The sequence below is a fragment of the Halohasta litchfieldiae genome (assembly GCF_002788215.1).
In the GTDB taxonomy this organism is placed as follows: Archaea; Halobacteriota; Halobacteria; order Halobacteriales; family Haloferacaceae; genus Halohasta; species Halohasta litchfieldiae.
In genome coordinates this window covers 2,874,065-2,930,336 of record NZ_CP024845.1, presented here as the reverse complement: position 1 = coordinate 2,930,336, position 56,272 = coordinate 2,874,065, and the positions used below count along the sequence as shown (strand labels likewise).

The 56,272-nt window shown below is 59.8% G+C and carries 53 protein-coding genes and 3 tRNA genes (1 of these 56 only partly in view); 27 read left to right on the top strand and 29 right to left on the bottom strand.

Annotated elements, in window-relative coordinates; genetic code table 11:
* Window positions 1–600 precede the first annotated feature (600 nt).
* Window positions 601–885 (top strand): HalOD1 output domain-containing protein, encoded by a 285-nt coding sequence (locus tag HALTADL_RS14800; RefSeq protein ID WP_089670871.1) that lies wholly within the window; start codon window positions 601–603, stop codon window positions 883–885.
* Window positions 886–891: 6 nt separating this feature from the next.
* On the opposite strand, the gene HALTADL_RS14795 is transcribed toward HALTADL_RS14800, so the two are convergent.
* Both HALTADL_RS14795 and HALTADL_RS14790 read right to left on the bottom strand, forming a co-directional pair.
* Window positions 892–1,986, bottom strand: coding sequence for a DNA topoisomerase IV subunit A (locus HALTADL_RS14795; protein WP_089670872.1), 1,095 nt, complete (start codon window positions 1,984–1,986; stop codon window positions 892–894).
* Window positions 1,987–2,002: 16 nt separating this feature from the next.
* A complete protein-coding gene (locus HALTADL_RS14790; protein ID WP_089670873.1) occupies window positions 2,003–4,432 on the bottom strand; it encodes a DNA topoisomerase VI subunit B in 2,430 nt (809 codons plus the stop codon).
* Between the two features lie 204 nt (window positions 4,433–4,636).
* Here HALTADL_RS14790 and gyrB point away from each other — a divergent pair, with 204 nt between their 5' ends.
* The gene (gene gyrB / locus HALTADL_RS14785) at window positions 4,637–6,553 is read left to right on the top strand and encodes a DNA topoisomerase (ATP-hydrolyzing) subunit B (protein WP_089670874.1); all 1,917 of its coding nucleotides are present in this window, start codon (window positions 4,637–4,639) and stop codon (window positions 6,551–6,553) included.
* Between the two features lie 10 nt (window positions 6,554–6,563).
* On the top strand, window positions 6,564–9,083 hold the full coding sequence (gene gyrA / locus HALTADL_RS14780; protein WP_089670875.1) for a DNA gyrase subunit A: 2,520 nt from the start codon (window positions 6,564–6,566) through the stop codon (window positions 9,081–9,083).
* A 13-nt stretch (window positions 9,084–9,096) separates the two neighbouring features.
* Here gyrA and HALTADL_RS14775 read toward each other — a convergent pair whose 3' ends face one another.
* The 5 genes from HALTADL_RS14775 to pyk all read right to left on the bottom strand — a co-directional run bounded on the left by HALTADL_RS14775 (window position 9,097) and on the right by pyk (window position 13,839).
* On the bottom strand, window positions 9,097–9,717 hold the full coding sequence (locus tag HALTADL_RS14775) for a winged helix-turn-helix transcriptional regulator (protein ID WP_089670876.1): 621 nt from the start codon (window positions 9,715–9,717) through the stop codon (window positions 9,097–9,099).
* A 138-nt stretch (window positions 9,718–9,855) separates the two neighbouring features.
* A complete protein-coding gene (locus HALTADL_RS14770; RefSeq protein ID WP_089670877.1) occupies window positions 9,856–11,034 on the bottom strand; it encodes an SPFH domain-containing protein in 1,179 nt (392 codons plus the stop codon).
* A gap of 101 nt (window positions 11,035–11,135) precedes the next feature.
* Entirely contained in the window at window positions 11,136–11,789 is a 654-nt protein-coding gene (locus HALTADL_RS14765; protein ID WP_089670878.1) for an NfeD family protein, read from the bottom strand.
* A 49-nt stretch (window positions 11,790–11,838) separates the two neighbouring features.
* Window positions 11,839–12,054 (bottom strand): DUF7312 domain-containing protein, encoded by a 216-nt coding sequence (locus HALTADL_RS14760; protein WP_089670879.1) that lies wholly within the window; start codon window positions 12,052–12,054, stop codon window positions 11,839–11,841.
* 30 nt (window positions 12,055–12,084) lie between these two features.
* Window positions 12,085–13,839, bottom strand: a complete 1,755-nt coding sequence (gene pyk / locus HALTADL_RS14755; RefSeq protein WP_089670880.1) for a pyruvate kinase — start codon at window positions 13,837–13,839, stop codon at window positions 12,085–12,087.
* 193 nt (window positions 13,840–14,032) lie between these two features.
* Between pyk and larC the strand changes: the two genes are divergently transcribed.
* Entirely contained in the window at window positions 14,033–15,397 is a 1,365-nt protein-coding gene (gene larC / locus HALTADL_RS14750) for a nickel pincer cofactor biosynthesis protein LarC (protein WP_089670881.1), read from the top strand.
* Between the two features lie 46 nt (window positions 15,398–15,443).
* On the opposite strand, the gene HALTADL_RS14745 is transcribed toward larC, so the two are convergent.
* Window positions 15,444–15,977: an amphi-Trp domain-containing protein gene (locus HALTADL_RS14745; RefSeq protein WP_089670882.1), complete on the bottom strand. Its 534-nt coding sequence runs from the start codon at window positions 15,975–15,977 to the stop codon at window positions 15,444–15,446.
* Between the two features lie 158 nt (window positions 15,978–16,135).
* Here HALTADL_RS14745 and radB point away from each other — a divergent pair, with 158 nt between their 5' ends.
* The 3 genes from radB to HALTADL_RS14730 all read left to right on the top strand — a co-directional run bounded on the left by radB (window position 16,136) and on the right by HALTADL_RS14730 (window position 18,211).
* On the top strand, window positions 16,136–16,885 hold the full coding sequence (radB, locus tag HALTADL_RS14740) for a DNA repair and recombination protein RadB (protein ID WP_265472959.1): 750 nt from the start codon (window positions 16,136–16,138) through the stop codon (window positions 16,883–16,885).
* A 164-nt stretch (window positions 16,886–17,049) separates the two neighbouring features.
* Window positions 17,050–17,133: transfer RNA gene (locus tag HALTADL_RS14735), tRNA-Leu, on the top strand.
* A gap of 157 nt (window positions 17,134–17,290) precedes the next feature.
* Window positions 17,291–18,211 (top strand): hypothetical protein, encoded by a 921-nt coding sequence (locus HALTADL_RS14730; RefSeq protein ID WP_089670884.1) that lies wholly within the window; start codon window positions 17,291–17,293, stop codon window positions 18,209–18,211.
* A 187-nt stretch (window positions 18,212–18,398) separates the two neighbouring features.
* Here HALTADL_RS14730 and HALTADL_RS14725 read toward each other — a convergent pair whose 3' ends face one another.
* A complete protein-coding gene (locus tag HALTADL_RS14725) occupies window positions 18,399–19,253 on the bottom strand; it encodes a cytochrome c oxidase subunit 3 (RefSeq protein WP_089670885.1) in 855 nt (284 codons plus the stop codon).
* Window positions 19,254–19,366: 113 nt separating this feature from the next.
* Between HALTADL_RS14725 and HALTADL_RS14720 the strand changes: the two genes are divergently transcribed.
* The 3 genes from HALTADL_RS14720 to HALTADL_RS14710 all read left to right on the top strand — a co-directional run bounded on the left by HALTADL_RS14720 (window position 19,367) and on the right by HALTADL_RS14710 (window position 23,176).
* The gene (locus tag HALTADL_RS14720) at window positions 19,367–20,767 is read left to right on the top strand and encodes a hypothetical protein (protein WP_089670886.1); all 1,401 of its coding nucleotides are present in this window, start codon (window positions 19,367–19,369) and stop codon (window positions 20,765–20,767) included.
* Entirely contained in the window at window positions 20,764–21,039 is a 276-nt protein-coding gene (locus HALTADL_RS14715) for a hypothetical protein (protein WP_177171889.1), read from the top strand. Before HALTADL_RS14720 ends, HALTADL_RS14715 begins: the two co-directional genes overlap by 4 nt.
* A 100-nt stretch (window positions 21,040–21,139) precedes the next feature.
* The gene (locus HALTADL_RS14710; RefSeq protein WP_089670887.1) at window positions 21,140–23,176 is read left to right on the top strand and encodes a DUF7527 domain-containing protein; all 2,037 of its coding nucleotides are present in this window, start codon (window positions 21,140–21,142) and stop codon (window positions 23,174–23,176) included.
* 66 nt (window positions 23,177–23,242) lie between these two features.
* Here the strand turns inward: HALTADL_RS14710 and HALTADL_RS14705 are convergent, their stop codons facing one another.
* Window positions 23,243–23,548 carry a hypothetical protein gene (locus tag HALTADL_RS14705; protein WP_089670888.1) on the bottom strand — a complete coding sequence of 102 codons (306 nt, stop codon included), beginning with the start codon at window positions 23,546–23,548 and terminating at the stop codon, window positions 23,243–23,245.
* Between the two features lie 248 nt (window positions 23,549–23,796).
* Between HALTADL_RS14705 and HALTADL_RS14700 the strand changes: the two genes are divergently transcribed.
* The 4 genes from HALTADL_RS14700 (at window position 23,797) to phoU (ending at window position 28,079) form a co-directional block, all read left to right on the top strand.
* Window positions 23,797–25,146: an adenylosuccinate synthase gene (locus HALTADL_RS14700; RefSeq protein WP_089670889.1), complete on the top strand. Its 1,350-nt coding sequence runs from the start codon at window positions 23,797–23,799 to the stop codon at window positions 25,144–25,146.
* A 51-nt stretch (window positions 25,147–25,197) separates the two neighbouring features.
* A complete protein-coding gene (gene purD / locus HALTADL_RS14695; RefSeq protein WP_089670890.1) occupies window positions 25,198–26,487 on the top strand; it encodes a phosphoribosylamine--glycine ligase in 1,290 nt (429 codons plus the stop codon).
* Window positions 26,488–26,608: 121 nt separating this feature from the next.
* Window positions 26,609–27,163 carry an acyltransferase gene (locus HALTADL_RS14690; RefSeq protein ID WP_089670891.1) on the top strand — a complete coding sequence of 185 codons (555 nt, stop codon included), beginning with the start codon at window positions 26,609–26,611 and terminating at the stop codon, window positions 27,161–27,163.
* A gap of 244 nt (window positions 27,164–27,407) precedes the next feature.
* A complete protein-coding gene (gene phoU / locus HALTADL_RS14685) occupies window positions 27,408–28,079 on the top strand; it encodes a phosphate signaling complex protein PhoU (RefSeq protein ID WP_089670892.1) in 672 nt (223 codons plus the stop codon).
* A gap of 20 nt (window positions 28,080–28,099) precedes the next feature.
* Here the strand turns inward: phoU and HALTADL_RS14680 are convergent, their stop codons facing one another.
* Window positions 28,100–29,119 carry a PAS domain-containing sensor histidine kinase gene (locus tag HALTADL_RS14680; protein ID WP_089670893.1) on the bottom strand — a complete coding sequence of 340 codons (1,020 nt, stop codon included), beginning with the start codon at window positions 29,117–29,119 and terminating at the stop codon, window positions 28,100–28,102.
* 3 nt (window positions 29,120–29,122) lie between these two features.
* Window positions 29,123–30,709 carry a methyl-accepting chemotaxis protein gene (locus HALTADL_RS14675; protein ID WP_089670894.1) on the bottom strand — a complete coding sequence of 529 codons (1,587 nt, stop codon included), beginning with the start codon at window positions 30,707–30,709 and terminating at the stop codon, window positions 29,123–29,125.
* A gap of 420 nt (window positions 30,710–31,129) precedes the next feature.
* On the opposite strand from HALTADL_RS14675, the gene HALTADL_RS14670 reads away from it, so the two are divergent.
* The 3 genes from HALTADL_RS14670 to HALTADL_RS14660 all read left to right on the top strand — a co-directional run bounded on the left by HALTADL_RS14670 (window position 31,130) and on the right by HALTADL_RS14660 (window position 34,600).
* The gene (locus HALTADL_RS14670; RefSeq protein WP_089670895.1) at window positions 31,130–32,239 is read left to right on the top strand and encodes a glutamate-cysteine ligase family protein; all 1,110 of its coding nucleotides are present in this window, start codon (window positions 31,130–31,132) and stop codon (window positions 32,237–32,239) included.
* A 214-nt stretch (window positions 32,240–32,453) separates the two neighbouring features.
* The gene (locus HALTADL_RS14665; RefSeq protein WP_089670896.1) at window positions 32,454–33,590 is read left to right on the top strand and encodes a multicopper oxidase domain-containing protein; all 1,137 of its coding nucleotides are present in this window, start codon (window positions 32,454–32,456) and stop codon (window positions 33,588–33,590) included.
* Window positions 33,591–33,592: 2 nt separating this feature from the next.
* Window positions 33,593–34,600 (top strand): halocyanin domain-containing protein, encoded by a 1,008-nt coding sequence (locus HALTADL_RS14660; protein WP_089670897.1) that lies wholly within the window; start codon window positions 33,593–33,595, stop codon window positions 34,598–34,600.
* A gap of 84 nt (window positions 34,601–34,684) precedes the next feature.
* Here the strand turns inward: HALTADL_RS14660 and HALTADL_RS14655 are convergent, their stop codons facing one another.
* The 5 genes from HALTADL_RS14655 to HALTADL_RS14635 all read right to left on the bottom strand — a co-directional run bounded on the left by HALTADL_RS14655 (window position 34,685) and on the right by HALTADL_RS14635 (window position 38,007).
* Window positions 34,685–35,353, bottom strand: coding sequence for a helix-turn-helix domain-containing protein (locus HALTADL_RS14655; RefSeq protein ID WP_089670998.1), 669 nt, complete (start codon window positions 35,351–35,353; stop codon window positions 34,685–34,687).
* Between the two features lie 324 nt (window positions 35,354–35,677).
* Window positions 35,678–36,469, bottom strand: a complete 792-nt coding sequence (locus HALTADL_RS14650; RefSeq protein WP_089670898.1) for a mechanosensitive ion channel family protein — start codon at window positions 36,467–36,469, stop codon at window positions 35,678–35,680.
* Window positions 36,470–36,472: 3 nt separating this feature from the next.
* Window positions 36,473–37,279, bottom strand: coding sequence for a diadenylate cyclase DacZ (dacZ, locus tag HALTADL_RS14645; protein WP_089670899.1), 807 nt, complete (start codon window positions 37,277–37,279; stop codon window positions 36,473–36,475).
* Window positions 37,280–37,346: 67 nt separating this feature from the next.
* On the bottom strand, window positions 37,347–37,733 hold the full coding sequence (locus HALTADL_RS18120) for a DUF7534 family protein (protein WP_089670900.1): 387 nt from the start codon (window positions 37,731–37,733) through the stop codon (window positions 37,347–37,349).
* Between the two features lie 190 nt (window positions 37,734–37,923).
* Window positions 37,924–38,007: transfer RNA gene (locus HALTADL_RS14635), tRNA-Leu, on the bottom strand.
* Window positions 38,008–38,127: 120 nt separating this feature from the next.
* Here HALTADL_RS14635 and HALTADL_RS14630 point away from each other — a divergent pair.
* Window positions 38,128–38,436, top strand: a complete 309-nt coding sequence (locus HALTADL_RS14630) for a cyclin (RefSeq protein ID WP_089670901.1) — start codon at window positions 38,128–38,130, stop codon at window positions 38,434–38,436.
* On the opposite strand, the gene HALTADL_RS14625 is transcribed toward HALTADL_RS14630, so the two are convergent.
* From HALTADL_RS14625 to HALTADL_RS14600, 6 genes are all read right to left on the bottom strand, one after another.
* Window positions 38,437–38,925, bottom strand: coding sequence for a phosphopantetheine adenylyltransferase (locus HALTADL_RS14625; protein ID WP_089670902.1), 489 nt, complete (start codon window positions 38,923–38,925; stop codon window positions 38,437–38,439).
* Between the two features lie 39 nt (window positions 38,926–38,964).
* Complete coding sequence (locus tag HALTADL_RS14620) at window positions 38,965–39,600, bottom strand: winged helix-turn-helix domain-containing protein (RefSeq protein ID WP_089670903.1); 636 nt, start codon at window positions 39,598–39,600, stop codon at window positions 38,965–38,967.
* 63 nt (window positions 39,601–39,663) lie between these two features.
* A complete protein-coding gene (locus HALTADL_RS14615) occupies window positions 39,664–40,740 on the bottom strand; it encodes a glutamate--cysteine ligase (RefSeq protein WP_089670904.1) in 1,077 nt (358 codons plus the stop codon).
* 74 nt (window positions 40,741–40,814) lie between these two features.
* Window positions 40,815–42,167: an NRAMP family divalent metal transporter gene (locus HALTADL_RS14610; RefSeq protein WP_089670905.1), complete on the bottom strand. Its 1,353-nt coding sequence runs from the start codon at window positions 42,165–42,167 to the stop codon at window positions 40,815–40,817.
* A gap of 62 nt (window positions 42,168–42,229) precedes the next feature.
* Window positions 42,230–42,862, bottom strand: coding sequence for a fibrillarin-like rRNA/tRNA 2'-O-methyltransferase (locus HALTADL_RS14605; protein ID WP_089670906.1), 633 nt, complete (start codon window positions 42,860–42,862; stop codon window positions 42,230–42,232).
* Window positions 42,859–43,722 (bottom strand): NOP5/NOP56 family protein, encoded by an 864-nt coding sequence (locus tag HALTADL_RS14600; RefSeq protein WP_089670907.1) that lies wholly within the window; start codon window positions 43,720–43,722, stop codon window positions 42,859–42,861. Before HALTADL_RS14600 ends, HALTADL_RS14605 begins: the two co-directional genes overlap by 4 nt.
* Before the next feature lie 90 nt (window positions 43,723–43,812).
* Here HALTADL_RS14600 and bcp point away from each other — a divergent pair, with 90 nt between their 5' ends.
* Complete coding sequence (bcp, locus tag HALTADL_RS14595; protein ID WP_089670908.1) at window positions 43,813–44,283, top strand: thioredoxin-dependent thiol peroxidase; 471 nt, start codon at window positions 43,813–43,815, stop codon at window positions 44,281–44,283.
* Window positions 44,284–44,412: 129 nt separating this feature from the next.
* Here the strand turns inward: bcp and HALTADL_RS14590 are convergent, their stop codons facing one another.
* Entirely contained in the window at window positions 44,413–45,459 is a 1,047-nt protein-coding gene (locus HALTADL_RS14590) for a polyprenyl synthetase family protein (protein ID WP_089670909.1), read from the bottom strand.
* A complete protein-coding gene (locus HALTADL_RS14585; RefSeq protein ID WP_089670910.1) occupies window positions 45,459–46,811 on the bottom strand; it encodes a ribonuclease J in 1,353 nt (450 codons plus the stop codon). The genes HALTADL_RS14590 and HALTADL_RS14585 overlap by 1 nt, the downstream gene beginning before the upstream one ends.
* 302 nt (window positions 46,812–47,113) lie before the next feature.
* Between HALTADL_RS14585 and HALTADL_RS14580 the strand changes: the two genes are divergently transcribed.
* The 4 genes from HALTADL_RS14580 (at window position 47,114) to HALTADL_RS14565 (ending at window position 49,746) form a co-directional block, all read left to right on the top strand.
* Window positions 47,114–47,350 carry an LSM domain-containing protein gene (locus tag HALTADL_RS14580; RefSeq protein ID WP_089670911.1) on the top strand — a complete coding sequence of 79 codons (237 nt, stop codon included), beginning with the start codon at window positions 47,114–47,116 and terminating at the stop codon, window positions 47,348–47,350.
* The gene (locus HALTADL_RS14575) at window positions 47,347–47,520 is read left to right on the top strand and encodes a 50S ribosomal protein L37e (RefSeq protein ID WP_089670912.1); all 174 of its coding nucleotides are present in this window, start codon (window positions 47,347–47,349) and stop codon (window positions 47,518–47,520) included. Before HALTADL_RS14580 ends, HALTADL_RS14575 begins: the two co-directional genes overlap by 4 nt.
* A 233-nt stretch (window positions 47,521–47,753) precedes the next feature.
* Entirely contained in the window at window positions 47,754–49,271 is a 1,518-nt protein-coding gene (purF, locus tag HALTADL_RS14570; protein WP_089670913.1) for an amidophosphoribosyltransferase, read from the top strand.
* A gap of 52 nt (window positions 49,272–49,323) precedes the next feature.
* A complete protein-coding gene (locus HALTADL_RS14565; protein WP_089670914.1) occupies window positions 49,324–49,746 on the top strand; it encodes a hypothetical protein in 423 nt (140 codons plus the stop codon).
* Between the two features lie 22 nt (window positions 49,747–49,768).
* Here HALTADL_RS14565 and HALTADL_RS14560 read toward each other — a convergent pair whose 3' ends face one another.
* Window positions 49,769–50,326 carry a DUF420 domain-containing protein gene (locus tag HALTADL_RS14560; protein ID WP_089670915.1) on the bottom strand — a complete coding sequence of 186 codons (558 nt, stop codon included), beginning with the start codon at window positions 50,324–50,326 and terminating at the stop codon, window positions 49,769–49,771.
* A gap of 218 nt (window positions 50,327–50,544) precedes the next feature.
* Here HALTADL_RS14560 and HALTADL_RS14555 point away from each other — a divergent pair.
* A tRNA-Leu gene (locus tag HALTADL_RS14555) sits at window positions 50,545–50,629 on the top strand.
* Window positions 50,630–50,908: 279 nt separating this feature from the next.
* Here the strand turns inward: HALTADL_RS14555 and HALTADL_RS14550 are convergent.
* Window positions 50,909–51,157: a DUF4242 domain-containing protein gene (locus HALTADL_RS14550; protein ID WP_143054107.1), complete on the bottom strand. Its 249-nt coding sequence runs from the start codon at window positions 51,155–51,157 to the stop codon at window positions 50,909–50,911.
* Window positions 51,158–51,358: 201 nt separating this feature from the next.
* Between HALTADL_RS14550 and HALTADL_RS14545 the strand changes: the two genes are divergently transcribed.
* Window positions 51,359–52,570: an ABC transporter ATP-binding protein gene (locus HALTADL_RS14545; protein WP_089670917.1), complete on the top strand. Its 1,212-nt coding sequence runs from the start codon at window positions 51,359–51,361 to the stop codon at window positions 52,568–52,570.
* A gap of 7 nt (window positions 52,571–52,577) precedes the next feature.
* Here the strand turns inward: HALTADL_RS14545 and HALTADL_RS17880 are convergent, their stop codons facing one another.
* A complete protein-coding gene (locus HALTADL_RS17880) occupies window positions 52,578–52,724 on the bottom strand; it encodes a DUF7550 family protein (protein WP_177171891.1) in 147 nt (48 codons plus the stop codon).
* Between the two features lie 139 nt (window positions 52,725–52,863).
* Between HALTADL_RS17880 and HALTADL_RS14540 the strand changes: the two genes are divergently transcribed.
* The gene (locus HALTADL_RS14540) at window positions 52,864–54,633 is read left to right on the top strand and encodes a glycoside hydrolase family 13 protein (RefSeq protein ID WP_089670918.1); all 1,770 of its coding nucleotides are present in this window, start codon (window positions 52,864–52,866) and stop codon (window positions 54,631–54,633) included.
* Between the two features lie 65 nt (window positions 54,634–54,698).
* On the opposite strand, the gene HALTADL_RS14535 is transcribed toward HALTADL_RS14540, so the two are convergent.
* On the bottom strand, window positions 54,699–54,980 hold the full coding sequence (locus HALTADL_RS14535) for a hypothetical protein (RefSeq protein ID WP_089670919.1): 282 nt from the start codon (window positions 54,978–54,980) through the stop codon (window positions 54,699–54,701).
* Between the two features lie 95 nt (window positions 54,981–55,075).
* Here HALTADL_RS14535 and HALTADL_RS14530 point away from each other — a divergent pair, with 95 nt between their 5' ends.
* Window positions 55,076–56,272: the 5' portion of a tRNA (N(6)-L-threonylcarbamoyladenosine(37)-C(2))-methylthiotransferase gene (locus tag HALTADL_RS14530; protein WP_089670920.1), read on the top strand. 57 nt of this gene lie beyond the right edge of the window; only the first 1,197 of its 1,254 coding nucleotides appear in the window; its start codon is at window positions 55,076–55,078; the stop codon falls past the right edge of the window.

Below are 56,272 nucleotides of genomic sequence, written 5' to 3'. Positions count from 1 at the left end.
CCGTGTTTGTGATCCTGACGCCGTATCCCATCCGGAACGACAGGTCGCTAGTGGGGGCTGTGTAACAGGGAGACTTGGGGGGCCGAATTCGCTGCACGAGGAGATGGGACCTTCGTGCCAGCGACTACTCCCTATCCGGGATAAGTGGCGATAACCTAATAATATGTAGGCATTTTTACCGTATGATTTTTTGTGATTAACTGAGTGATATTTGAGCTCACGGTCGCTGGTCGTGAAGACACTCCGGTCGACGTCGTCGAGGTCACGATTCATCGGTAGCGTTGGGCTTGGCGCAGTATCTGGACTTTTCACGAATCTTGTACAGTTGCTCTCAGAAATACGATCACCGGCATACTACGCGGCGTCGTAATCGTACCCGGATTCGAGGTCTTTGACACCCTCCGTTCTGGAGCCGACCTACGCGCCGACTCGGTCGACTGGTGAGTGCGTCGAACCAGTCCGATCACAACGGCTCGGTAGCGTCGACAACGTCCGAGAGCAAACGGCTCCGGGTCGGATTGCCACTGACTATCACTGTGGCCGAGTATGACATACAGATGTCTGACATATATTTATCTGTGACTCTCCCGCCGATCCAGTATGTCCTCCGAGCCACCACTCAGTGTCCGTCTCCCCCAACAGATTGCCGACAAGCAGGGTGTTGATCCAACGGAACTCTCCCCACCGGTCGGCGACGTTATCGACATTGAAGCCCTCGAACGCACGCTTTCGACAGCCGCTGCGAGCCAGCAGACGACTCCCACTGTCACCTTCGGCTACGATGGGCTCACTGTCACCGTCGAAGGTACTGACGACATCGAAGTTCGCATCGAGTCGGCGGCTAGCTGTCAAGTTCGGCCACCGACGCCGGGTGCTGCCGACTGAGTCTGATTAAATAACGTCCATCGCGTCGAGTCGCTCTGGCAGATACGTGTCTGTAACGAAGTCCAGCCCGCGGGCCGCCAGCGCCTGCTGTTCGGCCTTTTTCCCGATTTCGAGTTGGAGTTCGATCTGTTCTTCCCAGTAGTCAGTCTGGTAGCGCGGGTCGGTCAGTTCCGACTCCAACGCATTGATATCCGAATCGGCCAGCGGATCGGTCGGCAGATCGTAGTCGACGATATCTTGGGGCTGAATCCCGATGTAGTCGGCCTCCGGCGTCGCAAGATACTCCGAGAGGTGGGCGGATTTGATCGAGCCATATGCAACTGAACCGTAGATCCGGTAGGACCACGGGTCGCCGTCACAGAACACCGTCACTGGAAGATCGAGTTCGTCGTGGAGTCGTTTGATGATCCGCCGGGTAGCGCGGGCAGGCTGACCTTTGAGGTGGACGACCAGACAGTTGTAGTCGTCGTCAAACCCATTCTCGATGAGCCGGTCGCGCATCCCACCGGTCTCCACACAGAGGACGAAATCGATGTCGTTGTCGAGGAACTCGATGGTGTCGGGGTTGTTCGGGATCTGGTAGCCTCCCTCGCCAACGTCTTGCTGGCAGTGGATCTCCCGTTCTCCTCTGCGCGTTTGCTCGCGGATCTCAAGCGGCCCCATCAGGGTCGCGCCGGACTCCTCGGGCCGCATGTGGAAGTCCTCGCGGGTCACATCCGAGACGATCTCCAAATCCTCGATCATCTGGTTCGACTCGTCTTGATCCGAGAAGTGGGCCTCATTGTTGTCCCACGATTCGGAGAGGTAGTAGAGTTCTCGCAGCGTCGACGAGCGATCCTCTGCCAACTGCTGGTCGAGGAACTCGATGGTGTACACCGCCTTCAGCAGCTTTCGAGCGCCACGCACCGAGTTCGCCGACCGCGTCGACGTCCGATCTCCATACACCCAAACCCCGGAGTCGGGGTCGTACTCGATGTTGCTCTTGGTTCGCGTCGGCAGCGTCATCTCTGGGATCTGGCCGCCGGCGAACTGGTCGTAGAACTCCTCGGCAAGGTCGATGAGCTGTTCTCTGGCTCGGGCTTCGTTGGTTCGTTTACTCATTTATATACACCTCAAGTTAGGCGTTCAGCGTCAGTTTCTCGTCTTCGATCCCCTCGACAGTGATGTCGAAATCGGCCGTCTCATCGATTGTGTATTTCAGTTCGGCCTCCTCACCGGCCGACACCGATGGCGACCACTGGACGTACCATTCGCCGTCGAGGTCGACCACACTCCCGTCGCCGTTGAGATCCTGTGGCTCGACGGTCACGATCTCGGTGATCTCGGGGCTTTCGCTCCGGTCGGAGAAGTTTTCGACCGTTAGCGTCACCGTTCCGTCCTTGATTTCGCGGTCGATACAGAGATTGTTCATGATTTTGCCCATCGCGCCCTCGATGTTGGGTCGTGGTCGCCCCGTCACCTCGGCGACTTTGTCGGCCATCTCCGGCAGAATCCGACTGAGGACGTCCTGTTTCTCCTGTCGTTTTTGAAGCGACTGCCGCTTGTTCAGATAGGATTTGAGTTCGCGGGCGGCCTCTCGAATCGCCAACTCGATTTCGTCTTCGATGGCTGGAATGTTGGCCAGCGCGTCCTTCGACTCGCTGGTGAACGGCACGTTGGTCGAGGCGACGTGGACCATGAGCACTGCCGGGCCGTTCGGCATCCCGCTGCCGCCGGGTTGGTCGAGATTGTAGTTCCGCCAGCCGATTCCCTTGACTACGTCGGTGATCGCACACGCGCCCTGCTGGTAGACCAGCGGAACACGGTTGGCAAATCGGAGGAGGTCGACGCCGCCTTCGGCTTTGAGTTCGCCGCCGTAGGCGATCCCGGCCTCGACGATGAAGGGGTCGCCGCCGTGGACGTCCGCGTCGCGCGTCGCGGCGGCATAGAAGTCGGCATCGTACTCCTTTTTCAGCCCAGCTTCGACAAGCTCGGCCGTGATCGGCGACAGGCAGTCAGTTGGCGGTGCGAGAATGTTGGTCTCCCGCATCGCCTCCAGCAGTTCGCTGGACGTGTCGCGGCTGTCGGCGATCTCTCGAATTTTCGGGGCGTCGTCGGGGACGGTTCGGGAGATCTCCCAGAGGGAGTCCAGAATGTTCTCGCGGGCAGTGTCGCCGACGGTCACGTCGTCGTACTCGACGGTCGCGTCAGCAGCTTCCTCGACGAGGCGCGTGAGTTCGTCGTGTGTAAATCGGAACTGATCGCCATCGCTATTTGCGAGTCGACGCGCAATTCGCTCGGCGAGCGCCTGAATCGTCGCATCGTCCTTCCGGGTGCTTGTCGCCTCGTCGATCAGCGTGTAGATCGCTGGCGTGAGGTGGTCTCGACCGTCTCCGTCTTCATCCGCATCGGTCTCGAAGGCGGTCAGTTCGGCCCAGACGGCGTCGACGGCCTTCCCTCTGACCGTCGACCCAAAGGTGCGACCCGTCTCGTCTTCGACGCTCTCGGCGACGTTGTCGACGATCTCAACCAACTCGAAGTGGGCGGTTCGCTCGCGGCTCTGGAGGACTGACTGGATCTCGCCAGCGAACGATTCGGTGGCGTCTGCACCCTTGTTTGAGACGGCCTCGGTGATCGCGGCAGTGATGTCGACGTTAAGGGTGGGTGTTGGCCACGAGACCTCCCGGCCGTAGTGGCGATCTCGGAACGCATCGAGCACTTTGCTGGCGGTTTTCTTCCCGACGCGGGTGAACTCCTCCTGCAGAAAGCCCGAAATCGAGTAGGATTCGGTCGCTGCAAGCATTTTCAGGAGCGTCCCGAGTTCGACCCCGTGAGGGTGGGGTCGAATCTCGCTGGTTTCGGCCGGGAGCTTATCGGTTCCGCGCTCGAATTTCAGGGGTTCATCAAGCCCCGGCTCCCGAAGTTCGATCCGCGCGTGGGGGTTGACGACCGCGGTATTTTTGATGTAGGTATGAAGCTGCTGGCGGGCCCGCATATTGGCCTCCATCTCTAGTTCGATCCGCGTGCCGTGGGTTCGGTCCCATGTCGTCGTTTTTGATTCCCTGATCTCCGGCTCGTTCGTATCGGTATCGATGATCAGCTCGAAGTATTCGGCTTGACCGGCCTCTTGGGTTCGGCTCGTGATCTTGGCTGGCTTTCCGCTCGTGAGTTGGGAGTAGAGCACCGCCGCGGAGATCCCGATTCCCTGCTGGCCGCGGGACTGTTCGCGGGCGTGAAACCGAGAGCCGTAGAGGAGTTTTCCGAACACTTTGGGAAGCTGTTCTTTCGTGATGCCCGGCCCGTTGTCTTCGATGATGAGTTTGTAGTAGTCACCGACTTCGGTGATTTCGACGTAGATGTCGGGTCGAAACCCCGCCTCCTCGGTGGCATCGAGGGCATTGTCGACGGCCTCTTTGACCGCGGTGACAAGCCCGCGAGCCCCCGAGTCGAAGCCGAGCATGTGCTTGTTCTTCTCGAAGAACTCGGCGATAGAGATCTCTCGCTGGCCTTTGGCCAGCTCTTCGGCGATCCCCTCGTCGGCACCGAGTTCTGCCTGGAATGACGTCATTCTATACACCATGGTTTCCGTGGAGCCATTAAAACCTGTTCGGCATGGCAACACGAAACCCGCCGACACCGGAGTGGCAGTGTGGAGTAGCTCCCGTCAGACACCATGTAAGAACCTCACACACCATACAAACCAATTCACAGTTGTTTCGCCCGCGCGTGCGAGGGCTTTATGCCGGGGGAACAACTAGACGAAACTAGTTCTATGTCAGGCGAAAACGAATACGGGGCCGGACAGATTCAGGTTCTCGAAGGCCTCCAGGCCGTCCGGAAGCGTCCGGCGATGTATATCGGCTCGACGGACGGTCGCGGGCTCCACCATCTCGTCTACGAGGTCGTCGACAACTCGATTGACGAGGCGCTGGCCGGCTACTGTGACCACATCGACGTGACGATTCACGACGACGACTCGGTGTCGGTCTCCGACGACGGCCGGGGGATCCCGGTCGACGTCCACGAGCAGTACGACCGCCCCGCCCTCGAAGTCATCATGACCGTCCTCCACGCCGGCGGGAAGTTCGACAACAAATCCTACCAAGTTTCGGGCGGCCTCCACGGTGTTGGCGTTTCGGTCGTCAACGCGCTGTCGAAATGGCTGGAAGTCGAGGTCAAACGCGATGGCCATGTGTGGCAGCACCGCTTTGATCACGGCGAACCCGAGGTCGACGCCTTCGAGAAGGTTCGACCGATGGACGAGGGCGAAGAAACCGGCACGACGATCCGATTTTGGCCTGACGACGACATCTTCGAGACGACTGATTTCACCTACTCGACGCTAGCCAACCGGCTTCGGGAGCTGGCCTTCCTCAACTCCGGGGTCGCAATCAATCTGACCGATGAACGCTCCGACGAAAGCGAACAGTTCCGCTACGAGGGCGGTATCAAGGAGTTCGTCCGGTATCTTAACGAAACTCGAACCCCGATCCACCAGGAAGTCATCTACTTCGAGGACGAAGACCAAAATATTCAGGTCGAAATCGCTATTCAGGCGACCGAAGAGCTACAGGGGTCGGTCCACGCCTTCGCCAACAACATCAATACGCGCGAGGGTGGCACCCATCTCACCGGGTTCAAAACCGCACTCACCCGCGTCATCAACGATTATGCTAACGAACACGGACTCACCAACGATCTCGACGAGAACCTCAAGGGCGAGGACGTTAGGGAGGGCCTAACCGCGGTTATTTCGGTCAAACATCCTGACCCGCAGTTCGAGGGCCAAACCAAGACCAAACTCGGCAACAGCGAAGTTCGGGGGATCGTCGAAAGCGCGACCCACCAGCACCTCCGAACCTATCTCGAAGAGAACCCCGACACCGGAAAAGCGGTCGTCAGCAAGGCCGCCGAGGCCGCCCGCGCACGCAAGGCAGCGAAAAAGGCCGAGGAGTTGACGCGGCGCAAGAGTGCCCTGGAGTCGACCGCACTCCCGGGCAAACTCGCCGACTGCCAGACCCGTGACCCGGCCGACAGCGAACTGTTCGTCGTCGAGGGTGATTCGGCAGGTGGCTCGGCCAAACAGGGCCGAGACCGACACAATCAGGCAATTTTGCCATTGAAGGGGAAGATCCTCAACGTCGAGAAACACCGGCTTGATCGAATCCTCGAAAACACCGAGATTCGTGCGCTGATCACCGCGATTGGGGCCGGTATCGGCGAGGAGTTCGACATCGACGAGGCTCGGTATCAGAAGATCATCATTATGACCGACGCCGACGTCGACGGCGCTCACATCAGAACACTCCTATTGACCCTCTTGTACCGCCACATGAAGCCCCTGCTTGAGGCGGGCTACGTCTATGCGGCCCAACCACCCCTCTACCGAGTGCGGTACCGCGGAAACACCTACGATGCGATGACTGAGGAAGACCGCGACCGGATCATCGAGGAGAAATGCAATGGCAACCCCACGCAGGTCCAGCGGTTCAAGGGACTCGGCGAGATGAATCCTGACCAGTTGTGGGAGACAACGATGGATCCCGAGAACCGAATTCTCAAGCGGATTACCATCGAGGATGCCGCCGCGGCCGACCGAATGTTTTCGGTGCTGATGGGCGATGCGGTTGAACCGCGGAAACAGTTTATCAAAGAACACGCGACCGAAGCCGAATGGGTCGACATCTAACGGAGTATATATGAGCGCAGATTTACCCGACGAACCAGACGTAGAAGCCGCCAGAATCGAAACCGCCCGGATCGAAGACGAGATGGAGCAGTCGTATATCGACTACGCCATGTCTGTCATCGCCGGACGCGCACTACCCGACGTCCGTGATGGCCTCAAACCGGTCCACCGTCGGATTCTGTACGCCATGCACGAGGCAGGCGTTTCCTCGGGATCGGCTCACCGGAAGAGTTCCTCCATCGTCGGTGAGACGATGGGTGACTACCACCCTCACGGTGACAGCGCGATTTATGATACCCTCGCGCGGATGGCCCAAGACTTCTCGATGCGCTACCCGCTCGTCGACGGCCAAGGTAACTTCGGTTCGGTCGACGGCGATCCACCGGCCGCGATGCGCTACACGGAGGCCCGGATGGCCCCGATTGCCGAGGAACTGCTCGAAGACATCGACGCCGACACGGTCGACTTCAAAGCGAACTACGACGACCGCCTCGAAGAGCCGGATGTCCTCCCGTCGGCGTTCCCCAACTTGCTGGTCAATGGCTCGTCGGGGATCGCCGTCGGGATGTCGACCAACATCCCGCCCCACAATCTCGGCGAGGTGATCGACGCAACGGTCCACCTGATCAATAACCCAGACTGCACGGTCGAGGATCTGATGGACCACGTCAAGGGACCGGATTTCCCGACGGGTGCAAACATCGTCGGTCGAGCGGGGATTCACAGCGCCTACAAGACGGGCCGCGGCCGCGTTCGGATCCGCGCCGAGTTCGAAACCTACGAGGAAGAAGGCCGGATCGTGATCAACGAACTCCCGTTCCAAGAGAACAAATCACGGCTCGTCGAACGCATCGCCGACGATGTCAACGAGGGCAAGTTAGAGGGCATCCGCGATCTCCGCGACGAGTCCGACCGCGATGGAATGCGTGTCGTCATCGAACTCAAGCGGGATGCGATGGTCGACGTCGTCAAAAACCAACTGCTCGAAAGTCACCTCGAACGAACATTTGGCGTGATCAATCTCGCGTTGGTCGACGGGTCGCCACAGGTGCTCACACTCCGTGAGACGATCCACCACTATCTCGAACACCGCCGCGATGTCGTCCGGCGGCGCTCGGAGTTCGAGCTTGACGAGGCCGAAGATCGCGCCCACATTCTGAAGGGCCGACTGACCGCGCTCAACAACGTCGACGACGTCATCGAGACGATCCAAGACGCCGAGGACCGCGATGGGGCCAAAGCCGCCCTCCGCGAGCAGTTCGACTTCTCGGAGTCCCAAGTCGACCACATCGTGGCGATGCAACTTGGCTCGCTGACCTCGATGGAAGCCCAAGAGATCGAAGACGAGTACGAGGAGGTCCAGGCGAGAATCGAGCGACTCGAAGAGATCCTCACCAACGAGTCGGAGCTACTGGGCGTTATCGAAGAGGAACTCCTCGACATAATGGACGAGTACGACGACGACCGCCGGACCTCGATCATCGAAGACACCGGCACCGTCGCCCACGAGGACCTCATCCCCGAGGAGGATTCGGTCGTCGTCATGTCCAACGAGGACTACATCAAGCGGATGCCGCTGTCGACCTTTTCGGCCCAAAACCGCGGCGGCAAGGGGATCATCGGCACGGATCTCAAGGAGGGCGATTCGGTGTCGTCTGTGTTCGTGGCCAACAGCCACGACTACCTGCTCTGTTTCAGTAATCAGGGCCAGATCTACACCTTGCGCGGGTTCCAGATCCCCGAGATGAGCCGTACTGCCCGCGGCAAGTCGGCAGTCAACTTGCTGGATCTCGACAGCGGCGAGGAGCTAACCGCGGTCGTCAACATGGACGACATCGCATCCGACGAGATCGACGGCACACGATACCTGACGATGGTAACGCGTGACGGCTACATCAAGCGCACCTCCGTCGACGAGTTCCAGAACATCAACTCGACCGGAATCCGCGCGGTCCGACTCGAAGACGGCGACCAACTGGTCGACGTCGAGGTCACCGACGGCGACCGTACGCTGGTCGTCGCCACCGCCGACGGGATGTCGATCCGGTTCGACGAGGATGACGTGCGAGCGATGGGCCGGAGTGCCCGCGGGGTTCGGGGCGTCGACCTACAAGGCAAGGATACAGTTGCCGGTGTCGCTGGTGTCGACACCGAACGTCATAGCTGGGTACTCACTGTCACTGAAAACGGCTACGGCAAGCGCTCTGACATCGAGGAGTACCGCGTCCAATCCCGAAACGGCAAGGGGCTGATCGACATCAAAACGAACGACCGAAACGGGCAGGTTTGTGCGATGGAGACCGTCGGGCCGGGCGACCATCTAGTCGTCATGAGCCAGACCGGCCAGATCATGCGGACCCCCGTCGAAGGGATCTCGATTGTCGGCCGCAACACGATGGGCGTCATCGTGATGGAGCTCGAAAGCGGCGATCAGGTCGCCTGTCTCGACGTGATCCCACGCGAGATGGTGACCGACGCCTCCGAAGCCGACGTCGACCTCTCGGAGTCACCCGAGACAGAGTTAGAATAGTCGCGGCACCGAGCTACGAACGGTCGACTCGAATGAGTTCGTCGGCGCTGGATGCGAACGCCACTGCATCCGGGCCGAACGAATCCGCATACCGAACTAGGAGGGTCAACACTGTTTCCGGCCGCTCGACGACGTAGCGATCCGACCGGTCGAGCAGTCCGATCTCCTCTAACTCTCCAGCATAATTACTCACTGTCGCCCGCGATACCGACAGCCGGTCGGCCAGCTCGCTCCCGGTTTCGGCGGGTGATTCGAGCAGTTCGATCAGCATGCCGCGTGGCGTTTCGCGGCGGAGATAGCCCAACGTGACCTGCTCGAAGTTCGAAAACCGCCCGGCCGGGAAGAACCGACGGTACTCGCCATCGCGTCGGGAGTCGATTGCCTCGGCTTCGATGAGCGCCCGAAGGTGGTGCTGTGTCTCACCAGTGCCGAGCTGGAGGTCGTCGCGGAGCTTCGAAAAGTGCGCCCCGGGCGTTGTCGACAGATAGCCACGGATCGCATTCGGTACCTCGCTTCTGGACTCCTCCTCATCTGGGTCGTCTCCACTGGCAATGCCGACGAACGGGGCCGAGGCTCCGAGGGCGGCAAATCGCCGGAGCGTCGTTCGTTTCCGTTCGTCGACTGGATCGGTCATCTATCGTTCGTTGGGGGTATCAGTAATAAAAGTACTTCGACCCTAATTCGTTGTAAACGGATGGTAGGCACCGTTTACTAGCCCAATTACGTTCATTTTGAACTGGATTGTTGCCGGACACGATCGCTGACGATCCAGTTACTGTTCAGTTTCGGTCTCGCGTTCGAACGAGGCACCGCCGTCGGGTGAGGTCTCGGATTCAGTGAGTGCCTCCTCCTCAAGTTCCTCGTCGGCTTCGTCGATCACTTCATTGGGACTTTTGATACTCGTATCGCCGGTCTTGACCTGTTCGGCCTCCTGTTCGAGCTGTTCGATATCCATCTCAGCGGCCTGATCGATCTCACCGAGGATCTCGTCGATGTCGTCGAGCCCGAGCATCTTCCGGGTTTCGGCGTCGAACTCCTTGCCTTCGAGGCCTTCGGACTCCTGAATATCGCTGCCGGTGAGCTGTTTGCCGTAGCGACCCACCAGCGAGGTGAGTTCCTGCGGCAGGATGAACGTTGAGGACTCGCCCTGCCCGATGCGTTCGAGGCTCTCCATGCCGCGTTCGATGATTGCGCGTTCGCCCATCGCCTCGGCGGATTTGGCTCGCAGGACGGTCGAAATCGCATCACCCTGTGCTTCGAGGATCTGGCTCTGTTTTTCACCTTGGGCGCGGATGATGTCGCTCTGTTTGTCACCCTCTGCGGTCTCGACGGCGGAGCGGCGTTCACCCTGTGCTTCGAGGATCATCGCTCGGCGTCGACGCTCGGCGGAGGTCTGCTGCTCCATGGCCTGCTGGACCTCCTTCGATGGGTTGACCTCACGGACCTCGACGCTCTCGACGCGAATCCCCCACTCGTCGGTGGGTTCGTCCAGTTCGGTTCTGATTTTTGCGTTGATTTCTTGGCGTTTGTTGAGCGTGTCGTCGAGTTCCATGTCGCCGAGCACGGCCCGGAGCGTGGTCTGGGCGAGGTTAGAGACGGCCTTCTTGTAGTCGTCGACCTCCAAAAACGCCTTCTTGGCATCCATGACCTTGATGTAGACGACCGCGTCGGCGGTTACCGGCGAGTTGTCCCGGGTGATCGCTTCTTGGCGTGGGACGTCGAGTGTCTGGGTCCGCATATCGAAGGCGTAGGTCCGGGAGACGAACGGCGGGATGATGTTGAACCCCGGTTCGAGCAGTTTCCGGTACTCACCAAAGACGGTGAGGGCCTTCTTCTCGTATGCGTCGACGATTTCGACGGTCTGCCAGATGACGATGATGATAAAAAACAGGAACAGCAACCCGACCGCACTGACCGTCAGTGCCCCCAGTTGGAGTACGAGTGAGTCCATGTTGGTTCTTGGACTGACAGGCTCATAAGCGTTGGCTTCATTACGTACTACCGACAGATCTTGGGAGAAATAAACGGATCGTCGACCGGGTTCGGCCTCAGTTACTGTTCGTACTCTGGGTCGCGTTCCGACTCGTCGACACCCTCATCGCCGATTCGTTTTTCGAGATACTCGGTGGCGGCCGTTTCGTCCTGTTCGGGTGGCTCTACAGGGGTGTCCGAATCGTCGCGCCCAGCCGCGAGTTGGCGGTCGATGTCGTCTTCGATAATCGACAGCGCCTCGACGGTGACGACGTTGCCACCGCCGGGGTCGATGACCATTACGTCGGTGCCTTCCGGGATTTCGTTGTCCATCGAGCGGGCCGAGTAATAGGGGTTGAACCCGCCACCTTGGAGTTTGACCTGCCCACCTGTGGGGGTGACACGCTCGGTGACCCGGCCGGTCTTGCCTTGGAGTGCGGCGGAGTCGCTGGTCTGTTGTTGGCCCTTCCCGCCGTAGAAATCGAACTCGTGGTAGAGGTAGAACGCGATAGAGCCGAACAGTAGGGTAAGAATACCAAGCAGGAAGGGACCAGCCGCGAAAAACGGGCTCAATAGGAGCCCAGTGAGTCCAGCTCCGAGTAGACCGATCCCAACGACGATGAAGTTCGCACCGGGAGCGAGTGCTTCGGCCAACGAGATCAGGAGCCCAGCCGTAATCAGCAGTAGCGGCAACGTCTCCGGGCCCACAATCTCCAACTGGAGCAGGAGTGCCATAGCTACCCTATGTGTTCGACGTGTTTAATGTTACAGTGTCGACCACTGGCTACAGCCCCGTGAGGATGATCCCAACGGTCAACATGATTCCGAGACCGACGAAAACGGCGTGTTCCAGCGAGATCGATTCGGGTTCTACCGGTTCGGGCTCCGGTGGTTCGGGGTCGGCCTCAGGGCCAACATCGTCGACGCTAAAGCGCCACTCGCCGTCCTCGGATTCGGCTGCAGGTTCGGACTCGGGTTCTGCTGTCGGACCCTGACTCATACCCGCAACAGGGTCGCCGAACGGATAGGCTTAGCGTCTGGGGGTTCGGAGGACGTTCCCCTCGAAGACGACACCGCGTTCGGCGTCGATGCTGAGTGTCTGTCCCTCGGCGATCCGGTCGGGGACGATCGCACCGCTGAGCATCGGAATCCCGAGTTCGCGGGCGATCACAGCCGGGTAGCCGGTCATCCCTTCGCGGGCGTCGACGATGCCGCCGATCTTCTCGATATCACCTGTGAACTCGCCGTCGAACGCCGTCGACAGCGAGAGGATCGCACCCTCGGGAACGTCCGAGAGGTCGCCATCTGTCAGTCGGACGAGTGGGCCAGCGACGCGACCGCCGACGATCTGTTTGCCGCTGGCGATCTGCTCGGCGGCGACGTGGACCTTCAGCATATTGGTCGTCTGGGCCTGATCGATGTTCGAAACGAGCCCCGAGATGGCCACCACTGTATCCCCACTTTCGGCCGCATTGGCGTCGAGGGCGGCCTGCACGCTGCCTTCGAGGATATGCTCGACACTCTCTTGATACTCGAGGGATCGTGGAATGACACCCCAGACGAGTCCGAGCTGTCGACGAACCCGCTCGTTGGGTGTCGTGGCGACGATTGGGACCTGTGGTCGGAATTTGGCTGTCTTGCGGGCCGTATACCCCGATTCGCTGGCGGCGACGACTGCCGATGCACCGATATCACGGGCGAGATAGCGGGCCGAGCGAGCCAGTGCTTCGGTTCGTGACTGGTCTTTGGCACTCGGGACGCGCTGTTCGACGCTCTCGGCGTACTCGTCGGTTTCCTCGACGCCGTTGACGATGTCGGCCATCGTTTCGACAACCCGTACAGGGTGGTCGCCGATGGCAGTCTCGCCGGAGAGCATCACTGCGTCGGTGCCGTCGAGGACGGCGTTGGCCACGTCGGAGGCCTCCGCGCGCGTTGGTCGACGCGAATGGATCATCGATTCCAGCATCTCGGTGGCGGTGATAACCGGGACACCGGCGTCGACACACTTCTTGATAATGCGTTTCTGGACGACTGGGACGTCTTCGAGCGGACACTCGACACCCAGATCGCCGCGGGCGACCATCACGCCGTCGGCGGCGCTGATGATCGAATCGAGGTTCTCGACGGCACCGGCACGCTCGATTTTCGCAATCACGGGGATATCCGCATCACCGAACTCTTCGAGTTTGTCGATGATTTTGTAGACGTCCTCGCCGTCGCGGACGAACGAGGCCGCGACGAAATCGGCCTGCTTGTCGGCGGCGAGTTCGAGTTCCCGTTCGTCGCCCTCGGTGATGAGTTCGATATCGAGGTCGACGCCGGGGATGTTGACGCCTTTACGGCTCTGGAGTTTGCCGCCGGAGATGATCTCGGCGACGACCTCCTCGCCGTCGACGCGTCGGACGTGGGCCTCGATCCGGCCGTCGTCGAGGAGGATCGTGTCGCCGGGTTCGCATTCGGTGATCGAAACGGTGAGCCCGACGAACTCGGGTGTCGAGGTGTCGCCCTTGGCGAAGACGACTTCGGAGCCGGTTTCGAGCATGACCGGCTCGTCGATCTCTGCGGTTCGGACCTCGGGGCCTTTGAGGTCGACCATGACCGCCAGTGGCTCTGTCAGTTCGTCGTCGACGTCCCGTACCCGGTCGATGACCGTGCGACGGTGATCTGTCGAACCGTGGCTAGCATTGAGACGAGCAACGGACATCCCGGCGTCGGCAAGCGACCGGATGGTTTCGGCGTCATCCGATGCGGGGCCGAGCGTACAGACGATTTTCGCGTTTCTCATGTGCGGAGTTAGGCAAGAGGAGTTAAAAAAGCCCCCCGATACGACTGGTAACCAATTATTTTCTGTGTATATTTGAAATCTCGGCAGACAGTATCTCGTCCCAACTCTGATCGTGGGATAGACTGCCAGAAAACGGATGTTTCGGACTCACCCAATCGGATGGACTTTTCATCGGGAGGCACGTCTGTCGGGTATGCGAACACTTGCGTTCGATGGTCGACTGGGTGCCAGCGGGGATATGCTCCTCGGGGCGCTGCTGGCGGTCGGTGCGGATCCAACTGCCCTCGACCCGGTCGAATCAGCACTTTCCGTCCGATATGCGGTCGATTCGACGATTAAAAACGGGATTTCGGCGACCACCGTCGACGTATTGCTGACTGACGGCGCGACAGCCGAGCACGGCCACGACACAGGACATACTCATGACGAGAGCCATGATGAGAGCCACACCCACAGCCACGGTGATACTGACGACGGTGATGATCACGACCACAGCCATGATCACGGCCACAACCATGATCACGGCCACAGCCATGATCACGACCACACTCACGCCGAAGGCCACGGCCCCCACCGAAGCTATCGTGAGGTCGTCGACATCGTCGATTCCATGGACCTCCCCGAATCGGTCAAAGCCGACGCGCTCGGTGCGTTTCGCCTGCTCGGCGAGGCCGAAGCCGCGGTTCACGGCGAGCCGCTCGACGACATCCAGTTCCACGAGGTCGGCGCGGACGACGCCATCGCCGATATCGTCGGTGTGGCACTGCTCGTCGACGATCTGGACGTCGACCGGATCGTCACCACGCCGCTGTCGGTCGGTGGCGGCCACCGCGAAATGAGTCACGGCACCTACCCGATTCCCGGTCCTGCGGTGGTCGAAATCGCCGAGCGTGCCGACTGGTCGATTCAGGGCGGTCCCATCGAGGCCGAACTCCTCACGCCGACCGGCGCGGCGATTCTCGCCCAACTCGCCGAGGGCGTCGACACTCTCCCCGCGCTCTCGGTCGACGAAACCGGCTATGGAGCCGGTGACCACTCCTTTGAGTCCCATCCCAACGTCCTCCGGGCGACCGTCGGCGACGGTAGGAGTCGACTGAGCCGCGATTCGATCACGGTCTTGGAAACGAATCTCGACGATGCCTCGCCGGAACTACTGGGCGGCTTGCAGGAAACACTGACCGCCGCGGGCGCACGCGATGTATCGATTCTTCCCGTGACGATGAAGAAATCTCGACCGGGCCACCTCGTGAAGGTGATCTGCAAGCCCGAAGACGCCGAGCGCATCGCCCACCGACTGGCGCTCGAAACCGGGACGCTCGGCATCCGCGAACACGGTGCGGGCCACCGCTGGACCGCAGAACGACGGTTCGAGACCGTCGACCTCACCGTTGCTGGCGAACAGTACACGGTCGACGTAAAAATAGCGAGCACGACCGACGGCGAGGTCTACGACGTGAGCGCGGAGTACGACGATGCCGCCGCCGTCGCCAGTGAAACAGGTCGACCGATCAGCGAGATCATGCGGCGGGCAGAAACTGCGGTCGACGTTGATCGGTGAACTGGTAACTGGCGTATACTGCCGATGTCGGTGCGTTAGTGGTCGCCTAACGGTCCTCGTCGGAATCGGTGTCCGTATCGGTGAGTCGACTTCCTTCGTCGTCTTCGGCGGCGTCGACCTCGCTTCGTCCGTCGGGTGGGTCCGGTGACTCCAGTTCCGCGTCGCTGCCGGCTTCACCCTCGTCATCGTGAGCCGCACGTTCGTCACTGGCTGCGGCTTCATGACCACCTTCGGCCTCGTCGACTGCCTCGTCTATCGTCTCCTGTTGGCCCTCGGTGTCGCTTTTGCTTCCGCCGCCGATTTCGAGGATCGCTGCTTCGGCTTCTTCGTCCTCGTCGGTCGACCAGCCGACTTCGAACTCGATTTCGTACTCGGCTTCGTCGTCTTCCTCTTCGGTCTCGCGCTCGACTTCGATCTCAAACTCGGCTGTCTCGGGGACAGTCAGGCTCACCTCGTCCTCACCGGTGCTGAACGTGACCGAGCCATCCGCTTCGAGCCCATCGGCGAACTGCCGAAAGTACGACGCAATCGTTGCTCTGTCGTGCGATCCTTCGACTTCGATCAGTGTTTCTTCGGCCATATATCCACCGTCGCTTGCAAGCCGTATCAGTCTGTGTGGCCCTCGTGGAACCAGTCAGTAAAGCGACTCACACGAGTAGCTACCGATCAGTCGCTGTCGACTGAATCCTCGGCTGCGGTCGACAGCTCGGTAGTGTCAGACTCACCGCCGACCGAGAGATAGCAGCTGTCACGGGAGACCGAGGGGCTTTTGCGCTGACCAGTCAATTGCTGACTGTGAGCGAGCCAGTTTCGACCGGCTGTGGGGCACTCGATTCGCTGTTGGGCGGCGGCTTCGAGCGGGGAACGGTTACCCAGCTCTATGGGCCGCCAGCAGCGGGGAAAACCAACGTCGCGCTGTCGGCGGCGGTGGGTGTCGCTACTGACGGCGGGAAAGCGCTCTACATCGACACGGAGGGTCTCTCGGTCGACCGATTCCAGCAACTGATCGAGGCCAACTCCGAGGAACCGGTCGAACACGTCGCCTCACGGCTCATCATCACTGACGCAGTGGATTTCGACGAACAACAGGAGGCCGTCCGGGATGCCGCGGAGTTCGCCGAAGAGGTCGACCTGATGGTCCTCGATAGCGCCACGGGCTTCTACCGGCTCCAACGTGGCGAGGATGCCGAGGGCGGCGACTCGCTGCGGGCAGTCGCCCGACAGGTCACCCAACTGCTGTCGCTGGCACGAAAACACGATATCGCGGTCGTCATTACGAATCAGGTGTACTCTGATCCCGACACTGACCAGACGCGGGCGTTGGGAGGCCATACCCTCGAACACTGGACCGGCGTTGTGGTTCGGCTCGACCGGTTCCGCGGCGGTAACCGCCGGGCCACACTGGAAAAACATCGGGCCAAAGCCGCAGGCGAGAAAGCGACGTTCAAGATTACCGATTCGGGACTGGTCAGCGGCGACGCGCCCTGACAGCAGCCGTTTGACTGTCGTCACGGCGGCTATCTCGTACTACGCTCTCTATTTATATTCCGACTGGTCAACCGTCGGTAGCGATGGTCGGTCGACTGTGAAATGTTTATTAACGCCCGTCACACAGTTCGGGTGAGGACTCCACAGGAGAGACGGCACTGTGTGCGAGGGTAGCCAAGCCCGGAAACGGCGGCGGATTCAAGCTCCGCTCCTGTAGAGGTCCGTGGGTTCAAATCCCTCCCCTCGCATCGTTGCGGCTCACACCGCAAGATGCGGAAGACCGCTCTTGGAGCGTTCTTCCCTCGCAAAACTTCTCACAAACCAGTAACCAAGAGCTACCTCTGTTGGTGGTAAATAATCAAAAATAATACTGATTCTTATATGTGAGTAATCTACTTACCGTATATGAACCGTCGGACGTATCTCGCGGTCGGTAGTAGTGTTGCCGTTGCTGGATGTCTCGGCTATTTTGAGGACGACGAAACGGAAGCACCCGAATCGAACGCAGAGACACAGTCGACCGGCGATATGGAATCGGAGTCTTCAGCCGACGAGTCGGAACCAGAGGCTGACGAGCCACAGTCCGACCCCGAACCCGATCCGGAGGAACAGACTGACGACAGACAGCAGTCGACCGACGAGATCGAGTTCCAACGCTCGTTGGAGACGGCCGAACAGCAGTACCGTCGCGCACTCCAAGAGTACGTCCCGGAGGGTAGCGACCAGACGCTTCTTGATGTCTTTCCGAGTACCGAGATCGAATACAACAACGCCCGGGAATACCTCGAAACCGCCTCCGACATCCTCTGGCAGGAGACACGCGAGTTAGCAACGACTGCACAACAGGAAGCCACAGTGCGGGAGTATCGGACATACGACGAGCTGATCCCCGATCTGGCCCGAATCCAGCGGTATATTTACCTTGTCTATACTCGCATCAAGCCTGTCAGCGCCGAGCCAACCTACTCCCGTCGACCGTCCCAGTTGGCCAGTCTCAAAGCCGACTACGAAGCTCTCGGCGAGGAGCTGGCTGAGAAGGAACTATACATGGACGAGATCCAAACAAAGTACGACCAACAGGCGTGGCAGATCGAGTTGGTCGACCGGATGTTTACCGGGTTGGTAAACATCGGGGGGCCACAGCAACGCAACTCCCGATCACAGACGGAGCTCCAACTCGCTCGCAACGAGTTTCGAACCGTTACAGAACAACTCGAAGATCCGACATCCGCTCCTCCTGAAGACCGAACCGATCAAGAGTTCCTCAAACTCGCCACGGAGTGGTTCGAGCTAGCTGACGACACGCTTCGAGAGGGCTCTACCTGACGGTCGCACGCTCCGAACCGAGTTTTGAGGACCGCCATCGGTCGGGTGGCTGGGCTGCCACTCGATAGTTCCAGCCACAGGGGTTTCCCGGCAGTCGACTGTGGCCCGTTTGGACGAAATCTACAGCTGACGCTCGGCTGTTCTGTGAGCCTCGGAACACAGCCGAAAACAGCGGTGGTCGACTGAGCTACGCTTGGCCAGTGCCGAGGTAGAGGACGACGACGAGGAAGATCCAGACGACGTCGACAAAGTGCCAGTACATCGAGGCCGTACTCACCGAGAGATGCCGTTCGGCGGAGTACTGGCCGTAGAGACCACGGACGAAGACGATGCTGAGGAAGACGACCCCGAGCATGACGTGAAGACCGTGGAGACCGGTCAGCCCGAAGAACGCCGAGCCGTAGATTCCCTCCGAGAGGGTAAAGCCCTCGTGAATGATGAACTCGAAGTACTCCAGTGCCTGGCCGCCGAGGAAGACCACGCCCAACAGGAGGGTCAGGCCCATCCCGCGGAGGAAGTTGGTTCGGTCATCGCTCCGGATGGCGACGTGGGCCCAGTGGAGCGTGAACGACGAGGCGACCAAGATGGCGGTGTTTGCCAAAATCAGCGAACTCACGAGGTCGGGCGTTGTGGCTGGAAGCGTCCACTCACCGCTGCCCGCACGGAAGTAGAAGTAGTAGCCGAAAATGGCACCGAACGTCGCCAGCTCCGATCCCAAAAACGCGATCATCCCCCAACGGAGCGATGAGATCCCGTGTTCGGTGGTGTCTCGCGTCCAGAACTTCGTGATGAAGGCGTGGTAGAGCCAGCCGTAGATCCCCGTCAGAAACAGGCCGACACTGCCAGCGACGACCGCTGGGCCAGCCAGCGGATGTACGAGATCGGCGACGATCCAGAGTGCGACACCGATATAAATGCCTGCGCCACCCATAGCCGTCACGAACGGCCACCAACTCGCCTCACCGAAGCCGCGCGGCCAGTCTTCGACCGCCGGGAGATGATGGTGATGGTCGTCGTGTCCCTCCTCCGTTTCGGTACTCATAGGGGTCAGTTTCGACCCTGTGACTAAAAATCCTCCCAACCGTCGCCGGGGGTGAACGGCAGTCGAGACGCCGAGTCGCAAGCTACTCCTATCGGCTCACCCAATCGCCGTCAATGGACCGTCGACGGCTCGGGTGGGCTGGCTTCGGATTCGTCACAGCAATACTGATAGTCCTCGCGGCAAGCGAGACCGTACTCGCTCACGCCGCCGGACTCAGAGCGGCCGGAGCAACGACAGTCACCGTCCCGACGTGGCTGTTTCTGGCCACCGGCGGCGGCGCAGTTGGGGCGTCGTTCCTCTTGGCCTCCTTCGTTACCGACCGGGTATTTATCCGTTCGTTTCACGAGTGGGGCGGCAGGCTCCCCGCGCCGGGCCGGCTCATCACGCTCGCTGGTCGACTGACCGGGCTTGGCCTGCTGGCGCTCACCATCTACGTGGGCTACACCGGCCCCCCAACCGCACTCCGTAACTTTGCGGTCGTCTTCGTCTGGGTGGCGTGGTGGGGCGGTTACGTCGCCTCGACCTACCTGCTCGGCAACACGTGGTCGACACTCAACCCATTCCGCACGATAGCCGACCTGCTCCCGACGATTGGTCGCGAGTATCCCGACCGACTGGGCGCGTGGCCGAGCGTGGCCGGACTGCTGGCGTTGATTTGGATCGAAGTCGTCACGCCGCTGGCTGACGATCCACGCCTGCTCGCCACGGCGATAGTCGCCTACGGTGGGGTTACCGTCACTGGAGCGGTGGTATTTGGTTCGGATCGGTGGTTTGGCTCGGTCGACCCGATTTCACGAGCGTTCTCGTACTTCGGGCGGTTCGCGCCCTTCGAGCGAACCGCGGATGGAATCTCGTTCCGACTCCCCGGGATGGCACTCACCGATCCGGAGTTCGTTTCGGGACGCGACGAGGTCGCCTTTATTGTCTGTCTGCTGTATGTCACTACCTTCGATGGCTTCGTTGCGACATGGCTGTGGGAAACGTTCGCTGTCGGCGTCGTCAGGCTGGGAGTACCACCGTTGGCCGTCTACCTGCTTGCCTACCTCGCTGGCTTCGGGCTGTTTCTGGGCGCGTTCTGGTGGTCGATAGGGGTGGCCCGTCGCTACGGGAATACCTACATCACGCGAGAGGCGCTCGGTAAGCGGTTTGCCCCCTCATTGCTGGCCATCGCGGTCGGCTACCATCTCGCACACAATCTCAGTTTCTTCCTCGGCCTGCTGCCCACTGTGGTCGTCGTCGGTGCTGGCCCACTGTCGCCACCCCAACAACCACCCGTGTTGGCGGGACTTCCCGGCTGGGTATCCGGCGTTGAGATGGCACTGATTTTAGGCGGCCACATGATCGCCGTCTGGGTCGCTCACGCGGCGGCCTACGAACTGCTCCCCGGTCGACTCGAAGCGATCAAAAGCCAGTATGGGATCACACTCGTGATGGTCGGCTACACGATGATCAGCCTCTGGGTGGTTACCACACCAATTGTCGAACCGCCGTTCATCGCTGGAGGTGGCCCATGACCGATCAACCACAGCCTGAAACTGACGTTCCGGTCGACGAAACGCCGGTAGTCTGTCCCTACTGTGAGTTTGAACTCACTGATGACAAACAGTATCGACTGCATCTCGGTCTCGAACATTATCAAGCGCTTACTGACGATGAACGAGAAGCCTTCAAAAAGGCCTACACCGAAGAAGAAAAGTCACTCAACCGGTTTCGGATCGTGGCCCTCGGTGCGCTGGTCGCGCTCTATTTCGGCTTTTTGCTCGTCTATGCCGTGCTCGCGGTCTGATAGTACGCTGTACTCGCCATTAAATCCATTTTATTTCCACTGAATAAAACGTGCGACGCTCCGGAAACTATTTCAGTCGTCTGTAGCGACGTTATACCAAATGGATCGCGAGATAGTCGACGCCGTAACCGAGTGGGAGTCACACCCATTCAGCGGTGGCTACGAGGGACTTCACGGGCTTGCCGACCGCGAGTTTTCGGGCGCGGTAACGGCGGGCACGGCATGGGCGTTCATGCTCAACGGGCGACTCATCGGTATCGATGAGGGGTCGCTGTCGTCGTTTGCCGAAACCGACGGCACGGCATACGAGGCTCCGTCCCCCGCATTGCCGTTGCTGTACGCAATGCGGAGTCGGAGCGAAAAGCAAGCCCAGTACTACACGAATAAAAAGACGATCTCCGAGGCGGACGCGACGCTTTCGTCGGGTAGTTTCACGGGCTATATCGAACTCTCGGAGAACGTGCTGTCGGGCGACTACTACACGGTCTACTACGGTGGGAAATCGATGAGTGTCGCCTTCGTTGGAAACAGTCGACAGCTGCTGACCGACGAGGAGGCCTTCGAGCGCGCCGACGACGAGGTCGGCATTTACACCGTCTATGCATCCGATCTGGAAGTCATCGATATCCCGGAACCTGTTGGCGGTAGTGACGATCCATCGACCGCAGACAGTGATGTCTCGGCCGAGGAGAGTGAGGACGACGAGTCGACCGAAGACGACGCTGTCAGCGACACCGACACAGTCGACTCGGTGACACCAACCCCAAAAACGACCGGGAGTGAAACAGAGACCACAGCTAGCGACAGGCCGACGGCCAGCAACGGATCGACGGCTGGCAGTGAGTCGGCGAACGCGCCGTCGACGCCGGAAACGAACGGTGATCGGGGTGTGTCACGACCCTCGCCGACAGCAGGCTCCTCGACCACAGCCAGCGAATCATCGGCTCCGGAGTCATCGACTGCATCGACAGAGGCGTCGACCGCAACCACGGAGTCGACTGATCCGAAGACGGACGAAGACGTGTTTAGCAACGAGGCGGAGTGGCGCAATGCGAAGACGATTCCGTCGCTCGATCCGAGTAGCGATCCCGAGCAGGGGGGAACGCAGTCGACCCAACGGTCGGCATCGCAGACCGCACGGCGGAAATCGAAATCGAAATCGGAGGGACAGCTCTCCCGAAAACAGTTACAGAAGCGGCTCAAGCGTGCCGAACAGGTGATGCAGAAGGCCGAAGAGCAACACGAGAAACTGGTTACAGAACGCGACAGCGCTCAGGCCGAACGCGACAAGGCCCGCAAGGAGCTTGAGACCGTCCGAACCAAGCTCTCGGAGGCCGAAGCCGAGATCGATCGGCTCGAATCCCAACTGGAGTCGGACACGACCGTCGACGTGGGTGGGATGTCGACCGGGAGCCAGTCGATGAGTACGTCCGAAGCCCTAGAGGGCACGAATCTCCTCGTGCGGTACGCCTCGAAAGGAGACGCCACGCTGGAAGACGCTATTTCCGGGGAAGCGAGCCAAGACGAAGTCATGACCAACCTCCGGATCGAGCCGCATACGACCTTCGAAAGCGAGGGTGTGAGCGTCGACGGCACCCCCTTCGAGACGTTCCTAGAGGGCCGGATCGAACTCGCGTTCGTCCGGTGGCTCGTCGAGGAGTTCCTGTTCGACATCCAGCAGACGGGCAACCAGACCGATCTCGCCCGGATCTACGAGGCGATTCCGACGATCAACCGGGCCGAACTCCGCGGCAGTATCTCGCTCGGTACTGACGAGGAAGACGACCCAGTCGAGGCCACCTTCGATCTTGTCGTCCGCGACAAACGGGACCAGCCGGTGTTCGTCGCTGATTTCAATGAATCCAAGCAGCCCGTCGGCGGCGGCATGGTGAACACACTCGTCCGAGACGGCAGCGAGATCATTCAACGCGAAGAGAGCTTTGCCGGCGCGTTCGCAGTGACGACGAGCTACTACAAGGGCGAGGCGCTGGATGCTGCGGCCGACGCGACCGGTGGCGGCCTGCTGAGCGCGAGCCGTGGCAAAAGCTTCGTCTACATCTCCCGAAAACAGGGGTTCCATCTCTGTCTGGTCGAAAAACTCGGCGACACGTTCGATCTCCACGTCCCGGAACTGTAGACAGTTCGTCGGACTGTCGACCGAAAACAGCAAGCTATCGCCCGCGGCGACAAACAGTGTAGAGATCTAGCCTTCGATCTCTGCGGCGTCGTCGATGCGCATCGTGCGAAGCTTCTCGACGATGGAGTCGATCTTGTTGTCGAGGTCGTCGACGAACTCCTCGGTGTGATCGGTCTGGATCGCACCCTGGCTCGATGGCTCGATGAGGTTCTCCTCTTCGAGCACGCGAAGCGAGTAGCGTACCTTGTGATGTGGGTAGCCGGTCTCGTTCGACATCTTGACGATGCCGATGGGTTCGTTCTCGATCACCATGCGGAGGACCTGTAGGTGCCGTTCGAGCATGTCGACTTCTTTCTCAAGTCTGTCTATCATGACACATGCTAACTTGTCTTGATCCGTTTTAAAGGTTGCTGTCGGACGGGGTAAAAAGGTCAGTAGTATGAGTACTTGGGGTGGTAGTAGTTAACAGTTCGGATTCTGTGGCGTGTTGCCACGCCAGTTGTGGGTCGGTGTGGGCTGGGATGACCCCCGGTCGACGATGGTTGCAATTGCCCGTGGTCGGTGGGGCTGTGACGTGGACCGTAATCGGTTTACCCCCTGCTTGTGAAGCGACGGCTGTTATGACCGTAACTATCGTCGGCTCCCAGTTGGGCGACGAGGGCAAGGGCGCTCTCGTCGACATCTGGGGTGGCGACGCCGACGTCGTCGTCCGGTATCAGGGCGGCGACAACGCCGGCCACACTGTCGTTCGAGACGGCAACGAGTACAAACTTTCTTTGGTCCCCAGCGGTGCCGTCCGTGGCAAAGTCGGGATTCTTGGCAACGGCTGTGTTGTCAACCCCGAGACCCTCTTCGACGAGCTCGACACGCTTCGTGAGAAAGGACTCGACCCCGACGTGCGGATCGCCCGCCGGGCCCACGCGATCCTCCCATATCACCGTGTTCTCGACGGCATCGAAGAGGAAGTCAAAAGCGACTCGGATCTCGCCGCCGGAACCACCAAACGGGGAATTGGCCCAACCTACGAGGACAAGGCCGGTCGACGCGGCATTCGCATCGGCGACATGCTTGACCCCGAAGTCCTTCGGGACCGTCTCGAATACGTCGTCCCGCAGAAACGGGATCTCGCCGAGGAGATCTACGGCCTCGACATCGAGAACTCCGAACACGCCGACGCCTTCGACGTTGAGGCGCTGTTCGAGACCTACAACGAGTACGGCCAGCGGTTCCGTGAGGAATCGATGACGGTCAACTGTGGGGATTTCCTCGGCAAGAGCCTCGACGACGGCGAGGAACTGCTGTTCGAGGGCGCACAGGGGACCTCTATCGACATCGACCACGGTATCTACCCCTACGTCACCTCCTCGAACCCAACCGCTGGCGGGGCATCCGTCGGCACCGGTGTCGGTCCGACCGTCATCGGCCAAGGTGAGGTCGTCGGCATCGTCAAGGCCTATCTCTCGCGTGTCGGCACTGGCCCGCTCCCGACCGAACTCGACGGTAACGACACCGAAGAAGAACTAGCTGACTTCATCCGCGAGAAAGGCGGCGAGTTCGGCACCGTGACCGGTCGACCGCGCCGGATCGGCTGGCTCGATATCCCGATGCTTCGGCACGCCGCTCGCGCAAACGGCTTTACTGGGATCGCTGTCAACCACATCGACGTACTGGCTGGTTTGGACGAGGTCAAAGTCGGCCACGCCTACGAACTCGACGGCGAGGAGATCAAAACGATGCCCGCGACCACCGAACGCTGGGGCGACTGTGAGCCAGTGCTCAAATCCTTCGAGCCATGGCCGGAAGTCGACTGGGCCGACGTGGCTGAAGAGGGGTACGAGGCGATTCCGGCCAACGCCCGCGAATATCTCGAATACGTCAGCGAGGAAGTCGGTGCACCGATCTATGCGATTGGTGTCGGCCCGGGCCGCGAAGAGACGGTCGTTCGGGCCAACCCCTTCGGCTCGCAGTAACGGCACAGCCCAAAAGTAACACTTACACTGGTTTGTCGACCTTCCTTCGGTATGAGCGAAACCGTACTTCTCGTCGGTGGCGGCGGCCGCGAACACGCCATTGCCCACGCGCTGGCCCCTGACTGTTCACTGTACGCGGCTGCGAGCAACCGCAACCCCGGAATAATTCGGCTCGCCGATGGGTTTGAGAAACTCGATGAGACCGACAGCGAAGCGATTGTCGACTACGCCGAGGACGTTGAGGCCACCCTCGCCATCGTCGGCCCCGAATCCGGCCTGCAGGCCGGTGTCGCCGATGCCCTCGATGAGGCCGGGATCTACACTTTCGGTCCACAGGCCGAAGAAGCCCGCATCGAGACCGACAAAGCGTTCCAGCGGCGGTTCATGCAGGACAACGACATTCCGGGCTGTCCGATCTTCGAGACGTTCGACGACATGGACGCGGCCTGCGATTACATCGACGACAGCGAGATCGATCTCGCGGTCAAACCCGCCGGACTGACCGGCGGCAAGGGCGTGAAAGTCATCGGCGATCAGGTCGACAAGGAGGGCGCGAAGGAGTACATTCGGAGCGAAGACTACGACCGGGTCGTCCTCGAAGAGCGATTCGTCGGCGAGGAGTTCACCCTACAGGCGTTCGTCGCCGACGGCGACCTTCGGACCACCCCAGCCGTTCAGGACCACAAGCGCGCCTACGAGGGCGACGAGGGACCGAACACCGGCGGGATGGGCAGCTACAGCGACACCGGCTTCGAACTGCCGTTTATGAACGACGGCGACTACGAGGCCGCCGTCGACATCATGGAGGCGACCGTCGAGGCGATGCCCGAATACAAGGGCATTCTCTACGGCCAGTTCATGCTGACGAGCGACGGGCCAAAAGTCATCGAGTACAACGCCCGCTTCGGTGATCCGGAGGCGATGAACACGCTGCCGGTCCTCGACACACCGTTCATCGAGGTGCTGACCGCGGCTCGTGATGGCGAGGAACTGCCCGAACTCGACTTTTCGGGTGAGGCGACTGTCTGCAAGTACGCCGTTCCGGCAGGCTACCCAACCGATCCGGATTCGGGTGCCAAAATCACGGTCGACGAAGACACGGTTGGCGAAGGGCTGCTGTTCTACGCAAGCGTCGACGAACGCGATGATGGCCTCTACACGACGACCTCTCGATCCTTCGCGGTCGTCGGGCTGGCTGACAGTATCGACGCCGCCGAAGAGATCGCTGACGACGCGCTGGCGGCGGCTGGCGACGGCCTCCGTATCCGGCACGACATCGGCAAGGCCGACCTCGTCCAGCAGCGTGTCGACCACATGGCCGAGCTTCGCGGCGACGACTGAGCGGCTCGCCCACTCAGCTTTTTAAATAATCTATTCGACGAGTACAGTCTCAGTATCGGTTTATAAGTAGTCAAAGACTACTGCGGATGCTATTTTAGGGATACCGGACGTACAGCAAGATGTGAGTTCCCCACAGGCCGACAGCGAGCGTCGACACGACCGACTCGAACGCCATCCGACCACCGGCCAGCGCAACTCGCTGTGGTCGTGGCCCGAGGCCAAGTCGCCGCTCCGGATCGTCAGCAACTATCTGGTCGTCTGGCTGATTCGCCTCTCGCCGAGCCTCCGACTCAAAAACTGGCTGGCGAGTCGACTCGGAGTGACCGTCGGCGAGGGCGTCTCGTGGGGCCTTGAGTCGACGCCCGACGTGTTTTGGCCCGAACGCATTACGGTCAACGACCACGCAATCATCGGCTACGACGCCACCATTCTTTGCCACGAATTTTTGCAGGACGAGTACCGCGTGGGTGACGTCGTTATCGGCGAGCGAGCGATGATCGGAGCCGGGGCAGTCATTTTGCCGGGCGTCGAGATCGGCGAGGAGGCCCAGATCGCGGCGAACTCACTGGTGGCCCACGATGTTCCCGCTGGCGAGACGGTTGCGGGAGTTCCAGCGAAGATAGTCGACCGACAGCATGACGAGGCGTCGACCGATCCCGACTCTGTCGACGAGTAACACCACCATCGTCCTCACATTGGCACGGCTTCCTGCGTACTTGACGCGTCTCCTCTTCTACGGTGGCAACCGGTCTGCTGACTGTCCTGACTGTCCTGACGCTGTACCGCCGTGGAATCCTCATATCGATTGCCGCCGCTCGATTCTGGATAGCGAGTTGACCACGCGATCTGTACACAGGCCATTATATACCTAATAGAACATGCACAGAACCCTCATAGGGTATTATCGAACACGACTCGGTATGGCACGCGTCTCCTACCAGCACCGTCTGGACACACTCCGTGAGGACGTCCTTTATATGTCGGAGCTCGTCATTGATCGACTCCGACTCGCGTTGACCGCACTCGAAGGGACCGACGAATCGCTAGCCCACGAGGTGATCAATGGTGACAACGAGATCAACGACCTGTATCTCGATCTCGAAGGCGACTGTATCGATCTGGTCGCCCTCCAACAGCCGGTGGCCTCGGATCTCCGATTTATTGCGGCCTCGTTCAAGATCATCACCGACCTCGAACGCATCGGTGACCTTGCGGTGAACTTGGCCGAGTACTCGCTGTCGACCGACCGGATACGCTTCCCGGATGTCGACATCCAGACTATCGGCAGCGTCGTCACTGTGATGGTCGAAGACGCGATGCGTACCTACGCCGAGGCAGACCGTGAGCTGTGTTACGAACTCGAAGCGCGGGACGATAGCGTCGACCAGCAGTGTGAGACCGCCTCCGAAGCAGTCGTCCGTGACCTGCTGGCCCGCGATGAGTCGACTGATGTCGACCTCGAAGGCCTGTTGGCCGACATCTCGCGGCTCCTGTTGACCGTCCGTGATCTCGAACGTATCGGCGACCACGCAGTCAACATCGCGTCTCGCAGCCTGTATATGATTCAGAACGACGCTGATCTGCTCTACTAAACTATCTCTGTCCCCGTTGCTCACTCTTGGGTCAGTCTGATTCGGACGATACTACCATCGCTTTTCGACGTCTCGATATCGAGGTGCCCGCCGTAGGCGTCGACGATCCACTTCACGAGCCAGAGGCCGAGTCCGCTGCCATGGTTGAGCGGGGTGATCTCTTGGTCGCCTGTAATGAGCCGCTGTTCGGCCTTCGGGATGCCCGGACCGTTGTCGACCACTTCGAGTTCGACAGTCGAATCGAGTTCCGTTGCCGTAACTGTTGCCTGTGGGTTCGAGGTATCGTTGTGACGAATCGCGTTATCGAGGAGGCTCCGAACGACGATCTGTAGCTTGTCGTTGGCACTGACACACAGCCCTGCCGGAACCTCTGTGGTGATCGATGCTGACTCGAACCGTGCGTTACAGTCCGCGATCACGTCATTGACAAGCGGTTTCAGTTCGACCGGTCCCACCGTAACCGTCTCACCGAGTACTTTCTCGATTGTGTTGGCCTCGTCGCTGAGTTGGGATAGATCCGAGGCCTTCTGTTTGATTTTCTGTGCGGCCCGCCGAGTGTGTTCCTCGTCGGTGGATTCGATGATGTCCGTTGCCATCCCCAGAACGACCGTGAGATCGTTTCGCAGATTGTGTCGCAGGACACGATGGAGGACCTCCAGATGGCGCTCCCGCTGTAGCTCGTCGGTGATATCCGAGTAGATCGCAAACCCGTAGCGATCCTTGTATGGAATGCCTCGGTAGACGAACTTCCGTTCGCCCTCGTCGGTCATGCGCTTGACGATGGCTGCGTTCGACTCGCCGTCTTGGGTTCGCTGGTCGAACTGGGCTGCCTCCTCACGTCTGGTTGCTGGAACGATTAGCTCGTTGAGTGGTTCGCCGATTACGGTCTCGGAGTCGTAGCCGAACACGTCGACGAATGCACTGTTGGGATGGACGATGATCGGTTCGCCATCAACAAGCTCAAACTTCACAACGGCATCTTCGAGCTCCTCAAACAGATGTCTGAAACAGCCTTCGGAGTGCTGGTGTGTTGAGTGCATGTATTAGAACTGTGCGGTTGTTTCAACCGACGCCTGAACATCGGCGGTGAACTTGGATTCACGCACAACTGTCTCGGCGTTCCGACGGAGTGGTTTCCAGACCGACCGCACCTCGCCGAGTGGCTCACGAACTGCCTCGGGGGCCGGGGCGAGTGTCACATCTCGGTGGTTGCCCCCGTTCTCGAGTGTATCGAGTGCATGTTGAAACTCCTCGATGTCGGACGTGAGGTCGTCTTTTGCCTCGCTGATCTCCTCGCTGATATCTCCAGCGCGCTCGTTGCGAGCGATAACCAGCGTCTGTTTGGCAATTCGTTGGCTCAACATGCGCTGTCGACCGGCGATATTGATCTCGTCGGGGTACTCGCTACTGCTCGCCAGCGAGGTGTAGGCGGTCACGACCGCGTCGCTCAGTTCCAACAGTTCCTCGTTGGTGTCTTCGATAGCGCTCACTGCCGCCTCGTAGTCGGGGTTGGTCAGCGCGACGTGATCCTCACCCTCACCGACAGTGAAGTTGTCGAGTTGGCTGCTGAGGTCGACGACGAGATCATCGAGTTGGGAGACGCTGTCGGCAATCTGGGTAAGTGCGGCGGTCTGCTGTTCGGCGGCCGCCGACACTGTTTCGGCCTCCGCGCTGGTCTGTTCGCTCACGCTGATCACCTCGTCGATCATCCCGACCATCTCCTGTGTCGACTCGGCCTGCTCGTCGGTCGCATCGCTGATCGACTGGACACCGTCGTTAGCCTCGTTGACACGGTCGGCAATCGTCTCCAAGGCTTCGAGTCCATCCGCTATCGTCTCCAGGCCCTCCTCGATGGTCGTCCGCATCTCACGGATATCACTCGCTGCGTCCGTCGTCGTCTCCTGAATCCCGTCGACGCGCTGTGCAATATCCGTGGTCGCGTCCTGTGTTTCCTCGGCCAGCGATTTGACTTCGTTGGCGACCACCGCAAACCCGTCGCCAGCCTCCCCGGCCCGGGCAGCCTCGATGGAGGCGTTCAACGCGAGGATATTGGTCTGGTCGGCGATATCGTCGATCAGATCTACAATATCGGTGATTTCGTCCATTTCGGACTCCAAGTGGCCGATCCGGTCAACGGTGGTGTCGGCCTGTGACTGGATCTCACCCATCGTTGCCATCGACGCCTCGGCGAGATCTGTCCCTTCTGTAGCGTGGCTGGCAGCCTCCTCGGAGAGCGTTGCGACCTCGTCGGCCGAGGAGGCAATCTCCTCTATCGTTGCCGAGAGGTCGGTCAGTTCGTCGCCAGCCGTCGAGAGTTTCGTCGTCTGTCTGTGTGCGCCCGCAGCGATCTCTTCGATGGACTGGCCGACCTCTGTACTGGTCTGTTGGATCTCCTCGACACCCGTCGACACCTGTTGGGTCTCGGTTGCAACCTCGACACCGAACGACTGAATGCCCAACAGTGTCCCGTCCAACTCGGCGAGCATCTCGTTGACCGACCCCGAGAGATCGGCCAGCATCTCGTCTTCTCTGTCAGTTTCGAGCCGAACCGTCAGATCACCCGCGGCTGCCTGTTGCAGGCGTCTGTTGATGACTGCTACTTCCCCGTCGACTCCTGCCTCCGTATTCATATTTGCGTGTATGTAGGTCTAGTATAAATAACACATTGTATCACAAACTTTCACACTATAGAATTAGCATATACAAAAAATAGAGCTATTTTGCTGTCTAGATCAAAAAATAGAGGTTGGAACTTACTCTGGGCTGTTTTTGCATACCAATTACCAAATTATAACGCCTATATTTGAACATACATTTGTTTGAAATCTCACCCCTAACATGTCCTAATACTTTTTAGAAGTATATTAAAACATATGTGCATAGTCTTTTGGCCAATGCATTGCCCGTATTCTATCTATGTGAACTCGACACACAGGGTAGCTACGAATCTACTGGCGTCGACAGCGTGTCGTCGTGGAATCGAGACTGTAGCTACGCTGGCCCTATTGAGACGGAATCGCCTGCTAGAATGCCGACGCTGCAGTATCACTGTGACAGCACACCAATCAACATCGGTACGTCGGAGTATTGAGGTCGAATACTGGGTGATCGACGAGGCGGGTCGACTGGTCGAGCCTGACGGACTCATCGAGGCGTCGCCGGGAGCCGAACGCGAGTTCGTCGAACCCATGATCGAAATCAAGACCACCCCCTGTGAGTCGACAGCCGAACTCCGGAGGGAGCTGTGTGGGCGAATTCGGACGGTCCTCCAGCGCGCTGCTGAACTCGACAAGGGGCTGGTTCCGTTGTCGACACCGATCACCCACGAGGCAATTCAAGAACTGCCGAGCGAGCGAACGCGAATCCAGAACGAGGTCATTGGTGAGGATTTCGAGTACGTCCGCCACTGTGCGGGGACCCACATCCATTTCGAACAGCAGCCCGGCCATGCAGTCGACCAGCTCAACACGCTGATCGCGCTCGATCCGGCGCTAGCGTTGGTCAACTCCGGGCGGCATTTCCGGGGCGAAACGCTGGCCATGGGCGCGCGATCCGAACTCTACCGTCGACTGGCCTACGACGGACTCGCCCATCAGGGAGAGTTGTGGCCCTACGTCGCTGACTGTGCGGAATGGACCGACCGGCTTGAGGCTCGCTACGACGAGTTCTTGCAGACAGCCCTCGCCGCTGGCGTCGACCGGACGGCTGTCGAATCCTGTTTCGATCCCGAAAGCGCAGTCTGGACACCCGTCCAGCTCCGCGAGGAGTTTGGCACCGTCGAGTGGCGATCACCGGATACCGCATACCCAAGCGAGATTCTCAGGCTCTCCGATCAGATGGCAACGATTATTGATGGGATCGGCAAGACCGAGCTCCGAATCGGTGGCGAGAACGGCTCGATTACCGACAAGGAGATCGTGCTGCCGACGTTCGATGCCGTCTCAGAGTACGTCGACGCTGCCATCGAGGAGGGGCTTGCATCCGAGTCGGTGCGGTCCTACCTCACACGGATGGGATTCGATGTCGAGGCCTACGAACCAATCGCCCACGAAGTTCAGGACGGGTACATTACACAACACGAGGCCAGACAGCTCCGCGTTGAGTATGCTGATCGGCTCCGTGTCGATATCCTGCAGACACAGCCACTGGAGGCTGACTGACAGTGGTCGACGCTCTGTGTGAGTCTACTGGGACCCACCCGCCTTCATAACAGAGTTGTGTGTCGTGGCCACACGATGGAGCCACAGATTGCTCTCATGAGCACGACACACACCGTTTGGCTGTATATGCGAACATGTTCGGATCGGTTCCAACGCAGTGGGAATCGGATTCTGGAATTATCTACTATCCCTCCAAACTACCAGTTGTACATCTATGAGTAACCATATTGGCGCACCCGGACGGGGTATCTCACGCCGCGAATTTTTGGCTGCAACCGGTGGGGCCGGCGTGTTCTCGCTGGCTGGCTGTTCGGCACCGACCAACAGTGCGATGGAAGGATCGGCCACCAGACAGGTGGATGGATCGCTTCCCTCGACGAGTCCGCCCGAGGTCGTCAACGTCGACGAGCAGGGCAACTCGGTGACGCTGTCGTCGGTGCCCTCGAAACACGCGGTTCACCCGCTCGACTCGATGGGTGGGCCGGTCGAACTCCCGCGTGTCTGGGCGTTCAAGGCTGACGACGGGCAACCGAGCGTCCCCGGTCCGATCCTGCGGACGACCGAGGGTGAGGATATGGAGATCACCTTCGATAACGCAAACGGACAGCAGCCACACACGCTCCACTTCCACGGCGTTCAAAAGACTTGGGAGAACGACGGCGTGCCGACGACGACGGGAATCCAGATCAACCCCGGCGAGCAACACACCTACTCCATTCCCGCGAATGTGCCGGGGACGCATCTCTACCACTGTCACTACCAGACCCACCGGCACATCGATATGGGGATGTACGGGATTCTCCGCGTCGACCCCAAGGGGTACGAGCCGGCCGACAAGGAGTACTTCCTGACGTTGAAAGATTGGGATTCGCGGCTCCCGCGGATGATGAACGGCGAAAACGTCGACTACAGTCCGCGTGACCGGAACCCAGACGTGTTCACGATGAACGGCAAGAGCCTGCCGCGAACGATCCATCCCGAGGAGGGGTCGCCGATCATCGTCGACTCGGGGGATACCGTCAGGCTCCACCTTGCGAACTCGGGCTACATGTCCCATCCGATGCATCTCCACAACCATCGCTACCGAGTCGTGGCCAAAGACGGCGGGCAGATCCCCGAGGCAGCCCAGCACGAACAGGACGTTACCAATGTTCCGCCAGCGGGCCGCCACACCATCGAGTTCGAGGCCGACGCCGATCCCGGCATCTACCTCATGCACTGCCACAAGGTCAACCACGCGATGAACGGGAACTTCTACCCCGGCGGGATGGTCAACGCCATCGTCTACCGGGATGCGATGGATACCGACATCTTCGCACAGCTCATGGAGTACGCGGGCTACGAGGGGTAACTATGACCGCAAATCGCTCACAAACGGCACCAGTCGCACGGCGAACCGTACTTCGTGGCACCGCGGCCATCGGCATGGCTGGCCTCGGCGTGGCCACTGCAGGACCAGCAGTCGCCCAGTCCGGCAGCGAACCAGCCTACGGCGACTGGTTCAGCAACGTCGACAACTACGACGGAACCGTCGACAAACGCGGCACAGACCAAGTCACGATCACTGTCGGGGCATCGGGCAACAGTGGGGCGTTCGCCTTCGGACCCGCAGCCGTCCACGTCGACCCCGGAACGACCATCGTCTGGGAGTGGACCGGCAACGGCGGGAGCCACAACGTCGTCGCCGAAGACGGAAGCTTCGAGAGCGAACTGGTCGGTGAGGCCGGACACACCTTCGAGCACACTGTCGAGGGCGAGGGGATCATCACCTACGCCTGTTCTCCCCACAAAACAGTGGGCATGAAGGGTGCTATCGCGGTCGGCAATGTCGAGATGGCCTCGGCGGAGACAGCAGACGGGGAGAGTGAGTCCGATAGTGGCGACGGAATCGACTACGGTGGCTGGTTCGAGGGTGTCGGCAACTTCGACGGCACCGTCGACAAAACCGGCAGCAACGAGGTGACGGTCACTGTGGGAGCCGACGGCAACAACGGACCGTACGCCTTCGATCCGCCAGCCATCCGCGTCGACCCCGGAACGACCATCGTCTGGGAGTGGTCCGGCAACGGCGGGAGTCACAACGTCGTCGACAATGACGGTGGCTTCCAGAGTGATCTCGTGGGCAAGGGCGGCACAACTTTCGAGCAGACGTTCGAGGAACGTGGTATCGTCAAATATGTTTGCACACCCCACGAGTCGATGGGGATGCGAGGGGCCATCGTCGTCGGCTCGCCGGAATCCGACGCTGGCTACAGCCGTGGTGATCTCCTGACCCTCGGTGGCGGGGTCGGTCTCGCTGGCGGTCTCGTTGCTCTGTTCGGGTTCGGAACAGCCTCGGATTCCTCACAGTCGACGGACTGAGGCTTCGCCACTGACGATTTTGTTTAAACAAGCGTGTTGACCGAAACCGCGTTAGGGACTGGCTGTCGCCGCAGTAGCGATGACCTACTCCGGCGCGACGATCCGATTTTCCGACTCGTTCGGCGTTGGCAGATCCTCGACGAACTGTTTGATCATTGTCTCCTCGGCGCGGTGGAGCGTCTCGCTACAGGTCGACTTGGCGATGCCGACTTCCTCGGCGAGGTCGGTCAACGAACAGCTTCGTGGGGTGTCGTAGTAGCCGCCTTCGACCGCTGCCAGCACTAGCTCTTGCTGTTTCTCCGAGAGCAGTTGACTCGTGTGGAGTCGCTCTTGGATGTACTCGATGCGGAACTCCAAGCCGAAGTTCCGGAGTTGGGTGCCGAGTTCCGAGATTCGTTCGTGGGAGCCGGTCGCGTCGACAGTCGCCGTGCCGTCGCTGATTGTCACCGGCATCTCGATTGGAAGCCCCGAAGCTTGGGCCGAAAACTGCAACAGCGGCATCGTGGTCTCGAACTGGATGGTTGCCTCGCCGTCAGTCTGCTGAATGATTGAGAGCTCGGTGATCTGGTCGTAGCTCTCGATTTCCGAAAGCAGAGAGTCGGTCTCCGGGCCAGCAATGCGTACCAGCCCGAACCCGACCTCGTCGCTGGGCACTGCCGCCAACACAGTGAACGTCGTGTCAGGATGCGCTCTTGAGACATCGCCGATCCAAACCTGCTCGGGCAACGTAATGACGAGCCGGGCCTGTGTCATCGCTGGATCACTCCGGTCGACACCGGTTGCGTCGACTGCGTTGCTACTGACATGCGAACACGTTCGGCCTCGTCTCATATACAAATATGGATGAACATGTTCGGGGTGGAGCTACTCCTCTACTCGCGGTGCCAATACGTGCAGTGCCACGCTACCATCGATAGTGCAGGGTGAAATTTCGCGGTTGCCATCGAAGCGAGCGATATCGCCAGCAGCAAGCGTATCGATCTCCACGTCGACAGTGAGTGTTGTGTCGTGTTTGCGTGGCTCATTCCAGTCGACTACCTACTCCGGACTATCGGTCGCATAGATCGTCCGACCGAGTTACTGTTGAATGCGAACGATCCCGTCTTTGAGAACGGTCCGGTTGGGGATAATGTGTTCTTCGCCGTCAGTTTCGATTCGAGTAACGAGGAGGTCGACCTCTTGGACGATCCCACGCTGGCCGCCGACTTTCACTTCGTCACCGATACTGTATGGCTGATTGAGGAGGAGATACACCCCGGCAGTCCCCGAAGCCAGCAAATCCTGTGTGGCGAGTGCAGTGAACACGATCAGTGCCAGCGCATAGGCCCCCAGCAGAACGATCAGCGCGAGTACCGCGACGCCGATCTGACTGAGAGCGATGAGGATTGCCACGAACAACACGCTGTATTTGGCGAGCAGCGGGATGAGGCCAATTTCGGGGAGTTTGACCCCACGAAGCCGTTCGGAGACCAACAGTTCGACTTTGTCGGCGACAACAACGCCGACGACCAGAATAACGATTGCAATGAAGAGCTGTGGCAGAAATATGGCGACCGAACTCCAAAACAGACCGACAAACTGGAGGTCTGCAACCGTGATCGCCACGAAGGTCGCCAACAATATGGTAAACACGCCGCTGAGCTGTGTGATAATCCGCGCCGTTGAGGTCCCGAACTCGTTTGTCGTTCGCTCGAAACTGGTTCCCTCAATCGTCTCGACGACGCCCATTCGCTCAAGCAGTCGACTCGTGACGCCCATCACACCGTAGGCGAGCAGCATCCCAATCGTGAAAATAAACACCGCGAGCCAGATCCGCGGCGAGATCGTGCCGAAAAACTCGTCGACGGAGAACTGAAGCGGCCCGTGCATGAGTTAGTACTCCTCTGGATCGAGTTCGAGTATCAGTTTCCCACCTTTAAACGCTCGGACCAGCCCGTCGGACTCCGAGAGCACAATTGCGGTCGCATTGGTGTCGCGGGTGATCGCCCCACCGGCCATGTGGCGTGCGCCGAGTCCTTTGGGGATGTCGACGCCCTCGGCGCTCGGTTCGAGATAGCGGTAGGCCGAGACGATCTTGCCCGAATCCGAGATGACGAACGCACCATCGAGCCGTGAGAACTCCTTGAGCATCACGTTCACGATGGGATCGCCGACGTGGACGTGGGATTTCTCGAAGGGGTTGTACGACAGCGGGCGGGATTTGTTCATCACCTTGCCGGCGTCGCCGACGACGAACAGCGCGCCGACGGGTTTGCCCTTCTGGCCTTTCCGGCCGAGTTCCAGCGCGACTTCAAAGACGTCGCTGATCACGGTCGGATCGGCCCGAGAGTTGGTAAACAGATCGTAGATCCCCGACCGCATCGACTCGTCGACGCGGACACGACTCGTGAAGTCGGCGTCGTCGCTGAACAGCGAGCCGATACAGGCGAGCACGTCGCCCTCGCCGACGAGGCCGTCGTCCATCGCCCCCTCGATCCCGAACCGAATTCGGTCGGTCACGTCCGCGAACTGGATCGGCAGTTCGACGAACGTGTCGGCCTCGACCGTGTTTTCGGCGCCAACCACCACCACGTTCTCGATCCCGTCGAACCGCTCGTGAAACGAGCCGTTCGGCGAAAAGAGAAATACACCGTCGACGTCCGACACGAGGTCGGTAAGAATGTCGCTGAGGGAGGTCATTGCTTCTTTTATATTCGCGCGGTTAATAAAGTTTTAATCAGGGCGTCAGACGTCTGGCTGACGTATGTTATGTGTCACCGGGCCACGGGATGCTGTCGGAGTTGACAACGATCCAGGCAAGACCAGCACCGACCACCCACACGCTGAGTTGGAAGAGCTGACTCGCGAGACTGCCGAACGTAGCAATAGGATCTGTTACTATTAGGATAAGAAAGGCGAACAGCAACGTACTGACGTACCATCGGAACAGATCGCTCCACCGAACGTTCGGGAGGTCGACGGTCGATTTATAAGTCAACCAATAAGAGCCGACGAGTCCAACCGCAGTACAAACGCCCATTATCGATAACTGAGTGAATGGATCTGGAGGGCCGAAGATACCGGCAAGCGTGAATCCGACAATTACAGTCAGCACAGCACGTTTGGTAAACGCTGTCCGAGCCGTATCTGCCATTGTATGAAGTTGTCAATATATTCAATCTATTAATATATGCATGAACTCGTTTGTCGTCGGCATGTATATTTAGAGGCTCCTACTGTCGGCGAGCGAGGGTTTGAAGAACCGGACCAATGCTGTTCGCTTCGCTCCCTGTTTTAAACCTGCTCAGCAAAACACCGCCCTCACATTCTTTCGAGCCGATTTATGCGTGGGAAGAGATTTGAACTCTCGGACCCCTACGGGACAGCGTCCTAAGCGCTGCGCCTTTTCCTGGCTTGGCTACCCACGCGCGGTTGGATATAGTGGCCATCCCCGCTAAGAAACTGTCGTTCTGGTCGACGGCAGACACTCTGTCTCATACACCACCTTCGCCAGAGGAGTTAATGCCGTCTGCCGGATACGGAACAGTATGTACCGTGCACGGGACCGGCTCGAACACAGCGACTGGCTGGAGCAACTCGACGAGGCGGGCCAACAGTTGGACCTCAGCCAGTCGACACGGTCGACGGCGGGGGATCTGTTTCTCACCCATGTTCCCGACGAAGAGCGGTCGAAGCCTGCGGTTGCGGCGGCGAGTCTGTATGCGGCGGCGCTGATCGACGGCGAGGAGCGCTCACAGCGGGCGGTTGCCGACCGGCTCGACGTCTCTCGACTCAGCATCCAGTCTCGGTGGAAAGATATCATGGCGGATGCGGGGTTCCAGCCGCCGAACTGGTAGCTATCGGGTCTCTTCGCGGCCGGTTCTGTCGGGCGTCAGATTACCGTGACGGTCGATTTCGCCGGTGACGATCCGCGTCGACGAAATGCGCTTGCCGTCGTCGGCCGGGACGTGGTCGACCACTTTGATTTCCAGTGGGTCGAGTCCACGCTCGTTGCGGAGGTCATTGATTCGCTCGGCCCCGTCGACGGTTTCGGGCGACACGACGAGCGCGTCGAACTGTGGCTCGACAGCGATCCCAGTCGGCTCGCTCAACGGTCGGATCTCGAACGAACGGTCGTACTTTTCGGCTAGCGGTTCGAGCTCCGCTCGGAGGTCGGCGGCTCGCTCCTCGAAGGAACGGACGTACCGCTCGACGTGTCTAGTTTCAGGAGCGAGTTCGTCGTTGGTCAGGCCAACGGTCACATCGCCCAGCGAGAAAGCCCGCTCGAACAGCGCGTGGTGACCGTCGTGGACGGGATCAAAGGTCCCGCCCAGCGCGACATTCATACTGCCGGGTAGCGGTCTACGAACTTAAATATCCACACACTACGTCCGATCCACATCCGAACTGTCGCTTTCATCGTCCGTTTCGTCGTCGGATGCGGCATCTTCGACGTCGATATCCACCGGTTCATTTGGGTCATCGGTCTCGTCGTCACCGTCGACGCTGATCGTCACCGGGCCACTATCTTCCTCGTCGCTGCTGCCGCCGAGCCGATTGTCGAGGTTGAACACGGTGTTGAGCTCCTGCTGGACCTCGCCGACGACGCCACGGACGAGTTCGCTCGGCGCGATGGCTTCGTACTCATAGGGGTTGTTGCCCGCGCCGTCGCTTTCGCGTTTCTCTCGGAGGACGGTGTCTTCCTCGTGGAGTTCGGCCAATGCCTCACGGACGGTGCTTGGATACAGTCCAGTGCCATCAGCGACCTCGTCGCTCGTGCTGTGGGGGTTTTGGCGGAGATAGACGAAGATCCGCGCGCGGGTTTCGGTGTCGAGAATCCACGCCAGTAGGTCGACGATCCCCTGATCGAACTCCGAGACGGCCCTGTCGGCCTCCTCTTCGAGCCGGGCTTTGGTTTTCTGGATCTCAGCCCGTGGCCCGTCGTCCTCATCATCTACATCCGCATCGACACTGTCGACGTCGATGGTCTCGTCGGACTCGTCGTTAGGATCTGGGGTCATGATAGCGAATATCGGCCCTCTGGCGGCAAAAGCGTTTCTGTCGGTCGACAGGCAACGAATCGGCTACAGAATGAGCGACTCACAGAGGCCATCAAGCCCCTCTTCGGCCATTAGTTGGCGCTGGCGCTGGCTCCCGCTTTCGTCGTCGAGTGCGTCTCGAATCCCCTCGACGCCGAGTCGGTCGGCCTCGCGGTCGACGATCTCGGCGAGGTCGATCACGTTCTCACCGTCCTGTGATATAAAACTCGCTTCGTGGCCGTGGCGGATCGCTCGCCACTTGTTCTCGTCGAGGAGTTCCCGACGCAGCTCGGCCGGTGGTTCTTCACCATCTTCATAGCGGGCGGCGAGATCCTCCACGAGCGCGTGAATGTATTCGACAAAGGCAAGGACGACCTCGGGATCGGACTGGCCGTCGGGCGTCCGAACCTCGACGGTGCCGTGGGTCGTGTGTGGCCGCACGTCGAACCAGAGTTCGCCGCGGTCGTTGATCGAGCCAGTTTCGACCATCCGCTGTTCGAAGGCGTCGTACTCGGCGAAGTCGTCGAACTTGGTCGGCACACCTGTGTTGGGAAGGTTCTCGAAGATCTTTGCGCGAGCCGACGACAGGCCCGTATCGAACCCGTTCCAGTACGGCGAGTTCGCCGACAGCGCAAGCACCGGCGACAGATACCACCGGAGTTCGTTGGCGATCCAGACGGCCTTGTCGGGATCGTCGACGCCCACGTGGACGTGCAGCCCCGCGGTCGTGTTCCGATGTTGTGGGTACTGAATCCGATCTAGCTGGGCCTGATACCGGGGTTTGGTCGCGTGGTCGAGCTCCTGCCAGTTTGCCGCGGGGTGGAGTCCAGCCGCCGCAATATGGAACCCGTGGTCTTCGGCGTGGTCGACCAGTGCTTTACGAACGTCTTGGAGTGTCGACCGCGCCTCCCCGGTCGACTCGATGATCGGCGTCTGGGTCTCGATGGTACACTGAAACAGCTCGTGATCCAACCGATCTTGCAGGATTTTGGGCGGCTCCGAGTTGTAAACCAGCTCGTCGATGCCCGAGACTGGCCGTCCACTGTCGTCGACAATAAAAAACTCCTCTTCGATACCGAGCGTTCCCATCCGGCTAAACGTCTCCGACGCACCAGTCTCCATTAGTCCGCCGTATGTAACGGACTCGTAAATACCTCCTGAAGCCGGTGACACTCAGTCCCCCGAGTAGGGTGTGCCTACTCGCTGACGGCCACGCTGTTTCCGCCCGCCAGTCGGGTTCTAAGATGTAAGCCGAGGAGGACGACAGTTGCGATGGTCAGCACGATCCCGAAGGCCAGTACGCTTCCCGAGAGCGGCGTCAGTCCGCTGCCGATCTGTGAGCTGATGAATCTCCCAGCGAGTACACTCGCAACGGTAAACACCAGAATACCACCGATGTTGAGTAGTGCTCCGGGCGATTCGGGGACCGTTCCAGCGTCGTTCAACAGCACCAAGACGAGTGCGAGCACGAACGGTGTTCCAACAGTTCCAACAGCCAACACCAGTACCAGTTGCTGCAGGAACGAGCCGCCGATGAACGCGCCGCCAGCACTCAGCAACGCCGTCGCAGCCAGCAGCGCTCGGTAGCGGCTGTCGCTCACGTCGATCTTCCAGTCGAGTTTGTCGGCGACGACGTACGGTGGCACCAATGTGTTACCGCCAAGCGTCGACACCGCGGCACCGAGCAGCCCGGCGAGGAACAGCGACTGGGCGGCCCCTCCGGCAATCGGTTCGAGCGCTTGGGCCGCCGACACCGCCGTGAGTCCCTGGGGGTCGACGTTCCCAAACAGCGCGCCGGCGACGACGAGGAACGTCGCCACACTGAAAATACCGAATGCCGCGACCATCGAGATGCCAATGTCGAACCGAGCGAGACCGGCATCCTCGGTGGTCCAGCCGCGGGCCCGCACCGTGTAGGTCTGCATCGTGATGATCGTAATGTGGACCGCACCGCCAAGAATCCCCGCAGCGACGAGCGCACCGTCGACGCCGGCAGGGATCGTCGGCACGAGACCACCCGAGGCGGCGATGAGATCTGTCGGTACGATAAACAGCGAGGCGACGAAGGCCACCACAATCGCCGAGACGATCACCTTCGCGCCGAGTTCGGCGATCCGATACCCGCCACCTGCAAGCCCAATCGCAAGCACAATCGCCCAGAAGCCGCCCCAGAGCCGGGCGTCGACGCCGGTCAGCAACCCCGACACATCAGCGAGCGTCTTCATGATAATCAGTTGGGCAAACCCCGATGCAAGCACGACGTCGGCAACGAGCAACCACGCCCACTTCGAGCCGAGTCGACGCTCGACAGTTTCGACGAGACCCTCCTCGGTCGACAGTGCCAGTTTAGTGGCGAGATACTGTGCGATGGCCCCAAACAGCGCCGAGATAACGACAACCCACAGCAGGCTGTAGCCGAAACTCGCACCGGCCGTTACCAGCGCCGCTATCGTTGCTGGCCCGGCGGCAATCGCCCCCGCCAGCCACGTTGGGCCTAACGCCGAGACCTTCTCCGATACTGATCGATTAGCCGCTGTCTGTTGACGCATACTCGGCGGTTTTCTTCGGGAGTGGTAAAGCGTTATTACTCGGTGCTACCACCGAAGAACCGTTATCGTTTTCGAGCGACAATACCGAGGTGGTCGGCGTGGAACGGCTCTAATCGCTCGCTGTCGACGATCTCGTAGGCCGAGGCTAACTCCTCACGGACTCGCCGAAAGACCGTTTCCGGGTCGGCAGTGACGTCCTCACTGCGGGCTTTGATTGCGAGACACAGCAGCCCGTCGTCAGCGAGGAACTGGGCGTTGTCGACAGCAACCGCTGCCTGCCCGCGGGTTGCAACATCCTGCACGAGCAGATCCAGATCGCTCTCGACGATATGCGCATAGCTCTCCGGCTTGCGGGCGTCTTTCAGAAGTGGAAAGAGATTCGACCGGTCTTCGGCGACGCCAATGAGATCACGCACTGGTCGGGGGGCGAACTCGATGGCGTACGTCGGCCCTGCGAAATCAGCGACGTGGCTTACGGTGGTGCCGCTTGCGGCACCCAGATACAGCACGCTATCGACGCCGGAGAGGTCGACTGCCATCCCCGATTCGAGCATTGCGCCGAGTTTCGAGCGTCCAGCATCCCATAGTCGCCAGTCGCCATCGGTCGGCTCGCCGTAGACCGGGGTGCCCTGCGTCGACAATCGCTGTTGACCGTCGAAGTTCCGGCGTTCGACGCCGTCCGGAAGCTCGGTCATTGGCTTGCCTCCTCGTCATCAGCAGCCCGAGCACGGATTGTCGACATTCGGTCGGCGAGTTCCTCGTGAATTTCAGGCCGCGGCTCACCGCTGTAGTGGTCGATGCGGGCTCCAATCGAGAGTTTGCCCGCAAAGGCGCGGGCCGCCGAGCCACGGTCCTCGGGGCGTGTTCCGTTGACGTACTCGTGGGTGTAGATAATGCCGTGTTTGGGGGAGCTAGCCCGCCCGGCGAGATGGGCGAATAGCGCGTCCTCAGCACCCAACACCTGAACGGTGCCGCTGGGTTTCTTGGCGAGGGTTTCGAGGCCGCCAGCCAGCGCGATCAGTCTGGCCGCTAACACTGGACCGGCCATTTCGCTGAGGTTCGGCGCGACCTCCGGGGCTTCCCGCTGGATGAACGCCCGGAGTTCGTCAGCCTCTGTGGCGAGGTCGTCGACCCGTTCGGCAAGCGAAATAACGCGGGCTTCGAGCGGGGTGGTCGGATCACGGTCGACCAACTCGCGGGCGGCTCCAACGCCGGTTCCCACGTCGTCGAACAGCGTTCCGGCCCACTCGCTGAGTCGCTCGGCGAGTTCGTTGGCCGTCCGGTCGGCATCATCCATCGCCCGGACGGCGTGGAGGAGCTGTTTGTCGTCGGCCTGCTCACGGTCGACAACGGTCGCTCGTGTGGCGGTGATCGTCGCTTCGTGAAGCAGGTCGTAGTATTCGGATTCGCTTTCGGCGAACCCCGCGTCGACTGCCAGTTCGGGCCAGTCGGCGGGGGCCTCGGCTCCACCAGAGTCGATGGCTTCTCGGGCCTCATCGACTGATCCGGGCTCCAGTCCCGCGAACCAGCCCCGGTCGGTAGCATTCTCGGTCATACAGCCCTCTTCTCCCTCGGGCTGTATATCGCTCCCCCTTTCGAGCTGTGGATGAGCAACTACTTTGGGCGAGACGGCACATCCCCAACCATGCTTTCATCAGGCGAGCCAGCTCCAACGTTCGACCTCGAAAACCAACACGGTGAGACGGTCTCGCTTTCCTCCGTCGACGGCGAGTATGCAGTGGTTTACTTTTACCCCCGAGCCGACACGCCGGGCTGTACGACCGAAGCCAAAAGTTTCCGCGACCAGTTCGCCAAGTTCGAAGAGCGCGGAATCACCGTCTTCGGTATCAGCGATGACCCCGTCGAAGATCTCGCAGCGTTCGCGGAGAAACACGACCTGCCGTTTGAGTTACTCTCCGACCCGGATGGCGAGGTCGGCCGCTCGTACGACTCCTATGGGGAGAAAAATATGTTTGGTCGCACCTTTGACGGCGTGTTTCGAAACACGTACATCGTCGCTCCTGACGGGACCATCGCACGCGCCTTCGAAGGTGTCTCGCCAGCCGACCACGCCGATGAAGTCCTCGACGCGCTGACCGAACTCCAGAACGCGTAACGAAACTCGAATCCTCGGCGCTGAACACACCTGCTTTCCGCTGAACTGTGCGTCGACTGAATAGTTTCTCGGGGTGCTAGTTGTAGAATGTCTCTGTCGGTTTAGACCAAACCGTGACTGGTCGACTACTCAGTAGCCCCGAGAGATGAGGTAGTCGGCGAGATCAGCAAGCAGGTCACTGGCCTCGTTGTCGGGGAGCGCGTTGAGCCGTTCTTTGCTCTGTGCAGTGAGGTCTTCGGCCATCTCGCGGGCGTACTCGATGCTGCCAGCGTCTTCTAACTTCTCGACGGCTGCGTCGATCTCGTCTTCGGTGACCGACTCGATGGTCGACTGGCTGAGCAGGCCATCGACGTCGACGCCCTGTTGGCGGGCGTGAAGCGTAATCAGCGTCTCCTTGTTCTCGATGAGATCCGAGCCGCGCTGTTTACCGAGTTCCTCGCTCGGCACCGTCAGATCGAGGACATCGTCCTGAATCTGGAACGCCTTGCCCGACTCGATGCCGTACTGATACATCGCGTCGACGATTTCTTGATCGGCATCCAACAGCACTGCCGGGATCGCCACGGCCGCCCCGTAGAGCACTGCCGTCTTGCGTTCGACCATCTCCAGATACTCCTCTGGGGTTAGATCGTCGCGGGATTCGAAGGCGACATCCAGCGACTGGCCCTCGCAGATCTTGGTACAGGTCGACGACAGCAGGCGCATCGCTTCGAGCGTGTTTTCGGGTTTGCCGCCGACATCCGCCATGATTTCGAAGGCCTTGGAGTACAGCGTGTCGCCCGCCAAGATTGCAGTTGAGGTGTCGTACTGGTTGTGGACCGACTTGACACCCCGCCGGAGGTCGTCGTCGTCCATGATGTCGTCGTGGATTAGCGTGAACGACTGGATGACTTCGATGGAGACCGCTGCGGCCATCAGGTCGACCTCGCCACCAGTCACTGTGGGGAACGCTCGGTAGTCGAGCTCGCTGGGGTCGGTGTCGGCAAGCGCCTCACCCACCAGCAGCGTCGCAGTCGGTCGGAGCCGTTTGCCGCCAGCCTCTAGGATGTATCGGGTGGCCTCGTACAGTCGTTCGGGGTCGGCCAGTGGCAGGTCGACGTCTATCCCGTCGTTGATGAGTTCGCGGCGCTGGCCGATTGCCGCGAGGACTCGCTTTTCGGTGGCGTTTTGCGTCATTACTCCACCAGTTGAATGAGATTGCCGTTGCGCGTGACGTGCAGATCACGGCCCAGCTCGTACCCCTGACTCTCACAGAGATCAACGTAGGGCGCAAACCCTTTCAGATCCTGGTGAGCCGGAATGATGTTCTGTGGCTGGAGGGCCTCCAGCATCTCGAAATGACCCTCCTCGCGGAGGTGCCCTGAGACGTGGATGTCGTCGTAGATGCGTGCGCCCTGCATCTTCAGGAGTCGCTCGGACTGGTAGCGCTGGCCCTCGTTTGTCGGCTCTGGAATCACCCGTGCCGAGAAGATCACCTTGTCGCCCTCGTCGAGTTCGTAGGGGGTCTCGCCGCGGCCCATCCGGGTGAGCATCGCCCGTGGCTCGCCCTGGTGGCCGGTGACGATTGGGAGGTAGTTCTCCTTGCCCTCCTTCATGATCCGCTTGAACGTGCGGTCGACTGATTTCCGGTGGCCGTACATGCCGAGATCCTCGGGGAAATCCACGAATTCGAGGCGTTCGGCAGTACCGGAATATTTCTCCATCGAGCGGCCGAGCAGAACGGGCTGTCGACCCATGTCCTCGGCAAATTCGACGAGTGACTTCACGCGGGCGATGTGGCTTGAGAACGTGGTCGCCACGATCCCACCATCGTAATCCTCGATGGACTGCATGACATCCCGGAGATGCTCTTTGGCGACCGACTCGGAGGGCGTGCGGCCCTTCTTGCCAGCGTTGGTGCAGTCCTCAATATACGCGAGGACGCCGTTGTCCGAGCGACCGATCTCACGGAACCGATCCATGTCGATGGGGTCGCCGATGACCGGCGTGTGGTCCATCCGTTTGTCGAGGCCGTAGACAATGGCCCCTTCTGGGGTGTGGAGGACCGGATTGATCGCGTCAATGATCGAGTGGGTGACGTTGACGAATTCGAGGTCGACCTGGCCGCTGGTGCCGATAGACATCGTTTCGCCGGCCTCCATCTTGACGAAGTCGTTGTCGACCGAGAACTTCGATTCGCTTTCGATTCCCTGTTTGACCAGTTCGATGGTAAAGGGCGTGGCGACGATGGGTGCGTTGTATCGGTGGGCGAGTTTCGAGATCGCCCCGATGTGGTCGAGGTGACCGTGGGTTGGGACGATGGCTTTCACGTCGCCTTCGAGCTCGCTCATCACGCGGTCGTCGGGGATCGCACCCATGTCGATCAGGTCGAGACTGTGCATCTGTTCGGTCCGGATGTCATCGTGGATCAACACCTGCGAGAGGTTGAGACCCATATCGAAAATAACGACATCCTCGCCCGCACGGACGGCCGTCATCTGGCGACCGACCTCCTCATAACCGCCGACTGTTGCGATTTCGATTTCCATAATTTCAAATCCTGAGCAGATCGCTCACAGCGTACTGCTCTCTTCACCGCGTGTAGGGGCCACCTGCCCCGGCGTGCTGCGCGTCGGTATGGCCCCGCTGTGTCGTGACCGACTGGAGACACCAGTCGACCCGACAGTTACCCGCGGGTTCGTTGGTAGGTGAGCGTTGAACGTGTGGTGTTAAAAACTACGTGGGTTCTCACGGTTCAGTGCCCGCTTTCGGGGCTATAGATCCGTCATACGCTGTGGGTGAACCATACTGTTCCGGTACGTTTATTACCGAAACAGGAGCCTGTGACGGTATGAGTGGACGACCCCTCGATGTTCTTGAGGCGTCTCTGAACGAGACGGTTACTGTCGCACTAAAGGACGGAACGGCCTATGTTGGGACGCTGTCGGGCTACGACCAGCATATGAACGTTGTCTTGGAGGCTCCGGGCGAGGATACGGATGCCGACGGCCTCGGCGAGTTGACCGTCGACTCGGTCGAAGACACAACCATTATACGCGGCGATAACGTCGTTTCGATAACTGTATGACCGGATCAGGAACTCCCTCTCAGGGCAAGAAGAACAAAACGACACACGTCAAATGTCGACGCTGTGGCGAGAAATCCTACCACTCCCGCAAAAAAGTCTGCTCGTCGTGCGGCTTCGGTAAGTCGGCGAAACGACGCGACTACGAGTGGCAGTCGAAAGCTGGCGAGTAGGCCGTTTTCTTCTCGCAGTCTCGGTTTTCGCGGTCGGTTCCTTCTTTCGTTGAGTCGTAACGCCGTCTGTCATATCTTGACTCCGACACCCGATTCACAGACAGCGCTGTCGCATCTCGAATACCGTTTCGTTGTCGACTAAGTATGCATGATTGTGTGTATTCTGGACAGTGAAGACCAATGGGACAGCACAAACACGGGGTTTTTAGCTATCGACTCTCCTACGGATGGGTATGGAACACGGCCGGGATTCGCGCCGCCAGTCCGTCGACGGGCCAACCGAAAAATGCGGTGTTGTCGGGATCGCGCTGGCGGATCGCCCTGTCGCACGACCCTTGTACTACTCGCTGTATGCGCTCCAGCATCGGGGCCAGGAATCCGCCGGGATCGTCACCCACGACGGCTTCCAACAGCACAGCCACGTCGACATGGGACTTGTCGGCGACGTATTCGACGAAAGTGACCTCAACACACTGAACGGGACCAACGGAATCGGGCACGTTCGCTACCCCACTGAAGGAAGTATCAACTCCTGTTGTGCCCAACCCTTCTCAGTGTCGTTCAAGTCGGGGTCGCTTGGCCTCTCACACAACGGGAATCTCGTCAACGCCGACGAGCTCCGCGACGAGCTGGCCGGGTTGGGACATGCCTTTACCTCCGACGGTGACACCGAGGTAATCGCCCACGACATCGCTCGCAACCTGCTCGAAGACGACCTGACCGATGCGGTCAAACGAACCATGGAGCGGATTCACGGCTCCTATTCGCTGACGATCATGCACGACGATGCGGTCATCGGCGTCCGAGATCCGGAGGGCAATCGGCCCCTCTGTATCGGAGAAGTCGAGGATGGCTACGTGTTGGCCTCCGAGTCGGCTGCCATCGATACGCTCGACGGTGAACTCGTCCGGGATGTCCGGCCGGGCGAACTCGTCGTCCTCAACAAGGATGGCTCGGGCTATGAGTCCCACCAACTCGTCGAGAAAGAAAACACGGCACACTGCTTTTTCGAACACGTCTACTTCGCGCGGCCCGACTCGGTTATCGACGAGAGCCTCGTCTACGATGTTCGGCGCAAACTTGGCGAGAAGCTCTGGGAGGAAAGCGGGATCGAGACCGATGTCGTCCTCCCCGTCCCCGACTCGGGGCGAGCGTTTGCCTCCGGCTACGCCGATGCCGCAGGCGACACCACCGCAGACGGCGAGCCACGACCCGAGGACGACGACGGTGTCGAGTTCGCCGAGGGACTGATGAAAAACCGGTACGTTGGCCGGACGTTCATCATGCCGACGCAGGACGAACGCGAACGCGCGGTTCGGCTCAAACTCAATCCGATTAAAAGTACCATCGAGGGCAAAACCGTCACCATCATCGACGACTCGATTGTTCGGGGGACGACCTCGAACCAGTTGGTCGAGCTGCTGAAAGACGCCGGCGCCGAGGAGGTTCACATGCGCGTCGGCTCGCCACAGATCCTCGCCCCGTGTTATATGGGGATTAACATGGCAACCCGCGAAGAACTCATTGCTTCTGATAAATCGGTCGACGAGATTCGCCAGGAGATCGGTGCCGACAGTCTTTCGTACCTCTCTATCGACGCCATCGCCCAGAGCCTCGACAGCGAGAAGATCGACCTCTGTTTGGGCTGTGTGACCGGCGAGTACCCCTATGATATCGACGGGGAGACGACCGACCGCGAGGTGAGTCGACCGGTAGTTAGCGAGCCCGGACCGTTTGCGGCCGACGACTGAATTTGCGGCCTGTTTCAGTGGCACTTATTTTCCGTGACTCATAGCATTGGGTATGAGTAATTCATCACGGTCGCTGGGTCGACGGGAACTACTTCGCGCGAGCGTCGGCACCGCCGCGGCCGCCGCCGCTGTTGCACAGCCAGCCTACGCCCAGGAAAACACCTCCGAGAACGAGACAGACGGGAATGCAACCGACGAAAACGCAACCGCTGACGATGCTGAGTCGGAGTCCGCGCCCGCTGAGAACGCTACTGCCCAAGACGGTGGCTCCGCGGAGGGTGACGGCTCCGGAGAAGGAGGCTCGGAATCGGCTGGTGCTGGCACTGCCAGCGGAGTCGGTACCGAGAGCGTTCTAGCGACGTTCGCCGGTGTCCTCGCGCTTGGCCTCATCTCGCCGCTGATCTTCGCTCTCGTGATGAGGTTCGTCTACACGGACGACAATCCTGCAACACAGACCGAACAACACCGGCCCTAACCGCTCGCTGCTGTCTTTTTGATTAGTAGACAACGTACAGCATCGCATACACCGCGATGCCGAGGCTAAACGAGATCAGCCACAACACGGCCGCGATCTGGCCGACGCTTCGGTGTCGACTCCGGTAGATCTCCTCGACCGGCCGGCTCACTGCCAACAAAAGCACGTACAACAGCAGTGGCACACAGATGATGGCCAGCAGAATGTGGATCGCCAACATCGGGAGATAGAGGAACTGATAGACAGTGTCGGGACCACCGAAATCGGTCGGTCCTTCGAGTGTCACGCGGTAGAGATAGAAGGCAAGAAACGCCCCGAAGAGGACGAACGCAGCGAGCATTCGTCGACGATGGGACTCAACCTCGCCCCGGCGGATTGCTCGCCAGCCGCCGATGATCGTGCCGATAGCGATGACACTAATGACCACGTTGAGATGTGGAATGAGTCCGATGAACCACTCGCTTCGTGGCAGGAGTCGGGTCGGGATGACACCGAGGACTGCACTAAAGATGAGGCCGAGGGCGGCAATGCTGAGCATCGCTGTGAGCAGTGGGACATGGTCCCGCGTCTCCAGTTGCATACATTACCGTTGGCACCCACTGGACAAAATCGTTCGTTTGTCCGACGGGTCGACGGTGTCGAGGAGGCAGTCGAGGGTTGTCAGTGGCGGCCGCAAAAATCGACAGGCGGCAGCGCGTCGACCGTGAGAGTACCAGCCACAGGAGCCGCAAAAAGAAGGGCTTTTAACTTACCCCAGTAAATGAAGAGATACGCGAAAGCGTACAAACCACACAACGAGCGTGGGTAGCCAAGCCAGGCCAACGGCGCAGCGTTGAGGGCGCTGTCCTGTAGAGGTCCGCCGGTTCAAATCCGGTCCCACGCATCGTACGGGTGGATTCAACCACCAAAGCGATGCTCGGTGTTGTCTCTACGACAGCACCCACGCACAATTCTACCGAAGCTACACCAAACAGCAACCGCGCTGGCTGCCGATTAGGCACCGACTGGATAGTGTCGACGACGGGTGACAGAGAAACGTCTCAGAATGTAGTATCGTGAAGCGCGGGCGTGCCGGTATCCTACGTCGACTCGCCGTTGCTTCACTCGGACCGAGGGGATCAGTAATAAAAGGGTTGTTGGTCGGCTCCTCACGAATCTGTGACTATGTGCCCTCCCTGACCTCGTGGATCTCGTCGGCAGTGAGTCCGTGTGACTCCTCGTGGACTCGTTCGCCTGCTTCCTTGTTCGGCCCCTCGAAGAGACAAAACACCGTTCCCTCGTCTTCGTCGACCCAGTATCGCTTGTAGTCGACCCCATGTTCTTGTTGGACGGCAACGTCCGCCTCGTGGGCCTCGACGACCTCTTCGACACTCGCGTCGACGTTTCTGTGGATGTCCATATATAAGGGCATACTAACTAGTAGCACACTCAGCAGGCCGATAAGCGTTGTTTTGCCATGCTGCCGTGGTACCGGTTCATATGTGCTATCAGCCAAGCGGTAGGCTTTTAGGGTGTCCTAAACAACTGAACAGGCAACGAATGGTCGGAGACAGTCGGCGTTTACCGGACGATTCTGTCACGACCGACGGCACAGACGGTTCTGAGGCGATCCATGTCGAACACTAACACACTCATCGACGCGACCGAACAGCAGTCGACACCAACACCAGAACGGCCAGTCGACACCGACGAGACCGTCGACGATCCCATTTTGAAGCTCGACGGCGTCACCAAGGCTTTCGGTAGTGAAACCGCCGTCCAAGAGATCTCGCTGTCGGTCGAACGCGGCGAACTGCTGACGCTGCTCGGGCCATCGGGCTGTGGGAAGACGACGACGCTCCGCATGATCGCCGGGCTCGAAACCCCCACCGATGGAAGCATCGAACTCGACGAGGAGATGGTAGCGACCGTCGACAGCGTCACCGCGCCCGAAGCCCGCGATGTCGGCATCGTGTTTCAGGACTTCGCGCTGTTCCCGCATCTCTCGGTTAGAGAAAACATCGCCTTCGGGCTCACCGAGATGGACGACGCCGAGACCGAGGCTCGCGTCGACGAACTACTTGATCTCGTGGATATGCCCAGCCATGACGAGAAATCGCCCGGCCAACTGTCGGGTGGACAAAAACAGCGCGTTGCCCTCGCACGCTCGTTGGCCCCCGAACCCGACGTTCTCTTGTTGGACGAACCGTTTTCGAATCTGGATGTCCGACTCCGCGTCGAGATGCGCGAGGAAGTGCGGTCGATCCTCAAAGAGGCGGGCGTCACCGCCATTTCTGTCACTCACGATCAAGAGGAAGCACTCTCGATTTCGGACCGCGTTGCGGTGATGAACGACGGCCAGATCGAACAGCTCGATAGACCAGAGCGTATCTTCGAACAGCCGAAATCCCGCTTTGTCGCCTCCTTCCTTGGCCGGGCGAGCTTCCTGACCTCCTACGTCCACGACGGCACGTTGAAAACCGGCCTTGGATCGTTCGATGCTGCGACGCTCGATGGCTACACCGAGGAGTACGAGGGAATCGCCGTCGACGTCCTCGTTCGGCCCGACGACCTCCGGGCTGCCCGCGCCCATCCCGACCAGACCGACGGTGAAGTGACCTCACGGCAGTACGTCGGTCCCTCGTTTATTTATCGCGTCGACCTCGATAGCGGCGATACAGTCCACTGCCAACACAACCACGTCGAGGACTTCGAACTCGGCGAGCGCGTGACGGTCGACCTCGTTGCGGATCACCCGCTGGCGTGGTATCCGCGTGAAGATAACGGAACGGTCTGTTCGGTCGGCGGTGACGGTGATTTCTGCTCGTTCACCGACTCGTTATAAAACCAGTTTAGAGCAAGAGTAGTGGCAGCCCGAATGCAATTAGGAGACCGACCAGCAGCACCGCACCGCCGGTCATCGCCTGTTCGGTCGTGAACTCCTGCATCGGTGAGGTGATCCGTGCGTCAGGGTCTGCCTCGTGTGCGTGATCGTCCATAAATGAAGGATTAGGCGTCGACTACTAAATCCATAAATGAAGGATTAGGCGTCGACTACTAAAAGGCACCTATCGAGTCCAGTACTGTCTTCAGGACCAAGTCAGACATATTAAGCCACTCCCCAAAACAGGAGATAGTATGACAGACACGCCGCGTGACGAGTTCATCCAACGGGAGTGGTGGAAGGAATCAGTTATCTACCAGATCTACCCCCGTAGTTTCAACGACACCAACGGCGACGGTGTCGGTGACATCCCCGGAATCATCGAGAAGTTGGATTATCTCGACGATCTGGGCGTCGACATCATCTGGCTCAACCCAGTGTACGAATCGCCCAACGCGGACAACGGCTACGACATCGCCGACTACCAGTCGATCATGGACGAGTTCGGGACGATGGAAGACTGGGAGAATCTCCTTGAGGGCTTGCATGACCGCGACATCAAACTCATCATGGATCTCGTGGTCAACCACACCTCCGACGAACACGAGTGGTTCGTCAACTCTCGGGACACCGAAAGCGAGTACCACGACTACTACATCTGGAAACACGGCCGCACCGACATCGAGGGCTTTACTGGCCACGCCGGGCCGCCTGACGAAGCCCCACCGAACGAGTGGGAATCGTTTTTCGGCGGGCCTGCGTGGGCCTACGACGACGAAGTAGGCAAATGGTATCTCCACCTCTTCGATGAGAAACAGCCGGATCTGAACTGGGAGAATCCGGATGTTCGGGACGAGATCTTCGAGATGATGGAGTGGTGGCTCGACAAAGGAATCGATGGCTTCCGGATGGACGTTATCAACCTCCTGTCAAAACCCGATTCGGTCACCCAACACGACCCGCCGCTGAATACGACCAACATGTGGGAAACGTTCGACGGCCCTCGAATGCAGGAGTTCCTCGATGAGATGTACGACCGCGTGCTCAAAGGCCGCGATGTGTTCGCCCTCGGCGAGATGATGGGGCGGATGGATATGGAGATCGCCAAAGACTACGTCGAGGCCGAGGGGCCACTGTCGACGCTGTTCCACTTCGATCACGTTCTCTTGGATCATGGCGGGGCAATCTGGGAGCGAAACGACTGGGATCTCAATGATCTCCGGGACGTACTCAACCGCTGGCAGTACGGCCTCGACCAGCAGGGGTGGAACAGCATCTATCTCAGCAACCACGACCAGCCGCGACTCGTTTCGCGGTTCGGCAACGACGGCGAGTACCGAAAGGAGTCGGCCAAACTGCTGGCGACGCTCATCTTCACGCTCCGCGGAACGCCCTACATCTTCCAAGGTGCCGAAATCGGGATGACGAACTACCCCTTCGACTCGCTCGATGAGTTCCGAGATGTCGAGACGATCAACCCCGTTCGGAACGCCCTCGACAGCGGCGAGATCGAGAACTTCGACGATGTCAAACACGCCCTCCGGCAGAACAGCCGGGACAACGCCCGAACCCCGATGCAGTGGTCGACCGAGGACAACGCCGGCTTCACTGACGGCGAGCCATGGATCGGTGTCAACCCCAACTATACCGAGATCAACGTCGCCGAGGCCCGCGACGACCCCGACTCGATCTGGAACTACTACCGAGAGTTGATCGAACTCCGCAAAGAACACGACGTACTGGTGTATGGCCATTACGACGTGCTGATCAACGACCACGAGGAGATCTGGTCCTACATCCGAACGCTGGGCGACGAGCGACTGCTTGTCACGCTCAACTTTGCCGAGTGGGAGGGCCACACCTGGATTCCCGAGGAGCAAGTCGACTTCGATCCCCACGAGATGGAGGCCGAACTCCTGCTCTGTAACTATGGAGCCGACGAGCGGGCGACCGATGTCGACGCGTGGGCGTTCGATCTGCGACCGTGGGAAGCCCGTATCTACCGACTCACAGAGAGCGACTAACTATAGTCGTCGATCGGCTGTTCATTTTGTTCCCGTCCGCGACCCGTTTCTGGATCGAGTCGACCTCAGGGCGAGTCATCCGACGAACGAGCGTCGACAGCCGCTAGCAGGAGCCCGGCAAACAGACAGAGAAACCCAATAGCCGTCGTCGCTGGCTCGGGGAAAAAGATGAGAACAGTCCCGACGAGCATGAGCGGCGCATATGAAAGCGGGTCGACGAGCGACGGCCCCTCATCATTCGATTCGACCTCCGAGAGCCACTGAATCTCGTCTCGGACGGTCTCAGTTTCGGAGTCTCGCTTGGTCCCAGGGGCGGTGTCCGACCGGTGGCTGTGATCTTGACTCATGGGCAAACCGACTGGGTCGACATCCCTTACCGTTGTGGCCGCCCGCCGCGGACCGTCGGCCTTTTGCTCACCCGACGACAAAGGCCGGTAGCTGAATGGCCACGTATCATATCGAGACCTACGGCTGTACGTCGAATCAGGGTGAGAGCCGCCAGATCGAGCAGGCGCTCCGCGAGGGCGGTCACTACCCCGTCGACAGTCTCGACGACGCCGACGTCGCCATTCTCAACAGCTGTACGGTAGTCGAAAAAACCGAGCGCAACATGGTACGGCGAGCCCAAGAGCTCCAAGAGGAAACGGCCGATCTCATTGTCACCGGCTGTATGGCTCTCGCTCAGGGCGAGGAGTTCGCCGAGGCCGGAATCGACGCCCAAATCCTGCACTGGGACGAGGTCCCCGACGCCGTACTCAACGGCGAGTGTCCGACCGTCACACCCGACACCGAGCCGGTCCTTGACGACAAAATCGGCATTTTGCCCATCGCTCGTGGCTGTATGAGCAACTGCTCGTACTGTATCACCAAGTTCGCTACCGGCCGGGTCGACTCGCCCCCAGTTGAGGAGAACGTCGAAAAAGCTCGCGCACTGGTTCACGCCGGAGCCAAAGAGATCCGCATCACTGGCCAAGACACCGGTGTTTACGGCTGGGACAACGGCGACCGCAAACTGCCCGAACTGCTGGACCGGATCTGCACCGAGATCGACGGCGAGTTCAGAGTCCGAGTGGGGATGGCCAACCCCGGCGGCATCCACGGCATTCACGACGAACTCGCCGACGTGTTCGCCCGCCACGACAAACTGTACAACTTCATTCATGCCCCTGTCCAATCGGGCAGCGACGAAGTGCTTGAATCGATGCGCCGCCAGCACAGAGTCGACAAGTTCCGCGAGGTCGTCGCGGCCTTCGACGACACACTCGACTACTGGACGCTGTCGACTGATTTCATCGTCGGCTACCCGACCGAGACTGACGCCGACCATCAGCAGTCGATGGAACTCCTCCGAGAGGTCCGCCCAGAGAAGATCAACGTCACCCGGTTCTCGAAGCGACCGGGGACCGATGCGGCCGAAATGAAGGGCCTCGGCGGGACGCTCAAAAAGGAACGTTCGAAGGAGATGTCATCCGCGAAAATGGAGATCGTCGCCGAGGCCTACGAGGAAATGATCGGTACCACCCAAGAGGTGCTCGTCGTTCAGGAAGGGACTGGCGACTCGGTCAAATGTCGGGACGGTGCCTATCGTCAGATCATCGTCCAGAACGCCAGTGATCACGGTCTTGAACCGGGTCAGTTT

What these genes read in the sequence shown, in the direction of transcription:
- HALTADL_RS14800 (WP_089670871.1), top strand. Translation starts at nt 601, where the DNA reads ATGTCCTCCGAGCCACCACTCAGTGTCCGTCTCCCCCAACAGATTGCC.
- HALTADL_RS14795 (WP_089670872.1), bottom strand. Translation starts at nt 1,986, where the DNA reads ATGAGTAAACGAACCAACGAAGCCCGAGCCAGAGAACAGCTCATCGAC.
- HALTADL_RS14790 (WP_089670873.1), bottom strand. Translation starts at nt 4,432, where the DNA reads ATGACGTCATTCCAGGCAGAACTCGGTGCCGACGAGGGGATCGCCGAA.
- gyrB (WP_089670874.1), top strand. Translation starts at nt 4,637, where the DNA reads ATGTCAGGCGAAAACGAATACGGGGCCGGACAGATTCAGGTTCTCGAA.
- gyrA (WP_089670875.1), top strand. Translation starts at nt 6,564, where the DNA reads ATGAGCGCAGATTTACCCGACGAACCAGACGTAGAAGCCGCCAGAATC.
- HALTADL_RS14775 (WP_089670876.1), bottom strand. Translation starts at nt 9,717, where the DNA reads ATGACCGATCCAGTCGACGAACGGAAACGAACGACGCTCCGGCGATTT.
- HALTADL_RS14770 (WP_089670877.1), bottom strand. Translation starts at nt 11,034, where the DNA reads ATGGACTCACTCGTACTCCAACTGGGGGCACTGACGGTCAGTGCGGTC.
- HALTADL_RS14765 (WP_089670878.1), bottom strand. Translation starts at nt 11,789, where the DNA reads ATGGCACTCCTGCTCCAGTTGGAGATTGTGGGCCCGGAGACGTTGCCG.
- HALTADL_RS14760 (WP_089670879.1), bottom strand. Translation starts at nt 12,054, where the DNA reads ATGAGTCAGGGTCCGACAGCAGAACCCGAGTCCGAACCTGCAGCCGAA.
- pyk (WP_089670880.1), bottom strand. Translation starts at nt 13,839, where the DNA reads ATGAGAAACGCGAAAATCGTCTGTACGCTCGGCCCCGCATCGGATGAC.
- larC (WP_089670881.1), top strand. Translation starts at nt 14,033, where the DNA reads ATGCGAACACTTGCGTTCGATGGTCGACTGGGTGCCAGCGGGGATATG.
- HALTADL_RS14745 (WP_089670882.1), bottom strand. Translation starts at nt 15,977, where the DNA reads ATGGCCGAAGAAACACTGATCGAAGTCGAAGGATCGCACGACAGAGCA.
- HALTADL_RS14730 (WP_089670884.1), top strand. Translation starts at nt 17,291, where the DNA reads ATGAACCGTCGGACGTATCTCGCGGTCGGTAGTAGTGTTGCCGTTGCT.
- HALTADL_RS14725 (WP_089670885.1), bottom strand. Translation starts at nt 19,253, where the DNA reads ATGAGTACCGAAACGGAGGAGGGACACGACGACCATCACCATCATCTC.
- HALTADL_RS14720 (WP_089670886.1), top strand. Translation starts at nt 19,367, where the DNA reads ATGGACCGTCGACGGCTCGGGTGGGCTGGCTTCGGATTCGTCACAGCA.
- HALTADL_RS14715 (WP_177171889.1), top strand. Translation starts at nt 20,764, where the DNA reads ATGACCGATCAACCACAGCCTGAAACTGACGTTCCGGTCGACGAAACG.
- HALTADL_RS14710 (WP_089670887.1), top strand. Translation starts at nt 21,140, where the DNA reads ATGGATCGCGAGATAGTCGACGCCGTAACCGAGTGGGAGTCACACCCA.
- HALTADL_RS14705 (WP_089670888.1), bottom strand. Translation starts at nt 23,548, where the DNA reads ATGATAGACAGACTTGAGAAAGAAGTCGACATGCTCGAACGGCACCTA.
- HALTADL_RS14700 (WP_089670889.1), top strand. Translation starts at nt 23,797, where the DNA reads ATGACCGTAACTATCGTCGGCTCCCAGTTGGGCGACGAGGGCAAGGGC.
- purD (WP_089670890.1), top strand. Translation starts at nt 25,198, where the DNA reads ATGAGCGAAACCGTACTTCTCGTCGGTGGCGGCGGCCGCGAACACGCC.
- phoU (WP_089670892.1), top strand. Translation starts at nt 27,408, where the DNA reads ATGGCACGCGTCTCCTACCAGCACCGTCTGGACACACTCCGTGAGGAC.
- HALTADL_RS14680 (WP_089670893.1), bottom strand. Translation starts at nt 29,119, where the DNA reads ATGCACTCAACACACCAGCACTCCGAAGGCTGTTTCAGACATCTGTTT.
- HALTADL_RS14675 (WP_089670894.1), bottom strand. Translation starts at nt 30,709, where the DNA reads ATGAATACGGAGGCAGGAGTCGACGGGGAAGTAGCAGTCATCAACAGA.
- HALTADL_RS14665 (WP_089670896.1), top strand. Translation starts at nt 32,454, where the DNA reads ATGAGTAACCATATTGGCGCACCCGGACGGGGTATCTCACGCCGCGAA.
- HALTADL_RS14660 (WP_089670897.1), top strand. Translation starts at nt 33,593, where the DNA reads ATGACCGCAAATCGCTCACAAACGGCACCAGTCGCACGGCGAACCGTA.
- HALTADL_RS14655 (WP_089670998.1), bottom strand. Translation starts at nt 35,353, where the DNA reads ATGACACAGGCCCGGCTCGTCATTACGTTGCCCGAGCAGGTTTGGATC.
- HALTADL_RS14650 (WP_089670898.1), bottom strand. Translation starts at nt 36,469, where the DNA reads ATGCACGGGCCGCTTCAGTTCTCCGTCGACGAGTTTTTCGGCACGATC.
- dacZ (WP_089670899.1), bottom strand. Translation starts at nt 37,279, where the DNA reads ATGACCTCCCTCAGCGACATTCTTACCGACCTCGTGTCGGACGTCGAC.
- HALTADL_RS18120 (WP_089670900.1), bottom strand. Translation starts at nt 37,733, where the DNA reads ATGGCAGATACGGCTCGGACAGCGTTTACCAAACGTGCTGTGCTGACT.
- HALTADL_RS14630 (WP_089670901.1), top strand. Translation starts at nt 38,128, where the DNA reads ATGTACCGTGCACGGGACCGGCTCGAACACAGCGACTGGCTGGAGCAA.
- HALTADL_RS14625 (WP_089670902.1), bottom strand. Translation starts at nt 38,925, where the DNA reads ATGAATGTCGCGCTGGGCGGGACCTTTGATCCCGTCCACGACGGTCAC.
- HALTADL_RS14620 (WP_089670903.1), bottom strand. Translation starts at nt 39,600, where the DNA reads ATGACCCCAGATCCTAACGACGAGTCCGACGAGACCATCGACGTCGAC.
- HALTADL_RS14615 (WP_089670904.1), bottom strand. Translation starts at nt 40,740, where the DNA reads ATGGAGACTGGTGCGTCGGAGACGTTTAGCCGGATGGGAACGCTCGGT.
- HALTADL_RS14610 (WP_089670905.1), bottom strand. Translation starts at nt 42,167, where the DNA reads ATGCGTCAACAGACAGCGGCTAATCGATCAGTATCGGAGAAGGTCTCG.
- HALTADL_RS14605 (WP_089670906.1), bottom strand. Translation starts at nt 42,862, where the DNA reads ATGACCGAGCTTCCGGACGGCGTCGAACGCCGGAACTTCGACGGTCAA.
- HALTADL_RS14600 (WP_089670907.1), bottom strand. Translation starts at nt 43,722, where the DNA reads ATGACCGAGAATGCTACCGACCGGGGCTGGTTCGCGGGACTGGAGCCC.
- bcp (WP_089670908.1), top strand. Translation starts at nt 43,813, where the DNA reads ATGCTTTCATCAGGCGAGCCAGCTCCAACGTTCGACCTCGAAAACCAA.
- HALTADL_RS14590 (WP_089670909.1), bottom strand. Translation starts at nt 45,459, where the DNA reads ATGACGCAAAACGCCACCGAAAAGCGAGTCCTCGCGGCAATCGGCCAG.
- HALTADL_RS14585 (WP_089670910.1), bottom strand. Translation starts at nt 46,811, where the DNA reads ATGGAAATCGAAATCGCAACAGTCGGCGGTTATGAGGAGGTCGGTCGC.
- HALTADL_RS14580 (WP_089670911.1), top strand. Translation starts at nt 47,114, where the DNA reads ATGAGTGGACGACCCCTCGATGTTCTTGAGGCGTCTCTGAACGAGACG.
- HALTADL_RS14575 (WP_089670912.1), top strand. Translation starts at nt 47,347, where the DNA reads ATGACCGGATCAGGAACTCCCTCTCAGGGCAAGAAGAACAAAACGACA.
- purF (WP_089670913.1), top strand. Translation starts at nt 47,754, where the DNA reads ATGGAACACGGCCGGGATTCGCGCCGCCAGTCCGTCGACGGGCCAACC.
- HALTADL_RS14565 (WP_089670914.1), top strand. Translation starts at nt 49,324, where the DNA reads ATGAGTAATTCATCACGGTCGCTGGGTCGACGGGAACTACTTCGCGCG.
- HALTADL_RS14560 (WP_089670915.1), bottom strand. Translation starts at nt 50,326, where the DNA reads ATGCAACTGGAGACGCGGGACCATGTCCCACTGCTCACAGCGATGCTC.
- HALTADL_RS14550 (WP_143054107.1), bottom strand. Translation starts at nt 51,157, where the DNA reads ATGCCCTTATATATGGACATCCACAGAAACGTCGACGCGAGTGTCGAA.
- HALTADL_RS14545 (WP_089670917.1), top strand. Translation starts at nt 51,359, where the DNA reads ATGTCGAACACTAACACACTCATCGACGCGACCGAACAGCAGTCGACA.
- HALTADL_RS17880 (WP_177171891.1), bottom strand. Translation starts at nt 52,724, where the DNA reads ATGGACGATCACGCACACGAGGCAGACCCTGACGCACGGATCACCTCA.
- HALTADL_RS14540 (WP_089670918.1), top strand. Translation starts at nt 52,864, where the DNA reads ATGACAGACACGCCGCGTGACGAGTTCATCCAACGGGAGTGGTGGAAG.
- HALTADL_RS14535 (WP_089670919.1), bottom strand. Translation starts at nt 54,980, where the DNA reads ATGAGTCAAGATCACAGCCACCGGTCGGACACCGCCCCTGGGACCAAG.